Raw genomic sequence first — 57,671 nt, 5'->3', positions numbered from 1 at the left:
GGGGAGAGAGTTTCTTGAGGTAGTAGCTAGCCTGAAACTCGATTGGGATAAAAATAAAATTAAAAGCCATGTTGATGAGATTATTGAAAAATTAGATATGAAGGGATATGTAGATAGAAGATTTAAGCAATATTCTGGAGGGATGAAGCAAAAACTAGGCTTTGCTCAAGTGTTAATCGGCAATCCAAAGCTGATTGTAGTAGATGAACCTACAGTTGGACTTGATCCTGAACAAAGAAATGTAATAAGAGAGCTATTCCCTGTAATAAGTAAAAATAGAATAGTCTTGGTGACGACACATATAGTTGAAGACATAGAATTCTATTGTAATTATCTAATTGTTATAAAAGCTGGAAATGTTATATATAAGGGAACAAAAGAACAGTTTATAAGTGAAGTAGAAGAAATAGCATGGGAAGCCGATATGGATTCGAATAATCTATCTAAAGTTATGGAAAAGGGAAAAATTATAAGAACAATACATCAAGGCGACAAGTATCATATTAAGTATATTAGTCAAGAACCACTAACAGATAACTCAGTTAAGGCAAGTATAAGTTTACAAGACGCATATATCATTCATAGTAGTATTAATGAAAGATAGTGGACTATAAATATGATTAAATTTTATTTGAAAATCCAAAATAATATGCTTGTCACAAATTTGTTGTATATAATAGTTTCAATTATTCTTATGACTAATGTAATCATAAGAATAATCCCACAAAGATTTATTAAAGTTTCGAAAGCTATTAGTGAAGCTCCAATTAGTAATAAGGTTCCAAGTGAGTTGTATATGTATTGCGATGTATATCTACTAATCTTATTTATAATACTTATATTTTTTACTTTAGGCATAGATTTTAATAATAGCATGGAGGATATAGCTTTAGCTGTTGGTGGTAGTAAAACAAATAAGCTTATGGTAAGAAAACTAATTTCTATTTTAACAGTTTATTTATGTTTATATATAATTTCATTTTTAAATATTTATTTTTTATATAAGAAACTACTCCCAAGTAATACTATATTGTTGCCTGTTCAGGAAGTGTTATTATATTCGTTTGTAACTAATATGTTTATAATTTCTTTAAGTCTTTTTATTTTATTTGTATCAAAAGACATAGCTATAAGTACATCGTTAATCACTGCATATTACTTAATAGAAGAAGCCTTATGGAGATGTAAAATCACTCAAACAAATGGAATACTGGGACATATTTATCAATATTATGATTATGGAAAAGGTGGACTTTTAAAAGTAAAGATGATATATATGGGGATTTCTATAATATTACTACTGTTGACATATAAAATTTCTCAAAGAAAAACTAATTATAGTATATTTAGTAGACTACGAAGATTAAGTTAACTTAGAAAATAGAATAAATCTTTTTTATTTTAAAATCGAATCGGTAGGTTTTCCTATAAACAGCGCATAAGCTAGCAGTATAAGCACAAATTCTTAAGAACTTAAGAAGTTAAGATTTTTACTTTTTAACTTTAAAAAACTTCTAGCATGAATTATACCATAAACACAGCAGAGGTTACATTAACTTATAATTTTTTTTGTGTAAGTATAATTATAATGTAGCTATATGGATTTAAGTTAAAAGACATTATAGTGTATAATTAATGTAGAAATAATTTTCCTGAAAGGTGATTAAGATGAGTAAAAACATAGATGCAAGAGGAAAAAACTGTCCTATGCCTGTAATGATGGCAAAGAAAGAAATTGAGCAAGGTGGAAAGTTCTTTACAGTTCAAGTTGATAATAAAATAGCGGTAGAAAACCTTAGAAAGTTTGCGAACAGCCAAGGTTTTGAAGTTAGTGTTGAAGAAGCTAATGGTGATTTTAATGTAAAGTTTTCTAATGGCTGTGAGGAATGCGAAGAGATAATTGCAAAAGTAGAAAACAGAAAACCTCTTGGAGATTGGTGTGTATTTGTAAATAAAAGCACAATCGGAATAGGAAATGAAGATCTTGGTCAATCTTTAATGAAGATGTTTTTCTACACAGTATCAGAGTCAGAGGATTATCCAAAGGCAATATTATTTATGAATGATGGAGTAAAGGTTCCAACTTTAAATGATCAAGCAGCAGAGCATTTAAAGAAACTAGAAGAGGCAGGAGTTGAACTTTTAATTTGTGGAGCTTGCCTAGATTTCTATGGACTTAAAGAAAAAGTTTCTGTAGGACAGGTAAGCAATATGTATGCAATTGTTGAAGTTATGAAGTCAGCTGGAAAGGTGATAACATTATAACTTTGTAATTTAATAAGATGGTTTTAATGAGTAGTGGTACAGCAATATAAGCTTTCACTGCTCATATTTTTACCTTTGAATGAGGGAAGGGATGGTATGACATGGAGTGTCCGTATTGTCATGAAGAGGCCAAAAAGGGGTTTATATATCCCCATGGTGGTGCACTAAAATGGATTGATGAATCAAAGGATAAGGGAGTATTTTTTAATGCCTTTGCTAGCGGTGTAGTAATAAGAAACTACGAAGATTTAAATAGAATAGAAGCGCATTATTGCAAAGCTTGTAAAAAGTTAATTATAGATGTGGTGGAGTAAAAAGTTAAAGGTATGCAAAATTAAGCATACCTTTTATTATTATCTCTTAATACTTCTAATAGTGTTAATAAGTTGTTATTTATGATATCTAGCAAAACAAGGCTGAATTTGACAGTCTTATTTTATAATAATTGAGTAATCCTTTTTATCAGTTACATGACCTATAATTCTAGCCCATGGGGTATAGAATTCAATTCTAGACAAGTATTCCTTAGCATCTTTCTCTGGCATAGAAAGCAATAGTCCTCCAGAAGTTTGAGGATCAAGCAGCACATCATTCATTTTCTGAGAAATAGTGCTTTCAGTTTTAAATATATCTTTTAAGTAATCCTGGTTGTTGTACATTCCTTCTTAGATATGAAGTGGTACATTCATAAAATTAATTCTACTTATTCTTTTTTGACGTTAACCCCTTGATGATAAAGAATGGCAATAATACAATTCCAACCTTTGATGCAATTGTCAAACCTATGAAAAAAATTAGGGCCATCAAAGCTAGTATGATTTTAATTAAGTCTTTAATAAAAGTGATTTTATTAACTGGATTGCGTGTTTTGTTAGCTTTGGAGGTGTTTTTCATGTCTGTTTTATGTATCTCAGAATTTATAGCCTCAAGCTTATCTTTAAGTACCTGATTTGATGGGTCTTTTTCTAGCTCCATAGTGAGCTTTTTCCTAAGCTTTACTTGTAACTGAGCATATAATAACTTGGCTTCATTGTTAGAGTGGTCTAGCTTTAAGGACTTTAAAACCCAAGCCTTCGCTTTGAATAAATCACCTAGTTTAAAATAGTTATTTGCAATAAAAAGAAATATTTCGTTTTTTTCAGGTGTTTTAGAATAAATATGTTTATAATCTTCAAGAGCTGCTTCTATTTGTTTTGCCTCATAATAAGCAGTGGCGCGGTATAATATTGAATTATAATCCTCGGGGTTAAGGCTTAGTGCTTTATTAAATGAAGCTATAGCTCCCTCTAGATTTCCGGAGCGCAGATTCATTTCACCTTCTAAGCGAAATAAATCAGGATCTTCCGTATAAATATTTTTTGCAGCTTCTATATATTCCTTTGCATCAGAAAAATTATCTTCTAAAAGGCTAGTTTGCGCTATTTCTCTTAATTGAAGAAATTGTTCATAATCAACATCTTTAAAGGCTTCTGAAAAAAAGTAATTTAAAGGGTTTGGACTACTTATTTGCCTTTCAATATATGAGATAAAGTCATCATGATATGGTTGGTAAGTTGTATTTTTTTCACTACACCAATTAAAATTGTTTTCTAAAAGTATCCAAATATCTTGAGGAAGATGATGGTGCTCAGAAAGAAAATTAATGGTCAGTCTACTTATAGTTCTTTTGTTAGCGATAATCCAAAAAATATCATTGCTCAGAAGATTCTTCCAATTATCAATATTAATCCTTGAAAAAAAGTCATTATACAAACTCTCAATTTGTTCTATAAATTTAGCATTTTGTTCCTCAATACTTGGTACACTTGAAGCCTGTGAGTTGATTAGCTCCAGATGAGTGGGTGAGTAGTTTTCCTCCAAAGATATAGGTGATTCTCTTATATTAAAAGATTCACTTTCTTCCTTCTTAATTAATCTCTTTGCATATTTAAGAGCAGTATCGTAGGCTTCACGCAATTTTTGATAACCTGTAGGATCATCTTCTGGATGGTGAATTTTAAGTTTTTTAGCATATGCTTTCTTTATAACTGAGGTATCTTCAGTAGGATCGATATCTAAAATGCTCCAAGGCTCCATAAAAATCTAAAACCGCCTTTCAATTTCATCAAGTATATTTTTTAGTTTTTCTGCTGCTATCTTAACTTCCTTATGGTTCTGTTTGAATAACACACTTTCAAAATTAGCAAGAACTGAGGAAATATACTCACGGATTTCTCCTAGGGACTCTTCATAGATACGTTCACCTCTTGCTAGTAAAAGCTTATTCTCTGCTCTGTCACGGGGATGGATTTTTATATCCTTTAGCTTTTTAAAGCTTTCTTCTATTTCCTTTTTAGTCATACTGCCAGGAGATTTTTCTATAATCATTCTATTTTTTACACCGGTTTTAAGTACTACAACTTCTACCTCTAAAATTCCATTAATATCATAGGTATATCGTACATCTATCATTTGTTCTCCAGCAGGAGATGGAGGGACCTTGATGTTTAACTCTCCAATTTTGATATTGTGTTCAACCCTTCTACTTTCTCCTTGATATATTTGAAGGCTAATTGATGTTTGATTATCAGCTATAGTTTGAAGAATTTCAGCTCTGCTTACAGGGATTGGAGTGTTTCTTTCGATTATAGGCAAAAAATAACCTGATTCATGTCTGCCGTTGCCCATACTTTTTGCTACGTTTGTCCCAAGAGAATATGGACATACATCAGTAAGAATAACTTCACTTAAAGACTCATTTCTTTCTTTTAAGGCAACCTGTATAGCTGCGCCTAAGGCAACTGCTTCATCTGGGTTTATATTTGAATAGGGTAGTTTACTAAACATTTTTGAAACTACCGATTTTACAACAGGCATTCTAGTTGCTCCTCCAATAAGGATAACTGCTTCTATCTCTTTTGGTGTTAGAGCTGCATCCCTTAAGGCTCTTTCTATTGGATGACGTAGCCTAAGTAGCAGTGGAGTAACTAGTTTTTCAAATTCTACACGATCAATTGTAGTTTCATAGTTTTTATTATTTATGGTAATACTCATTTTTCCTACATGCTCATGAGTAAGCTGATACTTGCAGTTTTCCGCTTGCTTACTTATTATTGAGCGAAGCTTAAGGTCAAGATTTTCTATATCAATATCACAGCTTTTAACGAAATAGGATATTAAAAGTTCCGTAAAGTCTTCCCCACCTAGAAAGTTGTCTCCAGCAATTGATTTTACCTCCATAACATTTTCAAACATTTCAAGAATAGAAACGTCAAAGGTGCCTCCTCCAAGGTCAAATACAAGGAATTTGGCTTCTGCATCCTCTAGGTGAAGGCCGTAGGAGATTGCTGCAGCAGTTGGTTCACTGATTAGTCTTTCAACATTTAATCCAGCGAACTCAGCAGCTCTTTTAGTTGCTTTTCTTTGGGCATCATTAAAATAAGCTGGCACACTAATTACTGCATCAGTAACCTCGCAGCCAAAAAAAGCTTCTGCATCAGCCTTTAAGGATTTAATTACAAAGGCAGAAAGTTCCTCTGGTGTAAAGGTGTATTTTCCTAAATTATATATCTTTTCTGTTCCCATAAATCTTTTGAAGTTAGAAGCAGTAGAAGTTGGATGGGTTATTATACGTTCCTTAGCTATTTGACCAACATATACTTCTCCATTGTCATCAACACTTACAACTGAAGGCGTAAGGTTTAAGCCAAGACTGTTTGGAATTAATTTTGCACGGCCATCTTCCCAATATGCTGCTAAACTGTTTGTTGTACCTAAATCTATACCAAATGATTTCAATTTTAAAACCCCTTTTTCATGATTTAAATTACATCTCGCTTATACTAAAATAATAATTAATGCTTTAAAATCTCTTGAATTAATAAAGCTAAAAAATTGGCTAATTATTATAATAATTATTATAACTGATACTGTTTTGTAAAACAATTTATACATTAAAGTAAAAAAATAACATAAATTAATGTGGTATAAATTTGTTGTGTGATATAATATTTTTGAATATTTAGTTTAAATTTCAAAAGTTATTAAGGGAGACTAATAAATGGTTGAGTTTATGAAAGAAACTAGAGATATCTTTAACAAGGAAAGAAGAAAAATATCTTTTATATTTGATGATTATAATATTTTTTTAAAGCCAAAATGGATGATTAATTTAAATGACAATAGATATGAAGTTATATATAAGGAACAAGGAATATTGAAGAGAGAAGGTAAGATAGTTTTAGCTAGTTTGGTACAAGCTAATCAACTTTTATTTAAGCTAGGAATTGATAATAGTCCAGCTGCAATGGTTTATTCAGAAGACTTATATTTTGAGGAAAATCCAGATAAGTTAAAGGAAATTGCAGCCAAACTTTTCAAAATAAAAGGTGATAAATGTGAAGATGAAGAGCTCCAAAGGTTTTCTGATATTTTAGATGATGAAATGGTAACACTTTTTAATGTTAAGGTACCAGAAAAGATTACCTTTGGAAAGGAAGTGTATTTTACAACCTTTGTGTTGCATAGGGAGCATCTACCGAATAGATATATTGATTTTCAAGTATTTCCCGCACTTGTATATCCAGAAAAAACTGATGCTACTGTTTTACTTCCAAGTAGATACTGGGCCAGTGAATGGAATAAGAAAAAAAATAAAGCAAAGCTTCTATCTAACAAAGAATTAACAAGGTTATTCGATAAAGATTTAGAGAAATATGTTGAAACTATAGATAAACAAATCTTATTAACTATAGACAAGGGAATAAAAGCATCACTTAATAGAGATGGATGGATGAATAAAGTTAAGTTTTACCAGTATCAAAAGACAACTGCACTTATTAATTGCGGAAGATATGAGGAGGCTAGATTAATACTTGAAGAACTTCTCTCAAATATTGATATCAGCAAAGCTCAGGAAAAAGGAAATACTTTCTATATTATTATTTTAAGCAATCTAGTTAGTGTATTTATAGAGCAAGGCAAATTTGAAGAGGCAAGAAGTAATATTGAAATTATTGAAAAAGCTTTGTTAAAACATCAGGAGGGAAAAACAGAAAAATCCTTATATTTAGTTTTACAATTTAGAAGGGTAGAACTAGATATACTTGATGGAGATCTTGAGAGGGGAATACAGAACCTAAGAAATCTTCTTAAAGAAGAAAATAATAATACTTTTAATGCTAATTTATATGTATATTCTGGAATTTATCATTATAAGAAAAATGAAAAAGCTGAAGCGCTGCAATATTTTAATCAAGCAGCGAAAATTGCTAAGATTCCAAATGTAATAAAAAAGATAGAACGGTATATTGAGAAAATAAATAATGAACAACTTGAATAACATATAAAGATGAACTACTTCAATCCGAAATCTATTTTCAAAACTCCTCTGGGTTCTGAGAGGAGAATTTGAAAATATAAACTCTAATATGAAGTGGTTCATCTATAGATAAACCAGTTCCAAATAGAATTTATATTTGATAATCATATTACATTAATAGTTAATAGAAGTATCTCTTAGTTTTATTAGATAGAACTGGATTATCTATATTAAAAGAATCTGTTATAAAAATATTGTAAATTGAAAAAGTGACTTTCGTTTGACTTAGAAAGGGGAAGTTACTTTTTTAATTTACATTTCATTTGGAACTGGCTTATTAAAGATATGGTAAAAATCACTTTTAAGTAAGTATGTGGAATATATGTTATAATATTTCTATGGTTGTATATATACTAAAAATACGATACATACAGCAATATAAGATATTATTCATGAGGAAGTGATATAAGTGAAGAGGGTCAATGTTGTATACGCTTTATTATATAATGAGGATACTGAACAAGTGTTACTGGTATGTAATAGAGACAATCATGATTCCTGGTCTATGCCAGGAGGTGCAGTAGAAGAAAATGAAACTTTAGAACAAGCAGTGATAAGAGAAGTTAAAGAAGAAACAGGTCTTTTAGTTAAAATTCAGGATATAGTTGCTATTAATGAGTGTTTTTTTCAAGAAAATAATGAACATGCAATATTTATAACTTTTAGAACTGAAATTATTGGAGGGGCAATTAATATTGAAAATCCAGATGAAATTTCTGAGATTAAGTGGGTAGATATTTCCACAGCAAACAAGTTGATGCCATACCATAAGGACGGGATTAATAAACTAATTCACAATTCAGCTACTTATTGTTTTCAAGTATAATTATAGCAACCTTTGCTTGTGGTGAGATTAATTCAAAGCTTTCTCATAAGCAGAATTAAGTGAAGTAGAAAACTTTCAATTTTGTTTTAAGTTATAAAGTAAGCAGAAGATTGTGTTAAAACTTCTGCTTACTTTATTGTTATAGATGAACCACTTCGTAATAAAACTTATTATTTTTAAATTCTCTCACCAAAACCCGTGAGAGTTTTAAAAATAGATTTCGGATCGAAGTGGTTCATCTTTAAATACATGCTATTTGATGTGATAACTACTATAGCATTCACCTCAAAAATGAATCAATTGTAATTAAACATGCCTTTGTTTTATTTCACAACAATAGAATAGTCTTTTTTATCAGTTACATGACCTATAATTCTAGCCCATGGGGTATAGAATTCCATTCTAGATAAGTATTCCTTAGCATCTTTTTCTGGCATAGAGAGTAGAAGTCCTCCAGAAGTTTGAGGATCAAGCAGCACATCATTCATTTTCTGAGAAATAGTGCTTTCAGTTTTAAATATATCTTTTAAGTAATCCTGGTTGTTGTACATTCCTTCTGGGATAATTCCCATGCTTGCATATTCTAAAGCCTTTGGAAGTATTGGCACCTTATCACTAAAGATTTCAATAGTTTTATCGCTTCCGCTAGCCATTTCATATCCATGACCAATTAAGCTAAAGCCTGTAATATCAGTGCATGAATTCACCTTCAAATTTGCAAAGGCTTCTTTAGCGTACTTATTTAATTCAATCATTATTTTAGTAACTTCTTTTATCTCGGCAGAAGTTAGAAGTTCAGCTTTTGCAGCGGTGTTTAAAATGCCAATACCAAGTGGCTTAGTTAAAACAAGTACATCGCCAGTTTTAGCGTTGCTATTTGTAAGTATTTCACCTGGATGAGCAAAGCCGGTAACGCAAAGTCCGTACTTAGGGGTAGGGTCTGCAATTGTATGTCCTCCAGCGATAATTGCACCAGCTTCTTGAACCTTACTATAGCCTCCAGCTAAGATATCGTGCATTATTGATGGATCTAAGCAAGATGGAAAGCATAATAAATTCATTGCAATAGCTGGATTTCCGCCCATAGCGTATATATCACTTAAGGCATTTGCAGCTGCTATTTGTCCAAAAGTATAAGGATCATCTACCATCGGTGGGAAGAAATCAACGGTTTGTATTACTACTTTATCATCAGATACCTTATATACAAGGGCATCATCTTTTTTATCAAAGCCTACCAATAGGTTTGAATCTTCGAATTTAGGTAAGTTTTTAAGAACAGAATCTAAAACACTAGGTCCTATCTTAGCAGCACAACCTGAAGTTTTAGTAAGTGAAGTTAGTTTTATGTTATTGTCCATTATATTAACCTCCAGTAATTTATATCAATTGAATAGCTTTAATTATTATAAAATTTCAAAGATATGTCCATAATCAAAAATGAGTCTATACTAATCATTATAAATGAAAAAGAATAGTTTCAATAGTTTAAATCTGCAATTTTGAGCTGAGAACATGTCTAACTTAAAGAAGAGCTAGGTTTAAACATTTTTATGGCTTTGTTTACAGAATTTAAAGATAGGAGTTTTGCCATAAAATACGGAATTTGTATAATTTTCTACAGTAATATATAATTTATAATTATCAGAAAAACATTAAAAAGACAAAACAGAAGGAACAAAAATGATGAAATTAAGTGTAACAAATGATTTTAAAAATATAGTATTGAAGGATACAAAATTAATAGATGTGAGAGCTCCAATTGAATATGAAAAAGGAGCAATGTTAAACTCGATAAATTTACCTATATTATCTAATGAAGAAAGGCATATCATAGGTATATGTTATAAAGAAAAAGGTAATGATGAGGCAACTAAATTAGGTTATAAGCTTGTATCTGGAAGCATAAAGGAGGATAGAGTATCCTCATGGGTAAAAGAATTTAAGGAAGATCCAAATACCATGATTTATTGCTTTAGAGGGGGATCGCGTTCAACCATAGCTCAGAATTGGGTGTATGAAGCAACAGGTCAAGATATAGTAAAGCTTGACGGTGGATATAAGGCTTTTCGTAATTATCTAATAGATGCCTTAGAGCCAGAAAACCTTAAAACAAGACCTTTAGTTTTAACTGGTTATACAGGTTCAGGTAAAACTATATTATTAAACAAGCTTAAGAATTCTATTGATTTAGAGGGGATTGCACATCATAGAGGCTCTACCTTTGGGCATTTTGTGACGCCACAACCAACACAAATAAATTTTGAAAACAATTTGGCTTATAGCGTAATAAAACATGGAGCTAAGAATTTTAAACATATGATTTTAGAAGATGAAAGTAAAAACATCGGGAAGAGTTTTATCCCCAAAGATTTTTATAATTATTTTCAAAGTGGAGCTGTAATATTCTTGGATGCTACTGTAGAAGAAAGAGTTTATAACATATTAGAAGAGTATGTTATAAACGATCAAAGACAGCATATTGAAACGCTGAAAGATAGAGATTTAGGCTTAGAAGCATGGTTAGATGACATGGTAGCTAGTATGGAGAGAGTTAAGAGTAAGCTTGGTGGAGATAGAATGAAGGTAATAGTTGATGAGCTTAAACTTGCTTTTAAAGCACAAAAAGATACCAATGATATAGATAAACACAGAAATTGGATAGAATTATTTTTAACTAACTACTATGATCCAATGTATAAACACTCCTTAGATAAAGCTAATAGAAATATAATATTTAGAGGTAACAGCAAAGAAGTAATAGAGTTTGTTGAAGGGTTGGAACATTGATAGAGAAGATCATTCCAACCAGTAATTTTAATCACCGAGTTAGTTTTTATATAATATATTTAACTTAATAAAGAAACCGCTTATAATTTATTATAATAATGTGAAAGATAATAAGTACCACCACATCAATGTTAAACTTTGTTTCACAATATATTATGCATTTAGGAGAGGTGATTAAAATGAAGAAGAGTAAAATAATTATTGTTGCAATTTTATTAATTATTACTGGTGTAATAGCTGCAATCTATATAAACGGAAATAAACATACTGAAAAAGCTACCGTAGCACCAGCTTCTAATGCAGATCTTGCTTTTTCTGTGCTTGGAGATGTTCATGATGATATTGAACATTTTAAAGGGGCAATTGATGATTTAAATACAATAAATTCTAACATGGATGCGTTAGTTTTGAACGGAGATACAGTGGGGCAAGGGTTAGAAACTCAATATGCCTCAATGAAAAAAGCATTAATTGAAAATAAGAACTTGATGCCTAAAACGATTATTAAGAATATAGGTAATCATGAGTTTTTTGATTACAATATAAAAGTTAACTCACCAGAACAAGTTCAAACCTTTATAAATAGATATCTTGAGTTTTCAGGAGAGAAAAAGGTATATCATGATACCTGGGTTAAAAACTATCATTTTATATCTCTAGGTTCTGAGGACGGGAATTCTAAAACAATAGACTCAGTTTCAGCTTACATATCTGATGAACAATTAAATTGGTTCAAAGAAAAAATTGGTGAAGATTATCAAAAGGGAAAGCCTATATTTGTATTCTTGCATCAACCTTTAGATAGTGGAAATAAAAACTGGACCTCTGTTAATAAAAGTAAACAAATCAGAGAAATACTTTCGAAATATCCTGAAGCAATATTGTTTACTTCACATACACATAGAGATTTAGTTGAAAGTAGTGTAGTAGTTAATCAACCCTTTACTATGATACACACTGGAGCGGTTTATTATACTATAATACCTGATGCAAATAGTCAAGGAGGTAGAAAAAACTTACCTTATATTAAAGGTTTATATATTGAAGTTAAGGGAAACAATGTTGTAGTTAAAGGAAGAGATATGAAAGAAAAGAAGTGGATATTTACAAAAGAAATTAATAAATAATATAGTGTTAAAACCTACTGTTAAAGAAAAAATCTATAGCAGTAGGTTTTGTTTTATATTTGTTAAAGTTATAGTTGATTCAAGTTTATTGGTATTTTAATAGTCCTATTTCAGAAATTCTATAATTCCATAAACCACTTTCTGTATTCGGTTCTTTACTGAAGCATCAATCCTTTTTTTGTGTCATATTCTCTGTGATTTTTTGAAACATCTTTCAGCCATTCATCTATTTCAGTTTTATAGAAATACTTCTTATTATTCACTGTGAAATAAGGGAACATCATACCAGTAAAGATTTTTGATTGGTCTAATGCAGCTTTTTCTATGTTAATTATTCCTTGAATTTCTCCTTCAGACATATTAAGATATTTTGCTGTTTGTGATAAGTTTAAAACATTACTCTCAACTGAAGGAGGATTTAAGATTTGAGGTTTTGCAGATTTTGATGATGAATAACCTATAAAAACTGAACCAAATACTATGCCTAAAGAAAGCAGAATAATTGAGAGTGATAATAATTTTTTATTTTCCAATACAAATTCACCTCTCTAAATAATTATTTTAGTTATAGATATTTATTAAAATGAAGGGCGTATTAGTGAATTATTTTTTCAACCTTAGTACATTTCTTCGGTTCGTTCATTTATTAAGTTATAAAATATCTTGTGCAACATAGCTAACCCAAATAGGAAAAAATCCTGTATTTAATGCAACAGTGGTTGAAGCGATATTAGGGCTCCAAGTAGTATAAAATGGCATCATACCACACTTTTCTATTTCGTCAGCTAGAGTTTTTACAAGGTATGCAGCGAGACCTTTATTACGATGTTCTGGAAGAGTATCTATGCCGATTTGCCATAGCTTACCCATAGTATCATCAGCGCCAGCTAAAGCAACAAGCTGATTTTCTTTATATGCGCCAAAGGCTATAACATCATTTTTAAAGTTTAATGCGTTGCTAAAATCTTTGTTTGCATACAAGTCTCTTATATTATCTTTATCAAATAGTTTATATTCATAATCACAAGGCTTATAGATAAATTTATTGCTATCTACATATAAGTATCTAACTTGTTCGCCTCCAAGCATTTTTCCAAACTCTCGTAATTTAGCTTCAATAGCAAATAGGTTTTCTCTGTCTATAATGAAACGTGCAGGTGTTTTTGAAAAGTTTTCTACACACCATTCATAAATAAGTGGATCTGCTTTTATAACAGCATTTTTCCCAAAGGTAATTATATTGAAAAATGTGTCATTAGACTCAATGAATACATTGTCATTTTGATTAAATAAATTCGGAGAGCAATTCCATAAGCTTCCTAGTTGCTCCTTAGCAAAATTTACTTTGCTTGATTTGTTCATTTAGGACACCACCTTGATTTTTTACTGTAAAGTATAAAGTTTTTATTGCAGTTAGACATAGTAATCAAGTAAATACTTATAAATGATAATAGTTTTTTAATTTGTAATGTTACTATGTGTATATTATACCATTAATATCCATAGGCTTCACTAGTGTACATTACAAGCATAAATATGAAAAAAGTTGACGCATTGTGTCAATAATCTTAATATTAGGATTATAGGCTTACATAACTTAATAGTTGAAATAGGATTCTATAAAGGCTCTATACTTTCTGGAAAGTTGTGGCTTATGGGGATTATCTGACATGTATAACTTTATGGTCGAAGTTGGAATTCTATAGATATAGCAAAAGTTAAGTGATTGATAGATTCAAAGTATAAGGATTTACTATAGATAAACCAGTTTCGAATAGAATCTATATTTGATAATCCTATTATCATTAATAGTTAACAGAAGTATAACTTAGTTTTATTAGATAGAACTGGATTATCTATTCCGCTGAACTGATAAACTACTTCGATCATTAGACTCCAAATAAAGATTTCGATGGTTCTACGAATCTTTATTTGGATAAATTCTAATGTGAAGTAGTTTATCTATAGAAAATTATTAAAGGAAATTATAGGAGGAAAGTTGAATGGCAGATATTAAATTTGAAATAAAAGAAAGTTTAGGAACTCTTTCAGAATCATCTAAAGGATGGAAGAAAGAAGTAAATCTAATTAGCTGGAACGATAAAGAAGCCAAGTATGACATTCGAGAGTGGGACTCAGAACATAAGAAGATGGGTAAAGGTGTGACCTTCTCTAAAGAGGAAATGAAGGATTTAAGAGATATCTTAAATAACATGGATTTATAAGATAGAGTTAAAATTTAGAATTAAAAAACTTACCTTTTTTATTTATGTATTAGGAGCTAGTTTAAATTAAATATAAATTTAAGAATATGTTTAAAATACATGTTTATTTTAACAACCAACAAAAGGCAACCTCGGAAAGAGTTGTCTTTTGTTATCTATTTTATAAGTATTTCCCTAGTCTGAAAAAGTAAAAAAATAATAAACTAATAATATATACTATGAACACTCTCCCGGGAATCACACTTGACGTTATGCTTCCTGCAATAGCTAATAATAAGATTCCAGCTGCCATAAGTGCTACTATCTTTCCTGCAAACTTTGCTAACCCATGGAGGTCTCTTACTTTTGATTTTTCTATACCAGCCAACAATTCAACCTTTTCATATTTATAAATGATATAAGATAATATAAAAGTTAAAATTCCTATACTTGCTATTACTATAGAACCTCTCACTTTACCACTCCTTAAATTATAGGATTGAGAATATTAAATTTATCTAGGCAGATATATGTATAAAAATAACTATTTTTAACAATATTATACACTTATTTTACGTAAAATGCTATTAAACATCAAGAAAATAATGTATAAAACTTATACGAAAACAAATCCTATAGTCTTGAAATCTTTAATAAGGATTTTTGTTAGCGCATTACTGACCTGCACCATAATATTTTTGACTTATCAAAAAACTCTTATAAACTGAAGTTGTGGTTTATAAGAGTTTTTTAGCTTATGTAAAATAAGATATTAGGGCATGGTCTCTAAATAGAAATCTAAAAAAATATTGAACATATAAAACATTAATCTAAAAGTACAAACTTAATAATGAACTGTTGTAGTTAAATATGTTATTATAAATATAAAGCTGGAAAAGTATGCATCATTATGATTATAATACTAAAATTCAAAATTTATTGATGCTAAATATAGGGCCTTTTATCTTCGCTAAGACTTTATTATGGACAGGCTAAACAAAATGATGCTAAAAAAGTTTATGGATTTTTAAGGCTAAAGAATCTTTCTAATTACAAATAAACATAAGATTATCCTCGATCGAGAGGATGGAAAACAAGAGGATTGGAGTAAAAGATGTATATCATAATCATACTATTATTGGGGGTTTTAGCTATATTTGCGCTAAACTTCAAAAACATATTAAATTCTAAAGAAGATCAATATAACACATTTATTAAGCTTGGAAATGAATTTTTAGAAAGTGGTCAATATGATATGGCGCTGGCTGAATTTGATAGAGCAATTGAAATAGAAGATACTGATATTGGCACTTACTACTTAAAAAGCAGTATACATCTTAAATTAAATGATTTTAATAATGTTATTTTGAATACATCTAAAATAATAGAAATAGATAACATTAATCCACTAGCATATTATCTAAGAGCGTATTCATATCTACAAAATAAAGATTTTGATAAAGCAATTAGTGATTTTTCTGAAAGCATAAATATGAATCTTTCGGAAGATTACTTACCTTCAGCTTATGGTGGTAGAGGGGAAGCATACATTGGAATTAAGAACTTCATGAAAGCCTTAGAGGACTACAAGAAAGCAATTAGTATGAATGATAAAGAATACTTGTATTTTAAAAATATGGGATTTATATATTTAAAGGTTAGAGGATATGGTGAAGCTATAGAGTATTTTTCAAAAGCAATTTCACTTAAGCCTGAATCCTGTGAATCCATTAATGATAGAGCCTTTGCTTATGTTTTGCTAAAAGATTACGAGAACGCATTGGGTGATGTATTAAAAGTTATAGAGCTAAATGAAAGCTTTGCGGCTGCGTACAAAAATTATGCATTTATACAAATAAAGATAGGAAACATTAAGGCTGCTGAAGAAAATATAAGGAAAGCAATTGAACTTGATTCAAATAACGGTGACTTTTATATTATACTAGCGGCAATTGATCTGATAAACTACGAATATGAAGCTTTCTATAATAATTTAGAATTAGCTCAAAATATAGGAATAAATTTTACAGATTATTTTCAAGATGCTTTGTTTGATAAAGTGAGAGAAAGCGATAGATTTTTAAATTTTTATAGAAAATTATTTTTTTAAAAGTGGTAAGCTAAGTAGCAAGTTCTTTAAAAACTATAATTTTAGTATATTCAATAAACATATATGTAGCTGATTAGTAATATCACTAATGTTTCATCAGTTGATAAATGTGATTAATTGAAATTATATCAATATTATAGAGGATAAAATAAGTTTTAATATAAATCTGCTATTTACATAAAATTGGAATATCAATTGACAAAAGCGAATAGAATATAATATGATTTTTTTATCAAATTAAAGAAGTATAGTTAAAAGGGAGTAACTGCCTTGAAAGAGGTGATACAGTCAACACACTGACCATCGGTCTGGTTGTATCGTAACTAATTTTAGTTAAGTGAGACTTTTAACACAATGAATTCATTGTGTTAAAGGTCTTTTTTTACTGTCTAGGAAATCATAAAATTTTTGTTAACTAAACCTATCAATATCAAATGGTTAGAACAGCTATTTAGGGTAAACAGTAAAAAAATAAAATTATATCGCCTGACGAATTTTTCTAATATACATTCGGAAAAGCAGATGCGCAAAAAAAATCACTGAAGAAGGTCGCTTCAGCGGCTTTTTTATGTTATATATTTTTGCATCAAAAAAGATTTCTACACGGTGTATGTTTGTTGTGTTGAAAGTCTTTAACTTTATATATTTCTTTATTTTTAGGAATACTAAGAATACTTATATATTTATTCGAAATAAAACTTTCATATTTAGTACAGATACGTGTGAAAGATTATAAAAATTGAAGAGTATGAAGTTGTAAATGAACGAGAGATAAAGATGAACCATTTCAATCAGAAATCTATTTTGTGAATTCATAAGTTCAATAATAAGTTTTATTACGAAGTAGTATATCCATATATAATAATCAAGGAGTGAAGTTGATGGATGAAAGGTTTAATAATCTAAAACTGGCAGAGCGAGGAGCTAGAATAAGTATTCTTGCATATATTGCACTGTCTCTAGCTAAAGTAGGAATTGGTTATATATCAGGTTCAGAAGCACTATCTGCAGATGGAATCAATAATACAACTGATATAATAGCTTCAGTTGCTGTGTTAATCGGTCTTCAAATATCAAGAAAACCAGCAGATGAAGAACACTCTTATGGACATTTTAGGGCAGAAACCATAGCCTCTCTTGTTGCTTCCTTGATTATGATAGCAGTGGGATTAAATGTACTTTATAATGCTATTCAATCAATTATACATTTCAAAGCTAAGGCGCCAGATTTGATATCAGCTGTAGTGGCTGTTTTATGCGCTGGGGTCATATATGTTGTGTATAGATATAATAAGAAAATTGCAGTTAAAATAAACAGTGCTGGTCTTATGGCTGCAGCTAAGGACAATCTTTCTGATGCTTGGGTGAGTATTGGAACAGCAATTGGAATCATAGCATCGCAGTTTGGATTGCCATGGATTGACCCACTTGCTGCAGTTATTGTTGGTATACTAATCATTAAAACTGGTTGGGATATATTTAGAGAATCTTCTAATAATCTTGCTGATGGTTTTAGTAAAGAAGAATTGGATAGTATAACTGAGAACATAAAATTGGTTTCTGGAGTTGAAAAAGTGAAATTAATTAGAGCTCGTGTTCTTGGCAATAACATTCTTATAGATGCTACTGTAGGTGTTAATGCTGATTTAAATGTAGTAGAGGCGCATAGCATTACTGAAGAGATAGAAAAGAAATTAAAAAATGATTTTAATATCACAGAGGCAATGATCCATGTAGAGCCAAGTGAATTATGATATTGAGAAAAGCTCATATAAGATGCAGATTAAGTTGCATCTTGTATGGGACTTTAATTGTATGGAAAAGTATAAAGCATTTATGTTTTATTTGTAAACAGCGTGTTGAAATAAAGTTGGATATAGAATGTGTTTAATAACGCACTTATGTTATGTATTAAATAAATGTTGGTGATTATGCATGTACATTTAAGTTATTCAATTTACCCTGGTATTAGTTGTAAAATAGAATTTTCTTTAAATTTATAAGATTATAATTAATAAAATTTGACTGAATGTGGATAATCGTGATAATATCACATTGAGAACGATTTTAGAGAAACTAGATATTTTTAATGAAAAAAGGGAAATATAATAAATAGATGCTTATAAAAGAAGATGAATGAATATAAGTTGATTAAAATTTATTCCAGATTTATATTTATTCAAGTTTTTTTATAAATGCAAAAAATATTTATACAAGAAACTTTAACGTGCGGATAATTTGAGCTTATTTTCAATCTTTGCGAAATTATTAAAGTTGCACCACTTCCATACGAAAAAGATTTAAAAATTCTACTGATTTTTAAGCAGAAATTTTAAAATTATGAATCTATATGAAGTGATACATAGATATAAATTCCTTAGACAAAATAGCTTTAGAGATGAAAAATTTTAATAGGTAATATTGATGATCGGAATCAAAAAATTATAGTGATATTAAAAATTTAGTAGTAACTAGGTTCTATTTTTTATTCTTTTAAAAATTATAATTTAGATAAGTATTAGGGAAATTATATTTTATTATAAGAAAAAAATAATCTTTACTAGAGTAAAAAATAAAGAAGGAGAATTTATTGCTTTCCAGAATTTCCTTAAGTTTAGACTGGAAAAAGTAGATGCACAGTAATAACTAATTAAAGCGTGCTGGCTATTCTCTATACCTTTAGTTACAAGTTAGGAGAAAATATGATAAATAAAATTAAAAACAGAAGTAGAATGAAGGTTATACCTTTAGGTGGACTAGGAGAGATAGGTAAAAATCTAACTGTTTTCGAATACGAAGACGAGATAGTAATAATAGACTGTGGATTGGCGTTCCCTGATGAAGAACTTCTTGGAATTGATCTAATAATTCCAGACATAGCCTATTTGCAGAAAAACAAGGATAAAGTAAAAGGATTTTTTATAACTCATGGTCATGAAGATCATATTGGAGCTTTACCTTATGTTTTAAAACAACTAAACGTTCCTGTATATGGAACAAAGTTAACTTTAGGGTTAATTGAAAGTAAGCTTGAAGAACACAAGATTCTTAATGACTGTAGTTTAAATATGATGAAGCCTGGGGATATAGTAGACATAGGCAACAATTTTAAGGTTGAATTTATAAGAACAAATCACAGTATAGCAGACAGTGTATCTATTGCGTTGCACACACCTGTAGGTATAATTGTTCATACTGGAGATTTTAAAATTGACTTTACACCAATTGATGGGGAAACCATAGATTTAAATAGATATGCACAATTAGGTAAAAAAGGTGTTCTGCTTCTAATGGCAGATAGTACTAATGCTACTCGTAAGGGTTATACAATGTCAGAAAGAACTGTTGGTGAAGCTTTAGAGAATCTTTTCCTAAAAGCAGATGGCAGAATAATAGTAGCAACCTTTGCATCAAATATCCATAGAGTACAGCAAATTGCTAATGCTTCTGTAAAGCATAATAGGAAGATCGCTTTAAGCGGAAGAAGTATGGAGAAAATATGTAAAGTTGCTATGGAACTTGGATATTTGTCCATACCAGATGGTGTATTTATAGAATTAAATGATATTAAAAAGTATGCAAATGATAGAATTACAATAATCACTACTGGTAGCCAAGGTGAACCAATGTCTGCACTTACAAGAATAGCACTTGGAACTCATAAGAGCATTCAGATAGAAAAAGGAGATATGGTTATTATCTCAGCAACACCTATACCAGGAAATCAAAAGGCTGTTTCTAATGTTATAAATGATTTAACAAAAAAGGGTGCTAATGTAGTTTATAAAGACATAGAAGATATACATGTATCAGGGCATGCTTGTGAAGAAGAAATTAAACTTGTTCATACATTGTTAAAGCCAAAGTTCTTTATGCCTGTGCATGGTGAGTATAGACATTTAAAAAGACATGGTGAAATTGCAGAAAGCATTGGAATGGAAAAAGAAAACATATTCTTATTAGAGATAGGAGATGTTTTAGAAGTATCTAGAAAGAAAGCTCATAAAGCTGGTAAGGTAATTGCGGGAAGAATTCTTATAGATGGATCTGGCGTAGGAGATGTTGGTAATGTTGTACTTCGTGACAGAAAAAATCTAGGGGAAGATGGTATTATAACCGTAGTTGTAGTTATAGATAAAGAAAGTAAATCAATAATTTCAGGACCAGACATAGTTACAAGAGGTTTCGTATATGTTAGAGACTCAGAGAAATTAATTAAAGAGATTAGACAAATAGCAACTGAAGGCATAGAAAAATGTCTAAGTAACAATGTAATGCAATGGTCAGAAATCAAAAATACTATTAGACGAGAAATAGATGGTTTTATATATAGAAAAATGAAGAGAAAACCTACGATTTTACCAGTTATTACTGAGATATAAACTATAAACATCTGGTAATTTAAGAGTTGTATATAAAATTAGGCGTGATAAGCACCCTGTTGAAATTAAATGTTTTATCATACTATGATTTAATGAGTATTCTCAAAGAATTAATATGATTTTGTAATATTCCAGGATTAAAAGCAGTATATAGAAATATTTATGAACAATATAAAAGAGTTCAGTCAAGGGTTGCTTACTGAACTCTTTGCTTTTGAGTAAAAAAGTGTAGTAATGGGTGTATATAGAACAATTACTCAAACATCACTATTACATTGATTTTGTGGTTAGTACAGATTTATCTATATCTGCTATCATAACTTTTCTAAGTAAGAATAGGCCAACTAAAGCAAAAGGAATAGCAAATAAAATATTGATTAATCCTGTTAGAAAGGAAATATCAACTGGAGTGCCAGAAGCGCTAACTGTATGAAAGATTCCTGATGCCTTAACTAACCAATCATATACAGCATGTAGAAAAACAACTGACCATATATTTTTACATCTAAGATATATGGCTGCAAACAAGATTCCATGCAAAGTAGTATAAATTATTTGAGATAAAGTGCTTATTAGAAGATTTGGGGACACGATAAGATTTACTAAGTGTCCTAAGCCAAAAATAAATGAAGATAATATTACTGCTTTTATTAGTCCTGCTTTGGTAGAGTTTAGTTTGTTTAATAGGGAATTTAGTATAATTCCTCGGCAGAGAAATTCTTCAAAAGTTCCGACTAAAAACATTATTATGGTGAAGAAAAATACTTTCTTTACCTCAGGGGAAGATAGGGGAGTGGTACTAAAAAATAATCCAATAATATTATATAGGCCTAAACACATAAAAGGCCAACCAAGGAAAAATCCTTTAAAGATACCTTTTTTATCAAAACTATGGGATTTAATATTTACGGCAGATATATAAATTATAAAAACAAAGATTAAAGGTACTATATAAGTGATTATTCCGTTTAAATTATAGTCCAATCTACCGTTGGATGTAGACAGAAAAAAGTTACATACATATAAAAGAGCTATAGCTGTTAATGCTGTAATAAATGAAAAAATGTATGTGTGGGCCTGAGAAAATTTCTTTATATGTGACATAGCTATTCTCCAATGCTAAAAAATATAAATTTTAAGATTAAGTTTAGGTTATATTTAAACATGGCTTTAACAGTACCTGAGTTTAAAAATTTTCTACTATTAACCTAACGCTCTCTGCTTTTTTAAGGCTTGACTTTAACCAACTAGGTGCCTTAGGATTCGATAATATTTCATCATAACCCATCCAGTGAACTTCGCTGACTTCATCTTCAGATACACATCTAGCTTCTCCTGATTCATATTTACATAGAAAGCCTATGTTTACTACGATATAACCCTTATCAGATATGAAAGAATTGCTTTCTATATAGTGAAGGCTATTTGAAACTTCAACTCCAACTTCTTCTAAAATTTCTCTTTTCACAGAATTCTCTAAAACATTATTTTCAGATGTTCTTCCGTCGACTTTACCGCCAACTAAAGATAAAACTCCTAGGGCATGTTCTTCTTTTTCACTTCTTTTTATAATCAAATACTTATCCTCTCTATAAATTGCCGCTTCGACGTTTATTACGTATAGTGGATTGCTCATAATTTTCTCCTTTCAACGTTTAATATTCATAATTACACTATATAGTTTAAATTGTAATTATAAGTAAGGCAAGGTGTAATTTTATAAATATAAATTGAATATGACTTTTTTCTTAAATAGAAAGAAAGGAATAAAACTATATAAGGCCTCATATAGTTACTTATATTAACAAAGTAAAAAATGTAGAGTACTAAAAACTTTTTAGCAGTAATAATATTTCTGTATACATTGTAATAAGCAGAGATGTTTACCTTTACATTTAAAATCGTAATAAGGAGTGACTTTATGAATCCATTATTAAGTACAGTTACAGCAGAAGTGTCTAATCTCAAATCAGGAGAAGAATTTATAGTGAAAGATCTATTTAAGGGATATGTATGGAAGAGATTAGATAAATCAACCCGTCTTAACTTAGGTATTTTATTTCTTAACGAGGTACGAAATAACTCTTCTTTAAAGGTAACAATCCTAGATAAAACTTCTTCAAATCAGCAAGTTTATCTAAAAGAATAACCACTGCTCAATGTTATATACAATAAAAATATTAGTTACAAAAGGATATTCTTTTAAATTCTTTAGGAAATTATAATCCAATTAGTTATGTAGATAAAAATGTACTTAAATATATTTAAATTAGGTTGCACTTAAGTGACCTGTATCTTAATTTAATAAATATCTTGTTATCAGATTTAATCAATTAAAATCTGATTTTTTTTATTCTTTAGAAATTTGTAATTCAATTAAAATTGTGGATAAGTATAGAATTTTCCAAATAATGTGCAGTATTAATTTTTCAATTATGTTATAAGCTAATAATGAACTTTTTAGAGAAGTTACCATTAAATAAAGTTTCTTTACAATTATGGTTAATTTCAATGAATATGCTTAAAAATAACCTAAAGTTAAAATGAATAAGGATGGTGAACAAATGAAGCGTACATATGATAAACAAAGTAAGTCTAAGTCTATTAGACTACTATTGTTGATTGTAGTAATGATTTTTTCAACGATGACTTATGTAAAAAAAGATGAGGTAAAAGCAAAGGATTTACCACCGAGCAGTAATAATATAATTCCAAAACCTTTAAGTTATCAAAAAGGTAATGGTAAATTTGTGCTTACAAACAATACTGCAATCTATGTAAAAGGAAATAATGAAAATGAGACAGCTGAAATCAGTAGAGTAGCAGAATTTTTAAGAGCAAAGCTCACAGCTTCAACTGGTTTTGAATTAAAAGTTATTAAAGCAGATAACATGAAAGTTCCAGCACAAAGCATTTATTTAACTACTGTTGGAGCACAAGCAGATAAGGGAGATGAAGGATATAGCATATTAACTACTGCAGAAGGTGTAAAGATAACAGCTTTCAAACCAGAAGGAATCTCAAGAGCTATTCAAACCCTAAGGCAGTTATTGCCTCCAACCATTGAGAAAAATGCCTTGGTTTCAGGGGTAGAGTGGAGTATTCCAGTTTCAACAATAGAAGATAAGCCCGAATATAGTCATAGAGGATTAATGCTTGATGTTGTTAGGCACTTTTTTACTGTGGATGAAATAAAACGTCAAATAGATCATGCAGCACAATATAAGATAAATAGGGTTCATCTACATCTAAGTGATGATCAAGGCTGGCGTTTAGAAATAAAGAAATGGCCAGACTTAACTACCATAGGAGGAAGTACAAAGGTAGGTGGCGGACCTGGTGGATTTTACACCCAGGAGCAATTTAAGGATATAGTAAGATATGCGGCTGATAGATACGTAGAGATAGTTCCAGAATTTGATATGCCTGGTCACAGTAATGCGGCCTTAGCTTCCTATGGATTCTTAAATCCAGATGGTAAAAAGAAGCCTTTGTATACAGGCACAAAGGTGGGTTTTAGCTCTTTTATGACTCGTGATGAGAAGACCTATGCTTTTATTGATGATGTGTTTAGAGAAGTTTCTGAAATATCACCTTCAAAATATATTCATATAGGTGGAGATGAGGCTTTAAGTACTAAAAAGGAAGACTATGATTATTTTGTAGGAAGAGTAGCTGATATAGTTAAGAAATACGGAAAAACTCCAATAGGCTGGGATCCAATCGATACCTCTCCTTCAATAGATTCAAGTGTGGTACTTCAAAATTGGCAAGATTCCAATAATGCCGCTAGGCAAAAGAATATGAAGATTATCACTTCAATAGCAAAAAAAGCTTATCTAGATATGAAATATGATGAGACTACACCATATGGTTTAAACTGGGCAGGATATATTCCAGTAGAAACTGCATATACATGGGATCCTACTGATTTTGCTCCAAAGAATTTAGTTTTGGGCATAGAAGCACCACTATGGACAGAAAATATTCCTAATGAGCAAGCTATGGATTATATGATATATCCAAGACTTTTAGGATATGCCGAAATAGGATGGACACCTAAAGCAGAAAGAAATTGGGTGGAGTATAAAAAAAGGTTAAAGAGCCAAGAAGAAAGAATGAGAAATCAAGGTATAAACTTCTATAAGGATAATAGTGTGTGGACATTTAATTTAGTAAAATAGTTTTTACAGTGTATTTAAATTGTAGGCTCTGTTAAAGCGTGGTGATTAAATTAATTGCTTATTCATCCGATGCTTTAATGAGCTTACCTTTTATTATGTACAATTTACCATTCTTAGTATTAAAATAGAAGGTATAGTTAAGTCTTTAATATTAAGGAGTATTAAATGGAGCATAAAAGTGAAGTTAACAAATTAGGAAAAGAAAGAGTAGGTAAATTACTAATTAGTTTAGCTATACCTGCAATTACAGCTCAATTAGTCAATATGTTATATAACATAGTTGATCGTATTTATATAGGACATATCCCAGGTGTTGGGGCAAATGCTTTAACAGGGGTAGGAATAACCTTTCCCATAATAATGATTATTTCAGCCTTCAGTGCATTAATTGGTGTAGGTGGGGCTCCGAGGGCTTCTATAAAAATGGGACAAAACAAACAGGAAGAAGCAGAGCAAATCTTAGGAAACTGCTTTGTAGCCTTAATAGGAATTTCTATCATATTAACAGTACTTTTCTTTATATTTGGGAAAAAGCTATTATTAATGTTTGGTGCAAGTGCTGAAACACTTCCTTATGCACTAAGCTTCCTAAATATCTATATACTTGGGACAATATTTGTACAAATATCTTTAGGTTTAAATACTTTTATATCAACTCAAGGCTTTGCTAAGATTAGCATGCTTACAGTTACTATTGGAGCAGTAGTAAGTCTTATATTGGATCCGATTTTTATATTTGGACTTAATATGGGAGTACAAGGTGCAGCTGCTGCAAATGTAATAGCTCAAGCCTGCTCTGCCATATGGACACTAAAGTTCTTATTTGGACCTAAAAGCAAGCTTAGAATACGTAGAAAAAATATGCACCTTAGAAAAACTATTATAATTCCAGTACTAATGCTCGGAAGTGCACCTTTTGTAATGCAAAGTACAGAAAGCCTTTTGAATATTGCTTTTAATTCCTCACTTCAAAAGTACGGAGGAGATATGGCAGTAGGTGCAATGACTATTATGTCCAGTTTAATGCAGATTTTAAATCTACCTTTAAATGGACTAGGGCAGGGAGCACAGCCAATCATGAGTTATAACTACGGAGCTAAAAATAATGATCGTGTAAGGAATACCTTTAAACTACTTATACTTTATTCAGTAAGCTTTGCCTTGGTATTTTGGATATTTATGATGGTGTTCCCAGAGGTTTTTGTATCTATTTTTAGCACAGATGTTGAGCTTTCTAAAGTTACTGTGTGGGCAATAAGAATTTATATGGCAGCAGCCTTTCTTATGAGCGCACAAACTGCCTGTCAACAAACCTTTATAGCACTTGGACAAGCAAAATCTTCTCTTTTTCTTGCGATACTTCGTAAGATAATTCTTTTAATACCACTGATATTTATACTACCAAACTTTTTTGACAATAAGGTATTTGCTGTATTTCTTGCTGAACCGGTAGCTGATTTTATGGCAGTTTCAACTACTGTGACTCTATTTACAATTCAATTTAAGAAGGTGCTCACTAAGAATATTAATAAAGAAACTTCAGAAATCGCTATGTAGAAATCTGATGTCAGATAAGATATTATATGGTAAAATAATACACAATATAGGGATGAGAGGGTGAGTGTTATTAGAATAGAGGATTTATTTGTTAAAAGTGGATTTAACCCTAATAAAGCTCAAGAAGAGGCCATAAAGAATATTGATGGTTCGTTATATATAGTGGCAGGTCCTGGTTCAGGTAAGACTAGAGTACTGCTATGGAGATGTGTAAATCTAATAGTATTTCATGATATAAAACCAGAAGAAATATTTTTAAGTACCTTTACAGAAAAAGCAGCGGAGCAGCTTAAAGCAGGACTAACTTCACTACTAGCTCTTGCCACAGCGGAAACAAAAAAACATTATGATATATCTAATATGTATGTAGGTACGGTACATTCCTTATGTCAAAGATTTATATTGGATAAAAGATTTAAAAATGATTTGAAGAAAAAACTTCCTGTTATCATGCAGGAAATAGATCAATATTTTTATGTAAGCAGCAATAAATTTTTAGGTAGGGCTGAAAAGGTATTTGGGCTTTCAGATACATACAAGGAAGAAATAAAGGAATACTTAGGGGCAAGGTCTATTTCTAAGAATGCCATTGTGAATTCTTTAATATCGCTATTTAATAGATTTTCAGAAGAATGTATAGAGATTGATAAAGTTATAAATAATCCAGAAGGCGATGAAACACTTTCAATGCTTGGAAAACTTTATAAATTTTATCTTGAAAGCCTCAAAAATGAGCCGAGGCAAACTATTGATTTATCACTGCTTCAGCAATTTGGATATAAGGTTTTGTGTGAAAGCTATAATAGTGAAAAGGTTTTTAAACACGTAATTATAGATGAGTATCAAGATACTAATAGCATTCAAGAAAAGATATTTTTTAAGCTTGCTAATAGATTTAAGAATATTTGCGTTGTAGGTGATGATGATCAGTCTCTTTATAGATTTAGAGGTGCAACGGTTGAAAATTTTGTTCAGTTTGATATTAGGTGTAAAGATCATCTAGGTGTTGAACCAAAGAAGATTAAGCTGAATATAAATTATAGATCTAGAAAGAATATAGTGGATTATTACACGAATTTTATAGAAAAAGAAAACTGGGCAAATGAAGAGCTAAACGGCAGATACTATAGAAATATAGATAAAGATATAGTAGCACAAAGCAAAGATTCTGGAATCTCAGTAGTAACAACTGTAGGTGAAGCTCCTGAGAAAGTGTATAGAGAAATTGCCTTAAAAGTGAAAGAAATGCTAGATAAAAACGTGATATCAGACCCATCAGAGGTTGCGGTGTTATTTACGTATCTAAAAGGAAATAAAAATGCATCTAAATTAAGAGATGCTTTTGAAAATATAGGTATAGAAGTTTATGCACCTCGTGCAGGCAGATTTTTTGATAATCCAGAACCGGTGGACATGTTTGGGTTAATATTCTATTTATTTGGAACACCAGAAATAGATGAGAGATTTAATGTTGGAAAGCATAAGGAGTTTAGTGATTGGATTCAGCAATGTTTATTTTCAGCAGAGGATATAATAGCTGAGGATTATGAACTTCAATGCTTTATCGATAAGACAATCTTTGAACTAGACAACTTAAAAAACGATTATGTTGAAATACATAGGTATATGGAAAACTATAATATTTCTTTAGATGATCAAATAAGTAGAAAAAGTTATGCACATTTAAAAGACTCGTTAAAGGATAAGTTATCAGAAACAGGTCAAAAGGAACTTAATAAAAAATCCTTAGGTAAGATAATAGAAAAGAAAATCAATGAAGGTACAAATCTAAATTATAGATGGCTTATTACTAGGATTAATTCTTTAGATTGGAATCTATTAGATTTATTTTATCAGCTATGTGGCTTTGAAAGATTTAAAAATATTTTTGATGATGCTGAAAATGGTACAGATGAAGGTCCAATTTATAATTTATCCAATATAACTAATTATCTTCACTTTTTTATTGAACATAACTTTGGATTAATTACTGGACAAGCACTTTATGAAGATACCTTCGTAAGAGTATTTATAACTTCCTATCTAGGAGCTTTATATAAAAGAGAAGAAGGGGATTATGAGATTAAAGATGAACCGATACCAAAAGGAAGAGTTTCATTTTTAACTATACATCAAGCAAAAGGTTTAGAGTTTCCAGTGGTTATCTTAGGAGCAGTACCACCAGTTATGAATAATGAAAATAAATTAGAGGCTTTAGTAAGGCCTTATCTAAATGGAGAGTATGAACCATTAAATAAAATAGCTCATTTTGATAGGCTGAGATCTTATTATGTAGCTTTATCCAGAGCCGAGATTTTGCTCATAATACCTAATTTTAGAGGCTTAGGTCAGAGAATGCACCCATATTTTAAGGATGATATTGCAAATGCAAGAATGCCTTTAATTGAAAGTCTAGATGTGGATTCTATGCCTAAAGCTAAAAAGAAAGATGAGAGTGTTGCAAAGGTTTATTCTTATACAGGTGATTATTTAGCCTATAATGACTGCCCTCGTAAATATATGATTTACAAAAAATACAATTTTGTTCCTGCAAGAACTACTGTAGCATTCTTCGGAAACTTAGTTCACAAGACCCTAGAGGACATCCATAATTACTATATTGAAATGCGAAGCATATGATAATGAAACTAGAAGATACTAAGAATAATGAGGCAAGGTAATGAAAAGTCTAAGCCTAGTATCAATACATCAAATAAAGATAACAATATGGTAAGTCAGCATTACATGAACATAATGGGCTTAAAGGTAGATACAAAAAAATAAGGAATAAAATTAAGATAAAGACTTATATTTGAGGAGGAAATTAAATATGAAAAACAATAAAACAATAAATATAATGACAACGGTCAATGCACCTGTAGAAAAGGTATGGAAATGCTGGACAGAGCCAGAGCATATAAAAAAGTGGAGCTATGCATCTGAAGATTGGCATACTCCTACAGCAGAAAATGATTTAAGAGTTGGGGGTAAATTTATTAATAGAATGGAAGCTAAAGATGGTAGTATGGGATTTGATTTTTGGGGAATTTATGATGAAGTTAAACCACATGAAGTTCTAGCTTATACTTTAGGAGATGAAAGAAAAGTTCAAATAACCTTTATGGATCATGGTGATAACACAGAAATAAATGAAACCTTTGAAGCTGAGGACACTAATTCAATCGAGATGCAGAAAAATGGCTGGCAAGCAATTTTAGATAATTTTAAAAGATATACTGAGAGTCAAGTTTAAGAATAATAAACATATCTGTATATGATAGCTTAAACATATGTAAAGTGGGATGAGGGATATAGTATGGATATAAAGAAATTGAGAGAGATATTTGAGGATAATTACGAAGAATTAAAATACGAAACTGGACGCTCCATAACCCTAAATATGAAAGAGTTTGCATGGCAGCAGGTCAAGTTATATTATGAGAAACTAGGAAGTGTAGCGAAGAATATGACAGAAGCAGAGGTTAAGCTGATACTGCCAGAGCAAGTAACTCCAAAGGGTAAAAAATATACAATGGAAGGTATTGTAGATATAGTTGAAAAAGATGATGAGATAACAATGTATGATATAAAAACTCATAATTCAGAAGAAGTTGAGAATGATAAGGATGTATATAAAGGACAGCTGAATGTGTACGCTCATATGTGGAAAAACCTCAAGGGTACAGAAATAGATAAAATGGCAGTAATAGCCACTGCCCTGCCAACGAAGCTTAGACAAGCAACCACCATTGGCGATGAAATAGCAGTAGACATAGTTGAAGATTGGAATCCTGTTGTTGAGCTTGATATTGACAGTAATGAGGTAGAAAAACAGATAAGATGCTTTGGTGAAACTGTAGATAAAATTGAAGATGGGGAATTTAAAGCACCTACTCTGGACAGGCTGAAGGAAATTAAAAAAGGGCAGAAGGCTCCATTTGGAACTGCTGTGTGTAGACATTGTGATGCTAGGCATTCCTGTGATTCTTATAGTCAGTACATAAATAAGGTGAAGTTAGATGAAGAAATTTTAGAATCAGTTCAATCTGAAGATATGGTAGAACAAGACGAATGGAAGGATGCTTTTATGAAGTAGTCTTTATGGGAGCTGTTAGTTATATTAGTAGAAAACACTGAAGAGATGTATTAAATAAATGTTGGTAAAATATCAGAATGTATATGGACAAGCATGATTGAAAATTTTAATAGTAGTAGTGTCTCAATTTAAATATTGGTTTTGTTTTAAGAAAATATAGATATTATATGTTTTTAAGGGAAGGTATTACCCTACCTTAATGTTTTTTTAGTATGTTTCACCGAGGTCTAGGTCCTATAATTCTGATATCTTATCTTCAATATTTGCTAAAACTTCGCAGTCACAGTAAACACCATTTTCATTCAACCAATCTAAAGATTTTTCTACAGGCAGGTTGTTGTCATTGAGAAACTTTGTAGTGTACTTTAAAGTATCGTCACATCCATCTTGATCCAACATTTCATCAATATAACCAAATAGTTGTTCAAACATAGTCTTGTCAAATGGAAGCGAGTTTTCAAAAGAATTTTTCTGCTCTTGAGCATATTTTCTCATAAGTTCTTTCTTCTTATCTTTATCCATAATACGTCCCCTCCGATGTACAGTTTAATTAAATACTATACTGGTATAGGTAATTTTGCCTTTAAACTTGCTAGATTAATCTTAACAAAATTTGAATTGCTATGCACCAAAAAATTGCTTTTTACAATTTCTTTTTCTTCATTGAAAGATTGTAGTCACTTAAACCGATATATAGTTCGCAAGAGACTTGGTTGCAACGCCATTAAGACTATCTATTCACTTGAAAAATCTGCTAGGTTTTGTGCAGAACTTTTGAAAATATAAGTTTAATTATACAGACATTATTCTATAAAAACACATAAAAGAATCACATATTAGCGTAGAATTGAGGGATATCATATGAAAAACATCATTACAATTCAGCATACGCAATCAAATCATCATACAAACGGGATGGTTGGCTCATGGACAGATTGGGATTTATCAGACCTTGGGAAAATTCAAGCAGATAAAATAGGTGCAAAGTTAGCAAAAGAACTGCAAGGAAAAGAATATACAATGTATTCATCGGATTTATTACGTGCTAAGAATACTGCAGAAATAGTTTCTAAGCACTTAGGTATAACCCCTATTTTTACGGAAGTATTAAGAGAACGAAATTTGGGTGTAGCAGTAGGTAAGTCAGTGCAATGGCTAAGGGACAACATTCAGTGTGAAGAAAGAACAGTGGATGATAGGATGTTCCATGATGCAGAATCGCGTAGAGATGTATGGAACAGATTGTTAGATTTTTATAGAAATATATTAACAGATAAAAATGAAAATATAATCATAGTTTCACATGGTGATACCTTAAGTATCTTTAATGCTATGTGGCTTGGTTTGGATATTGAGATGCTAAATAAATGCGATTTATTTGGTATGGCAGGTGGAGTTTCCTTTATGACTGAGAATCAAGATGGAAAACACATTATAAGACGATTAAGCGATATGTCGTATTTAGAATAGTTAAATTATATTTAAGAATTAAAAAACCTTATTTTAGTATTTTTAAGTAACTAAGATAAGGTTTTTTACTGTTTATGAAAGTATAAATTTTTCGGTTACTAAATCTATCCATCTCAATTGTCGTATAATTCTTTATCTGCTTTTAGTTCCAAGGTAACGTCTTGTTGTGTTTTTATAATCCAGATACTCCTTACCAAAAATTGTAGGGAGAAACTTTTCTTCTTCTAGTATCTGAAGATGAAAGATCAAGATGGTGAAACAAGTAAATAGTATGTTAATTATATTTGAGAATGACATTGCAATGCCGATATAAAACAAGTCAAATCCAAGAAATGCAGGGTTTCTGCTGTATTTGTAAATTCCGCTTTTAACTATAGTTGTCTTTTGGGTAGTATCAACTCCAGCTCTCCAACTATCACGCATTGTGATCATTGCAGTGATAAATATAACAACTCCTAATAAAGAAATAAAAAATCCGATGTATCTTATTTGGTTATTTTTTAATATTAAAAAGAGTTTGTTTGTAAATATAATACTTATTATTTGAGTTAGTGCTAAAAGAATTGTGTAAACTTTTAGAAATACTTCGATTATAAAAGTTTTTTGGGGCTTGGAACCTTTGCCCATTCTATCTGTCCTAATTCCATTTCTACTTTGAAGAAATGCCTTTGTAAAATAACTTCCGTAAAAAGCAACTAAGATAATTAAACCTATAATATTTTCTTTATTCAAACTACCACCCCTCTCTATAAATATTATATATGTTTTTTTAAAAAGTTTGATATAGCACCAACATTTATTTAATACACAATATAGGCGTTTTTTTATTTATAGTAGAGAGCGCCATACATAGAAGAATTAATAAAAATTAATTTAAATATGCTTGTCCTTAAAAGTCTGATATTTCACCAACATTTATTTAATACATAATATAAGTGAGTTTTTATAGCAGAGTAGGGGTATCATAAATTAAAAATCCAGCATTATTCGATTTGGATAGTTTTTTAGTTTGTGTAGAAAAAAAGATAAGTGCTTACGAATGCTTAAATATATTGATTAATTACTTAAAAATACTTATAATAGTGGTAGAGGCGGTTGCATCGGTAAATATATAGGTGTATAAGTTTATCGTCAAAAGATTGATACTTATAGAATTGCTAGGTAAACTAGTAGTTTATGCATGCTTAAAGTTATAGGATTAAATTCAGATTTTAAAGTAAAAAACATAAAGAGTTTTAAAAAGATAGGTGGTTTAATAATGTATCAAGAAGAAAGACTTTTAAAGATATTAGAATATTTAAACGAGCATAACACAATGTCTATTCACGATATTTGTGAAATGTTTACTGTTTCAAGAGATACTGCGCGTCGTGATATCTTGAAGCTTATAGACAATGGGACAGCAATTCGTACTCATGGAGGAATAAGCTTACCAATTTTAAAGAACACAATTAAAGAGTATAGAGAAAGAATTGAAGCTTATTCAGAAGAAAAAATAAATATTGCCAAAAGAGCCTTAGACTTTATTGAGGAACATAAGCATTATTTCTTTGATGTTTCTACAACAATAAGTTTTTTGTCAAAAGAAATAAACAAACCTATCTGGGTACTTACTCATTCGCTAGATAATATTGAAATACTTTCTGAAAAGGAAGATATATCAGTTAGTTCTATTGGAGGACTTCTTAATAATAAAAATAGATTTTTTTATAAAGCTGATTGGGTAAATTATATCGATGGATTAAGGTTTGATGTTGCATTCTTAGGTGCCGCATCAATAACAGAAGATGGGATATATTATGTGGATGAAGAAGACGCTGTTATAAAGCAAGCAGCTATAAGAAAAGCTGATACAGTAATTGTACTTGCTGAATATGAGAAATTTAAGCGCTTAAGTTATTACAAAGGTGTAAGTTGGGATCAGATAGATATTATAATTACTGATAAAATGCCACCTTCTGCCTTTGCAAAGATTATTGAAGACTGTGGTATTCAACTAATTATTGTTTAGGAATTATACATGAAAATAAGATATTTTAGGGGGATGGGTTTATGAATAATTTTAGAATGGTATGTTTAGATATTGATGGAACCTTGTTAAATTCTAATCACAAAATTACTGAAAAAGTAAAAGCTGCAATCAATATAGTTGCAAATAAAGAGAATATACCTGTGATATTAGTTTCTGCTAGAATGCCTAAGGGAATAAAGTTTTTACAGAAAGAACTTGAAATAGAAGCACCAATTATTTGCTATAGTGGAGCATTGATTTTAGACAAAAAAGGCAAAGTGCTTTCGCAAGAATTTATAGATGCCGTAGAGCTTGAGAAGATATATAAATTAGCTAGTGAACACAATATTCATATTAGCTTATATAAAGATGACGAGTGGTATATAGAAGAGATGGATTATTGGGCTAAACAAGAAAGTGAAATAACAAATATTACTCCGAAAATTATAGGTTTTAAAGAGATAATTAAAGTATGGAAAAATGATGGGACAGGTCCTAATAAGATTTTATGTATGGCAAGCCCTGAAGAAATAGATATATTAAAAGAAAATATTAAGGCTGTGGAACTTAACATATATCCTTCAAAACCAACGTATTTAGAAATTATGCCGATTAAAGCATCAAAAACATCTGCAATTAACTGTCTTCAAAAGGAATTTGGCATTAACAAAGCTGAGATAATAGCTATGGGGGATAATTATAATGATGTAGACATGCTAGAATATGCAGGGGTAGGAGTAGCTATGGGAAATGCTCCGGAGTATGTAAAGAAACATGCAAATGATGTGACTTTAACAAATGATGAGGATGGAGTAGGGAAAGCATTAGAAAAGTATATCATTAATCTCAATGCAGTGTTTTAATAGCGCCTTAATTTAAAATATTCTTAATGTATTATTGATAAACCGGTTACAAGTAGAATCTATCTTTTATAATCTATTACCATTAATAGTTAACTAAAGTATCACTTAGTTTTATTAGATAGAACTGGATTATCTGTTGAAACAAATATTAAATTGAGTAATTAATAAGTTTTATATGCTTGCTGTATTTATGGTGTCTAGCTGGAGAAAATCCGCTAGGCATTTTTTATTTTTAAACCTGCAGAAGAACATAGCTAACAGGTTATTCTATCTCAAAGGAATTAATGGTGTTTTATAGAATAAATGTATAGGATTCAAGTATTAAAATTTAGGTCATATATGTTGTAAAGTTCTGGATAGGAGGATTTTCAGCGGATATCCATAGATTAAAAGGTTACTTAGTAATACTGGACAAATAAGTACACTTAAAGTTAATTAAAGTAATTAAAATAAACTTATGAAATAAAAAAAATTCCGTGAACCTTTCAGTTAAGTAGTTTATCTAATGTATGTAAGAGTTCTTAGCTAAGACTTTTAGAACGCAGTAAGGAGGAGATAACTTGGAATTTATCTCGACAATTAATAATACCAATAGTTCAGAACTAGACGTAAAACTTGCTAAAAAAGGTGATAAAGAAGCCTTTAGCAGAATAATTGAAAATAATAAAGTGACTTTATATAGAATAGCACTGAGCATGCTTAAAGAAAAACAGGATATAGAAGACGTAATGCAAAATACAATAATAAAAGCATATGAAGGCATAGTTTACTTAAAAAAGGATCAATTTTTCAAAACTTGGCTTATAAAAATTCTAATAAATGAATGTAATACCATACTAAGAAAAAGAAAAAAGGTAGTTCCTATTGATGAAGTAAGTACAGATATGGCTATTGCAGATGACTATAGTAATATTGAGCTTACTAATGCAGTTAATTTATTAGAAGAAGATCTAAAAGTAGCAACTATTCTATTTTATTTTGAAGATATTGCGCAAAAAGATATAGCAAAGCTACTAAGTATCCCTGAGGGAACAGTTAAATCAAGGCTTTCAAGAGCAAGAACTAAACTTTATGAAATGCTTAAGGAAAGGTAGGTAATGGACATGAATAATGATTTATTAATTGATGATATATTAAAGGAAAAGGCAAGTAGCGAAGCTTTAAGATTACCAGAGGACTTAAATCTTAAGATTAAACAGACAATTAATGATTTACCGAAGCGAAAGAAAAATAAAAGATTAGCTAAAAGATCAGCAGTAGCTGCAGCAGTTACCATAGTGGCTTTTACAGGTTTGAGTGCTGCTTTTCCAGCATATGCACGTAATATTCCAGTGGTAAACTCAGTATTTCAGTTTTTAAGTGATAAAAACATTATTGATAAAGAATATGTTAAGTATAGCTCGGATTTAAACTTATCAAAAACTTCAAACGGTACAACTGTTACAATAAATAGTATAGCTTATGATGGAATAGATCTAAGTATTGCCTACACTGTTGAAAGCGAAAAAGAGATTAAGAATTCTCCACATATGCTTGATAAAGAATTTAAAATCAATGGAAAGGTCACAAGCTTTGGTTCAGGTGGTACAGGAAAGCTTGTAAATAAAAATACTTATGTTGGAGTAGATAGTTTTCACGTATCAAATGATTATTTACCAGAAGAACAAAGAAAGTTTATTCTAGGTGGAGATGTGGTTATTCCAGATAATTTTATAATGGATTTAAATATAAAGGAATTTTCTGATGGTACAAAAGGACAATGGGATTTTAAATTTAAGGTCTCTTTAGGTGAAATAAAAGGTAAACAAAAATCAGTGAAAACTTCTATAGATTTATCAAAGTTAGTACCAAACTTGAAAATAAATGAAGTGATTTTCACTCCTATGAATACAGTTTTAAGAACTGAATCAGATAATGGTGAGGTAGGGGAGTCAGCTAGATATATTATATTTGACGATAAAGGAAGAAGTTTATTAGAGAAAGGGTCAGAAGGATTTGGATCTGCAGATGCTAATAAGATGTACTGGCAATATAATTTTAAAAATGTATACGATGATACTAAAGCTATAACGTTTATTCCAATAGTATCAACAAAAGCATATAAGGATACATTGAAGAATAATAGTGGATCTTATCAGCTAGATACTAAGAAAAGTAGTTTAAACATAAATGGAACTACAGTTTTATCAGAAGGAAAGTATGGAGAATATAAGATAAATAAAGTTGAATTACTTCGAGATAAAACTTTAGTTTATTACGAGTGCACTAACCTTCTTCCAGCCTTACAGCCGTATAGCTTAGAGATAAAAGATGACAATGGAAAAGAATATTATTTAGGAAAAGATAGTGTAAAGGATTTGGGAGATAACAAATTTGTAGCCGAATTAGAACTATTAAACAAAGATAAGAAGTATACAATATCGGCAATAGATTTAGAAAAAATGTATGATGTAAGAGAGGATTTAAAGTTTACTGTTGATGTGAAGTAAAATAATTATTACTAGTAGGTAAATCATATAGCATCTCCTTCGTAACGCTTGATTTCAATAAAGCTCATAAATGTAGCATGATATATGAATCTATTTAAATAATAATTTTGTAACAATAAACCCAAGACGATGAATGGGCCAATAAAGTAGAAAGTTAAGAAAATAAAACTATCTACTATAAGGGAGTTATCATAGTCTTGGGTTGTTTTATGAAGATTTTTAACAAAGCTTCAATTATGGCTTTGTTATTCATAAATGATAGCGATGTGACATCGATTATTCTAGCGGAGATTGAAAATTACTAGCTTGTTGGTCTTGGATTTTTTTTCTGCCTTTTTCAGTGTTTTCAGCTTCTTTAGGGCTTAGTATGTATAATAGCTCTTGTAACTCTCCAACATGTCTTCTTTCTTCATCTGCAATACTATAGAAAACTTTTTTGGCTCTTTCATCATCTGTAGCCATTGCGTGAGCCTCGTAACCAATAATGGCTTCAAGTTCTCCTGCTATATCAACTCTAAGTGCTTGAACTAATTCCTCAGCAGTCATTTTTCTTGGGACATTTGCAATAAAAGGGTTTCCGAGTAATGCCATAAAAACACATCCTTTTCAATATTATATTTCAAGTATGGGCTTTCGATTTCATTTTTAATATTTATATAGCTAAATTTCAAAGGTGAATGGTTCTTGGTGTATTTAAACTTTATTCGAAAGCACATAATTAGCTTTTAACAAAGTATGGATTTGTATTCATTGATTAGAGAATTACAGCTGTAAATCTAAGAATCTTTTCCTATAATAAATACCTTTTATTGACAAGTTGTAAAGAAAGTATTAGCATATATAGCAAAGTAATCAAATAGATTTAGTATGTAAAACGTGGGGCGTTTTATAGGATTCAACTTAAATTATTGTGCTAGGGTAAATAGTTCCAATATTGAAGCTTAATTTCTACTTGTTCGAAAATACTGCACTTATGAATTTTAGTATGTGCTAGAAACTCTATACAATATGTACACTAGTAATGTAGTTGGATAATCATATAAAGCAATAAGATTTATTAAAAACAAGGGGGCATAAATAATGAGTGAAAGAAAGTATGGAAATGAATATGGATTTTTGACAAGGGCAGTGCATGCTGGGAATGATGTGGACAAGGATACTGGGGCTATAAAAAGACCACTTACAATGGCTAATAGTTATGAATTGCCTTATGATCCTGCAGAGTTAAATTGGAGTGGTGCTGGAAAAGCTCTTTATACTCGAAATGGAGGTTCAAATCAGCAGTATTTACAAGAAAAGTTATCTGTATTAGAAGGCGGGGAAGACTGTGTAGCTTTAGCTTCAGGTGTTGCAGCGTTATCAGGGATTTTCTTCTCTTTGCTTCAGACTGGTGATCATGTTGTTTTCTCAAATGTGACTTATATAGCTGTTTATCGTTTGCTTAACGAATTATTACCTAAGAAATATAATATTGAGACAACAATTGTAGACACCTCAGACTTAGAGGTGGTTAAAAAGGCTATAAGGCCTAACACTAAATTAATTCATATAGAAACTCCAGCAAACCCTACTTTAAAAATAAGTGATATTGAAGAGCTAGCAAAGATAGCTCATAGTGTAGGTGCTTTGCTTTCTGTTGATAACACCTTTGCTTCTCCGTACAATCAAAGACCGCTTGAACTTGGAGCAGACCTTTCCGTAGAAAGCTTGACTAAATATATTAATGGACATGGAGATGCAATGGGGGGAGCTGTTATTGGTTCAAAAGAGCTTATCGATAAAATAAAATCAGAAGCTATGATCAATAATGGAGGTGTGCTTAGCCCCTTTAATGCATGGATGATTATGAGAGGAGCTGTAACACTTCCCCTTCGCATGAGGCAGCATAATGAAAGTGCACTTAAGATAGCTAAATTCTTAGAAAGTCATGAGGCTATACGCTTTGTTGCTTATCCAGGTCTTGAAAGTCACCCAGGGCATAGCATAGCTAAGAAACAGATGAAGAATGGTTTCTCTGGAGTAATGGCTTTTGGCCTTAAAGCAGACCATGATACTCATAACCGTTTTGTAAGTCATCTTAAAGTCATAACTTCGGCAGTATCCTTAGGTCATGATGAAAGTCTTATAGTATTTTTAGGAGAAGATGATGAGCGTCAATATCTTTATCCAGAGGAATTTCATGGGGGCTTCTTTAGATTTAGTGTCGGCATTGAAGATACTGAAGATATCATTGAAGATATTAAGCAGGCGCTTGAGAAGGTTGGACTATAGTTAGCAGTTTAATAGAACATCTAAGCGGTATATCTCTCTCTTAGCAAATAAATTACTTAAATACTTAAAATCCGAATAAAGATTTCGGTTATACATGAAGCTTTATTCGGATAATTTCAAATATGAAGAAGTTTATCGTCAATAACGTTAAGTTATGAAAATCTTTATATATTTTCTTTTTTTTAATAAATCATTTTCAAGTTGAAATATATACCTTTCCAGTGATTCCACTTTTTACGCCTCCTTTAATACATAAAGAGATATTTTATATTTTTAGCCATAACACTGATAATATTTTAATTATAATTGTGGATTAGCATTATAAAAGAATAGATTGTTTATTTCACGGAATTTATAGGAATATACTATAGAAAAAATATAACTAGGAGATAATTGAGTAGATATTTTTAAGAAAACATCTATATAAAGAAGTTTAAAAAAGCGCATAAAAAAATACCATTGACTTACAACAAGCACAATGATAAAATTATACATTATAGAATTTAAATTACCTATATATAATTATCATAACATATATAAAAATAAAAGTCAATAGAAATTTTGAAAAAAGTTTAGGAGGTTAATTTGTGGAAAAAAGTTTAATGTTTATGAAAAATTCTATTTTAACTAAGCAGACCTTATCGGAAATTCAACAGATTAACGAAGAGACTTTAGAATACGGTCTAAAGCTTTCAGAAAATGATATAAAAGCTATCTTAGAAACAAGAAACACCGCTTTAAGCAGCAATGGAAGGGTAGAATTTGGAGGAGGATTAATCAAAAAGATTATCACTGCCTTTTGTGATTCGCCATTTATTCACCAACACAACTATGTTGAAACCATTACTGATCTTGTGGATGCCTTTTATTATTTTAAAAATGAAACCTTGGAAGAGATAAGTGATGACGATCTTATTGAATTTATGAAGGATTGTTTTAATGAAAAATGTCAAGGAGATCTAGATTTACTTAGATACAGATACTTATATCAATTGGTTCACAACGTAAAGTACGGAGCAAATGATTACTTAAAAGAAGATATGGAAGAGGAAGAGTTTATGGATGATTATATGGATGAGGAAGGATATGAAGAATAATGGAAAACTTTATTATAAGTAAGGAAGAGTCCTTAAAAGGCTTGATAAGCAAAGAACATTATTTTCAATCGCTGCTTCAGATAGCGCATTCAAATAATTTGCTAAGTATAAGAGAACTTGAAATCATCCAGCTTCAAATGTTTGAGCTTCTTACAGAAATAGTTACTTATTACACAAGAGATGAAAGTTCTTCAGTAAGAGAAGAAGTGGCTGAACAGATCATATTGTCCCTTTGCTATACTCTTGGACTATGTTTAAAAGAGCAGCCAACAATAAAGGACAATATAGAACTGATTAAAAATACAAAACTTAAACAATTATTTACAGAAGGAGAAAAGATACTGAAAGCTAAGGTTGAATTATGCAAAAGTCTATTAAATACTGTATACGAAACTAGACTGAAGGTAGAAACTCTTGCTTATACAGATACTATTGATTATGGAATTCCTCCGTTTTTCAAAGAATATGACACTAGATTTGAAAGCCATGGAAATCCAGGATCTATAGATTATCCTCTTGCTGTTGACGTAGGTAATTTAGTAGGAGTTGAGTATTTAGAAGAATATTTAAATAGAGTAATCCTTGAAAATAAGTTCTGTTCACTATTTGATTCAGAAGAGATTGGAGCTTTGCTTAAAGGCTTTAACAAGGAATATTCTCACATGTTGTTCAATATCTTTCAGCTTATTTTAACTAATTATATAGGGTGTATCCTTACGGGGAAAATCGGTAAATCCTTAGATATAAGTGAAGGAGACAGGGTATACATCTATAGCATGTTGAAAGATTTGCCTAAAGAAATACTGGAAAAGTTAATATTTAAGGCTACAGAAAAATTGTGCAATAATCTTTGTATTGATGATGAAGTTCTTATTGAATATATAAATGAAAGTGTTTTGGATATCATACCTCGAATAGAAAATGCTATTAAGATTGATAAGCTAGAAAGTGTATTTATTACTTTGAAGAAATCAGAAGAAAATCTTCTTAAATATGAGGATGGAGAAAGTTTAAGTAATAGCTCATTTAGACAGATTACTGAAGAAATAAGAGCCTGCCATAGAGTTGAAGAAAAAATAGCAATTATAAACGATGAAATTCACAGTCTAAAGGATTTAGTGGATGTACTTGGAGCTGACTGTATATTTGAGGATGAATTTATAGAAGTATTTAAAGCTTTAAAGGATTTCGAAATAGCACTATTAATTAAAGCTACATCAACTAGCAAAGCCTTTGATGATGAGTACGGAACAGAAAGCGAAAAAGAATGGCAAAGAAAGCTGAAGGAATATTTAGATTGCCTTAATGCTTTAAGGAAAGAAGAGTTATTGAGAGTGGCTGAGGGGATTGAAGTATAGGTGAAATTTAATTTCGAGGTTAAGAAGCAATACGTGAAAGTACTGCAATTGCAGGATTTAGTGTAGATTAAGATAATAAATTAGGGTATAATATAGATAGTATATATGTCAAAATTTCAGGAGAAAAATTTGAGAAAAGATCTAAATAACATACACGATAAAAGCTACAAAGACTTGTATTCAAATAAAGAAGTTTTCGTAGATTTGGTGCAAGGAATGCTTAAGGCACCATGGGCAAAAGAATTAACTCCTAATAAGTTAAAGCTTGTAAACAAATCATATATATCATCAGATTATGATGAAAAAGAATCAGATATAGTTTATGAAGGTACTATTGGAGATAAAAAAGTTATATTCTATGTACTTTTGGAATTTCAGTCTAGTTTAGATTATAGAATGCCACTTAGATTATTCTTTTATATAAGTGAGATATTAAGAGAATATGCTAAAAATGATAACCAAAAAGCATCAGATAAAAGTATTAAGATACCTGCAGTTATTCCAATAGTACTATATAACGGGAAAAAGATCTGGGATGTACCTCAAAGATTTAAAGATATTATAGATGGCAGTGAGTTATTTCAAGATAGCATAATAGATTTTAAGTATAGTGTTTTTGATGTAAATAATAAATTTACTAAAGAACAACTTATTGAATATAAGAATATCACTTCAGCAATATTTTTACTTGATCAAAAGATAGATGCTAAGGAGTTTATTGAGAGAATCAAAGCGATAGCGTTATTTTTTTCTAACTTAACTGATAAAGAAAGAATGGTTCTGAAACATTGGATTGAGAATACAATAGAAGAGGATCTGGCTAATACGGCTAAGCATATACTAGATGCCAATAAGGAGGAGGTGGAGCGTATGGTAGCAAATAATGCATTTTTGTTAAAAGAAATGAAGGAAGAAGCTAAAAAACAAGGGTTACAAGAAGGATTACAAGAAGGGTTGCAAGAAGGATTAAAAGAAGGATTAAAAGAAGGGAAGAATGTAAAAGCGATTGAAATAGCAAAAAATTTACTAGACGTTCTAGATGACGAAACTATTGCAGTTAAAACAGGTCTTTCTGTAGAATTAGTAAAAGAGCTTAGAAAAGAAAAGGATAATTAAAAAATAGAGGTAAGTGATATTAAGGATTAAATTCAGAGGTGTATCTTGGATTTGATCCTATTTTTTATTATTTAGGAATTAGTTACTTAATTATATTTACAGATAAATATAGGAAATTACTTAAATTATAAAGTTGGACACACTGATTGATTTGAATATAGTAGGATAACTTTTTTATTCAGTATCTTGCAATGAATAGTACTGGGTGATATACTATTCTTAAATCATACATATAAAAAAGGAAGAAAGACATTAAATGAATACTCAACTGAAAAAAGGCATATTAGAATTATGTGTTTTATGTATACTTTCTGAAGGAGATCGTTATGGCTATGAGCTAGTAAATGAGATATCAAAGAATATAGCCATTTCTGATGGAACTATATATCCAATATTGAGAAGGCTCAATAACGAAGGCTATTTTGAGACTTATTTAAAAGAATCACAAGAAGGACCTCCAAGAAAGTATTATAGATTAACGGACCTAGGAAGGGCAACTAAAGATGAGCTGTTAGAGGAATGGGTTGGCTTTGTAAATGGAGTGAATAATATAATAAAGGGGCATAAAGAATGAGAAAATATGAATTTATGATAGAAATGGAAAGATATCTAGATAAAGTATCAGAAGCTGAGCGGAAAGAAATATTATATGATTATGAAGAGCATTTTAGGATAGGCAAAGAAAATGGAAAGGCAGAAGAAGAAATTTGCATGGAGCTGGGAGACCCAAGAGAGATCGCAAGTAGCTATATAGGTGACTATAAAGATACAAATAAGAGGTATATAAATGATAAAGAAGTTGCTAAGGCAAGCCCTGTATATAGTAGCGGTAGAACGCTCAACCCATTAGGTGTTTTTTTTGTTGCTGCAGGAATAATTCTAATGATTTTCACAATTGATTCCATATTCTTAGGTCATAGAAGCAGTGTTAAGAATGCTTCAGTTAATCAGATAAAGATTGGTGATAAAAATATTGATCAGTCAGGCATTCATGGCGATAGAATAAGCATTGATGAAGATGGGATTAGCGTTCCTGGATTCACGATAAATGATGATGGAATATCTGCAACGGATATTAATGTTGATTCAAATGGAATAAGTGGACCGGAATTTAAGATTGATGATGAAGGCATAAGTACACCTGATATGAAGATTAATGATGACGGAATTCAGGCTCCAGGAATAAAAATTGATGACAATGGTATAAGTATGCCAGGCATTAAAATAGACAATAATGGAATAAGCATGCCAGGTATTAAGATAGATAAGAACGGAGTAAAAATTAATTAAATATTAGGAAGAGAACTTATAAGCACAAATCTGTAGTGAACCGCACCTTTAAGGATGTACCACTTCGTAATAAAATTTATTATTTTTAAATTCTCTCACCAAAACCCGTGAGAGTTTTAAAAATATATTTCGGATCGAAGTGGTTCATCTTTATATAGGCTCAGTTCACATAGAATATGTGCTTTTTATTTTTTATAAGTATGTTAAAACTGTGAAAACCCGCATGTTTCCTATATATTTATATGATTTTATAATTAAATAAACATAAAATTATATGATTTTATAATTAAAAAATCAGATGATTATATATTTAAATGAAGATCTCAGTAGGCTTTAGTGGTATAATTTACATAATAATAGATGTGGATGAAATGAAATATATTCCCATGGCAGATGGGTAAAGCTTGAGATTATTTGAAAAGGTGCATAAAGATGAAGGTATATAACAAATTAGTAAGAGATAGAATTCCTGAAATCATAAAGCAGCAGGGGAATGAATGTGAGATTGAGATAGTACCAAAGGAAAGTAAATACATATATTTAGAGGAGAAACTAAAAGAAGAGGTCAATGAGTATTTAGAAGATAAAAATTTAGAAGAGTTAGCAGATGTAATGGAAGTTCTTTTTGGACTTGCTGATGATTTAGGCTATAGTGAGAAAGAATTAATGGATGCGAGAAATAAAAAGCTAGAGGAACGTGGTGGATTTAAGGATGGAATTGTATTGAAGGTTACTAGATGATTACTAGATGATTAGGATAAAAGGACAATAGGCAATTGTATATAAAGTATATTAAAAGAGGCTAACACCAATAATGAAAGTGTTAGTCTTTTTTACGTGAAAAAATAAAAAAATATAAAAAACATATTTTTTCAATTTAATATTGGCACATCTATATATCCAGTTAAAAGCCTCTAGAGATACCCTTTAAAATTGTAGTTATTTATGGAAAATTGGATGCGTAACTTCTGAAAATAAAAACCAGCTGAGTGATATACTACCACTAATGGTTAATAAATCAATGTCTTCTATCCTATAAAACAAAGTCTGGATATCTATACATTACCCGAAAATTGTATCTATGAAACACTAGATAATGTCTATATTAACAGGCTGAAAGCTTAATCAAAAACCTTCAAATCTATCCCACAAATCAAGTGTTTTACAATAGATGTAACTGCAAAAAATGTAGAAAAATGAAAGAAAAATTATATTTACAAGAAAAGTAGACAGGAATAATATTAAAATGGTTATTCTGATCAATATAAAACGTCATTATAAATACAAAAAGTAATATTATTGTTTATTGTTTTTAGAATTGTATTTCAACTTTGATAAAGATGATTTTCGTATTATAGCTGACCACTTTGCTTTTACTCGATTCAAAACCTAATAAGTTAATCAATTATCCCCATATAACGATGTGAATTTCAGATTGTTCATAGCTGGCATGCCTATTTGAATAAAGATGAACCACTTCAATCCGAAAGCTATTTTTAAAACTCCTCTGGGTTCTGAAAGGAGAATTTGAAAATATAGATTCAATTATGAAGTGGTTCATCTATAGTTTGAAGTTCGTCTCGATTACATAGAGCGATTAAATATTTTTCGTTTTTTATCTATATCTTAGATTATGAAAGGAATGGTGGCAACAATGAAGCAAATGCGGAAAATAACAGCTGTTGTATTGCTCGTAGCTTTCTTATCTTCTCAGGTTACTTCACTTAGCGATGTATTTGGTATAAAGACCTTGACGGCAGCTGCTGCAACAGAGGAGGTTAAGGGTGATGCTTCAAAGAATGGGGCATCTAAGAAGGAAGCTATTAATACAAGTGGGACAAGCAGTAATACAAATAATGCTACAGGTAGTACCACAAATAATTCTGAAAAGAGTGCTGGTAATGCAAGTAATGGTACTAGCAACAATTCAAAAGACAGTAAAAACAGCAGCACAGGGACTAGTGATAATAAAAACAATAATGAAAGTGGGACAAGCTCTAATACAAGTAAGAGCACAAGCGGTAGTTCAGCCGATAGATCAAACCTATTAAGTGCTGAGTTATTTGCTAGTACAGCAAGCATTGACCAAATGGTTTTGACTGTTCAGCAGTGGCTTAATCAAACTTATGGTTCAAATCCAAAATTCAAGAGTGTTTTTCCGAATGGAGTTACTGAAAGTGGTCAAACAGGAAATGAAGTCGAGCAAGCTCTAATTACTGCAATGCAAATTGAATTAGGCATAGCAACTCCTACAGGTACCTTTGGTCCTGCCACAACTTCAGCTTTTAAGACAATGACTATAAGAGCTTCAAACAACATAACAACTCCAACTAATATGGAGTATATACTTCAGGGAGGCTTTTATTGCAAAGGATATTCTCCAGGAGGATTTTCAGGAATCTTCTATACCCAAACTCAAAATGCAGTAAAGCAATTCCAAGCTGATGCTGGCCTTACAAATTGTGATGGCGTTGTAACTGCCATGGTTATGAAGGCTCTTTTAAATACAGACCCTTTTGTACTATCCTACAATGGTGATGCTAAGATAAGACAGATACAGCAGAACTTAAATAATAAATACAATGCTTACACAGGACTTTTGCCTACAAATGGAGTATATGTTGCTGCTACTAACAAAGCTTTAATTTATGCTCTTCAGGCAGAAGAGGGACTTAGTACTAGTACTGCAAACGGTGCTTTTGGTCCTACAACAACTTCAAGTTGTCCAACCCTTCAGCCAGGTGATACCAGAACTAACTTTGTAAAGATCTTGGAATATGCCTTGTATTGTAATGGCTTTGATCCTGGTTCTTTTGATGGTGTGTATGGAAGTGGCGTAACTTCAGCGGTAAAGTCCTTCCAAGCCTTAATGCGTCTTCCTGTAACAGGTATTGCGAATATGCCTACTATAAAGGCTACCCTTGCAAGTTGTGGAGATACTAATAGGTCAGCCACTGCAGCAGATTGTGCAACTATACTTACAAATGCTACTGCAACTACCTTAAAGAACAATGGATATAATATGATCGGAAGATATTTGACAGGAAAAGCAAACGGAATAAGTAAAGCACTGACAGCTTCCGAAATTAAGATAATCTTTAATAATGGACTTAAGTTCTTCCCAATATACGAAACTAGCGGAACCTATCTTTCGTATTTTACAGCTTCTCAGGGAACAACTGATGCGGCAAATGCAATTAATGCCTCTGCAAACCTTGGGCTACCTATCGGTACAACTATTTACTTCGCTGTAGATTTTGATGCTATGGACTCAGATGTTACAAGCAATGTAATACCTTACTTCCAAGCTATAAGCTCATATTTTAAAAGTCATAATGGCAATGGCTACAAGATTGGTGTATATGGCGCAAGAAATGTAGCTGCAAGAGTATATAGTGCAGGTTATGCTTCTAATATCTTTGTTTGTGATATGTCCACTGGCTTTAGCGGTAATCTTGGCTATAAGATACCTACTCAATGGGCCTTTGACCAATTTGCTACAGTAACTATAGGCAGCGGTACAGGACAGATTGAGATTGATAAAGATAGTTTTTCTGGAAATGATCCAGGAGTTAGTTATGTAGTTGCAAGCTCCAATACTCCACAGGTTTATTCAGATGTTCCAGTAATGCCAAGCGAAACAAAGGTTGCTGACCCAGTAGATTCTAGTACAGGCTCTCATATAATAGAGAAGAGTTTCTTAGAAGTGCAAGGTGCACAAAAATTCTCCTTTGAACTAAACTATAACTCATCGAAGCTTTCGACTGGTGCTATGGGCAAAGGCTGGCACAACAATTATGAGATGAGAATTGAAAAACAGCCTGATGGGTCCTTATATTATTACACCTATCCATCTTCATATATGACTTTTACACAAAGTTCCACAGCAGGAGTATATACAACTAGTACAACTGGAAAGAAAAACTGGAGTATAACAGTAAATTCTGATGGAACATATTCTTTAAATTGCGGAAACAATATAAAATACGGTTTTGATAAATATGGTGCATTAACTAAGGTTCAAAACAAACTTGGTATGGTTACCAATGTAACCTATCCAAACTCATCAACTATGGTTATCACTGAGCCTATTTCCGGAAAGGCTATAACAGCAAATTACAGCAATGGCTTTATAAGTAGTATTACTGATAGTGCCACAAGGACAGTGAGCTTCCAGTATGACAACAATATGTGTTTATCAGCAATTACTGATGAAAACGGAAAAACTGAAAAATACACATACGACTCTGCAGGTCATGTGCTCACTGGAACAGATGGAGATAATGAAGTTTACTTTACAGATACTTATGACAGCTCAGGAAAAATAACCTCACAAGATGATGGTGTCTCAGGAAACAAGCTCACATATTTTAGCTATGATACAACCTCAGTAAGTGGTCAAACTATTGTCACTGTGACAGATAGAAATGGAAATAGCTATAAGAATGTTTTCAATAGCAATAAACAGTTGTTATCTTCCTCAGATCAGAACGGTAATACGAAAAAATATACCTACGATGACAATGGAAATATACTAACTGAAACTGATGCAAATGGAAATGTCACAACAAAAACCTATGATGCCAATAACAATCTGTTAACCTCAACAGATGCAGTAGGTTCAAAGACAACCTTCACATATGATTCAAATAACAATATGCTGTCTCAGAAAAATCCAGACGGTGGTACTACACAATATACCTATGACAGTAATAACAGAATTTTAACTAGCACAGATGCACGTGGAAATATTACAAAATACGTTTATGATACTAATGGTCTTCCTATAGAAAAAGATATTAGTGATCATAAATATACCTTTACCTATCAAAGTGGACTAGTAGGTACAGCAACAGATCCACAGTTAGGGGCTACTACCTTTACCTATGACGGTGCTGGACATGTAGCTACCGCCACTGATGCAAAAGGAAATAAGATAACAAATTCCTATGATAAAAAGGGCAAACTATTAAGTAAAAAGGATCCAAATGGAGGAACAGTTTCATATACCTATGACAGCAGAGGAAATTTAATAACTCAGACAGATGCTAATGGCAACAAAAGATCCTATGTCTATAATGCTAACAATAAAGTTACAGCTATGACAGATGAAAAAGGTGGAATTACAACCTATACCTATGATGGTGAGGATAGAGAAATTCAAGTCAAGGATGCTCAAGGAAATATAACCTCAACCTCCTATGATGTTGGTGGCCGTGTTACAAGTAAGACTGATGCCAATGGTAATATAACAAAGTATACCTATGATGCAGTGGGCAATGTTCTAACCACAACAAAACCAAGTGGTGGAACTATCACTGATACTTATTATGCTAACAATAAGTTAAAGACAGAAACTGATGCTGCAGGTAATCTTAACACTTACAAGTATGATACAAACTGGAGACTTAGTTCTATTACAGATCCACTAGGTAACTCAACTGCAAATACCTATGACCTTCAGGGTAATCTTTTAAGTGAAACTGATAAAATGGGAGATGTGACAACTTACACCTATGACTCCTATGGAAACATGCTCACAAAAAAAGACCCTAATGGAAATATAACTACCTATACCTATGATGGAAATAACAAAAGAACAAGTATAAAAGATGCTCTAGGAAATATGACTACGTATGCTTATGATTTAGCAGGACTACTTAAATCAGCTACTGATGCCAATAGCCATACTGTAACTTATACCTATGATGCAGATGGAAGATTAACAGGACAGACAGATGCACTTGGAAATGTGACTAGCACCTTATATGATGCTAATGGAAATACAGTTAAAAAGACTGATGGCAATGGAAATTCAAAAACTTTTGCCTATGATGCTGCTAATTTACTAATATCTTCAGTGGATGAGCTGGGAAATAAGACAAGCAATACCTATGATTCGCTAGGAAATCTTACTCAAGTGGTTGATGCCATGGGCAATAAGACCGTTTCAAAGTATGATGCAGGTGGAAGACTTATATCAGTTACTGATGCCATGAATGGAGTAAGCACTTGTCAGTACACTGCTGATGGAAATACTGCGTCTCTTACAGGTCCAGCAGGAGGAACAACTGCTTATACCTATGATACTTCTGGCAGAAGGACTTCTGAAAGCACTCCATCTGGAGGAAAGATAAGCTACACTTATAATTCCTTAAACTTGTTATCTGAGCTTACAAACGCTAGAGGACAAAAAAGAGACTATACTTATGATGCAGCAGGAAGGATTAAAAGCTTTACTAATGCTGAAGGTACAACCTCTTATACCTATGATAAGAATGGTAATGTGCTTACAGTTACTGATGCACAAGGAACCATAACTCGTCAGTTCGATGCTCTAAATCGAGTTGTAAAATATACTGATGTAAATAAAAATGTGATACAATACAGCTATGATGCTGTAGGCAATCTGTCATCTATTACCTATCCAAACGGAAGCAAGGTAAGCTATGTATATGATGCAGGGAACCATCTTTCAACCGTTACAGACTGGGCAAATAGAGTAACGACTTATAGTTATGACAAGAGTGGAAATCTTATAAAAACTGTAAGACCAGATGGAAGTATATTAACTGAAGGCTACGATGCAGCAAGAAGACTTACTTCAATGAAAGATACAGATAAATCTGGTAATATAATAAATAGTTACACTTATGGATACAATGCAAATGGTCAAATTACAAAGGAAGTATCTTCAAATGGACAGATCACTTCCACAATGACCTATGATGCTCTAGGCAGAGTGATGAGCCGAAGCGATGTTGACTCTACAGGTAAAGCTACAGCAAGTTATACTTACACCTATGATGCCGCAGGAAATATAACCTCTGGCGGCGGCACAATGACCTACGATAAAAATAATAGACTCATTACCTATAATGGAAGTACTATATCCTACGATCTCGATGGAAACATGACCACCGGTATTCTTAAGGGAAGTTCAACAAACTTCGTTTATGATTCAGGAAATAGACTTACTCAAGCAGGCGGGGCAACCTATGCTTATGATGCTTTAAATAACCGTATCTCACAAACTGTAAACAGTAAAAAGACTACTTATGTATATGACGGTATTTCAAGCGATTTAAGCAGACTACTTGTAAGCACAGATTCAACTGGAAATAGCACCTACTATGTATATGGAATAGGACTTTTAGGTGAGCAAAATTCAACTAGTTATCTTGTATATCATTATGATCTAAGAGGAAGCACAACAGCTATAACCAATATGCAGCAAGTAGTTACTGATAGATATACCTACGGAGCATATGGTGAGCTTTTGACTCACACTGGAACTGCTACAACCTCTTTCTTATACAATGGTCGTGACGGTGTTATGACTGATTCCAACGGACTCTACTATATGAGAGCTCGTTACTACTCACCAGAACTTAAGAGATTCATAAATGCTGACACCTTAAAAGGCTCAATCAATAATGGAGAAACTCTTAATAACTACGCTTATGCTAATGGAAACCCAATATCCATGGTTGATCCATTTGGTAGATGTGCAGATATGGCAAGTGATGTGGGGCATACCGTTTTAGACACCTTAGGGTTAATACCATTTTTAGGAGCAGTACCAGATACAGCAAATGCAGTGTGGTATGCTTTAGAAGGAAAATGGGGATATTCAGGATTATCTTTAGCTTGTGCGATACCATTCTTTGGTGATCTTGCAGAAGTGGGGAAATTAACTAAGGATACAGTTAAGATTGGCGAGGATATTAAGCTTATCTCTAAAGTTGGTGAGGAAGCTGAGATTGGCAGAAAATTAGAATATGTGTTTGGTAATGCAACTGGTACTAAGCATAATATTGAGAGGTCTCTTGATATGGAAAATAAACTAAATAAAATAGGGATATTTGACAATTCAGAGGGCAGGGCACTTATGGAAGAGGAACTTCAAAAATCATTTAATAATACAACTAATGGAGCTATCCAAGATAACGGACGAATTAGGAAGGAATCTTTATTAACAGGACCAAATGGTGTAGCAAAGATGCAGTCGGTATGGGATGGAAATAAACTAATAACAGTTGAGATATATAGCTCCGATTGGAAAAGCTTTGTGAAGAAATAAAGGAGGGTAGTATGAAAATTTTTAAGTTGAATGTAGAAAGTAAGTCAGAAATGATAGAATATCTACGAAAGTGTAATTCGAATCAATTATTATTAGGTGAAAATAGTGAAGTAGTAGGTGGGTTATATATATTTCAGGTTAAGTCAAATGAAGTAGTAAGATTAACAGTTGGGGTTATAACAGAGGGACATGGATTAGAACCAGAGTGTAAGTATGTAGGTGATAAGCTATTAATTGGATTTAATAAAGAAGTTCATATAATAGATACTAGTACTAATGAGAATAAAAAAATTTGCGCAGATTCATTATTCTTTGAATTTGCATCAGAGACTAATTCAAATAGAATAATAGCTGTTTTTGAATTAGAGGTTATGTGTTTTTCATTAGAAGGGAATACTTTCTGGAGATGTTTTACAGATGTGATTAACGAGTATTTTATAGAAAATAATAACATAAGTATAGTTACTGATTCAGGTAAAGAAAAGATTTCTTTATTGACAGGTGAAAAAAAATAAATTTTCTCTATATGATATAAGATGGTAACTGAAAGATAATAAGATAAATATATGTATAAAATATTTATGTGTTTAAAATTTGATAAAATTATTGAAACAGTAAAAGGACAGACTTAATAAGATTAATAATGCGGTGAAAAGATGAAATGAATCAGCTGAAATTAAGTAAGCTGGTTCATTATTTTTAGCAGTTAATAAATGAAATAATAGATATAATTATAAATAATCAGAATGAGGATTGGATAAATAATTATGAATTACTTCGATAAAGTTATTTTTAATGATTTTAACTTTAAAGAATATGAACAAAATGCAGAAAGCCAAATATGCAATGTAGAAGAGGAATTAGGAATTAAGTTTCCTGAAGAATATAGGAGTATTTTAAAGTTATACAATGGTGGTAGTGGGGAAGGAGGAGAACATTATATTGACCTATGGAGTCTGGAGGATATTGTAGATTTTTATGAAGAAAACATGGCAGATGAATCAAAAGATTTAGTTGTGTTTGCATCTGATGGATGTGGAATGGCATACGCATTCAAAAAAGGTTATCGAGAAATTTGATTCATTCGTATGGATTCCTTAGAATATGTGTATTCAAAAAGATACAGTGGTAATTTGTGTAAATTTATTAAGAACATGTATTTAGATAAGCTAACAGAATATTAAACAGAGCGATTAAAAATATTCAAGAATCCTAAATATATAGCCAATGAAGTTATAAGAAGCTGCATAATATTAATAATGCAGTGAGAGAAGAATTAAATGAACTAGCTGAAAAATGAGTAGGCTAGTTCATTGTTTTTTATAGTGATAAAATACAGGTAGGGGGTCAAAGATTTGCAGAAGAACATTCAAAGATGTACGAGGCATTTAGCCAAATCAAAACTGATCCTACAGACATCAAATGATTGTGGTGAAAGTGAATATATAATCGAATTTGGCTCGGAGGGGTTCAAATGAAAATAGAATATGTAACTAAAAGTATAGAACTAGTGAATGATGAAAAGTTATATTTAATTAATATGGAGCTATGGAATATTCTCGAAAGAGACAATGAAATAGATGGAATCCCAATGGAAGAAAATTTATTAAAATCCCTTTCCAAAATGGCTAGCTTTGTAAGGAAACATAAGGGATTTAGTTTGACATTTTATCGTTATAGTATTGGAACTACAAGGTATAGGTGGCTTTTCTGTATAGTGTATAATATTAATGATAGATTGCAAAGAGTTCAGATTGAAAATGTAACTTGTGAATTTTGTGGTTGGAAGGGTAAAATGGCTAATCCAACTATACCAAGTCTATATGATACCGTGGAAGATAGGCAAGAAGCTCTAAATATTGCGTGGAATATGCCAGTAGTAAATTGTCCAGTTTGCGATAAAAAATTAAAAAGAAATGCTATTTGGGTTGGTTATATATAATAACTAGCGGATAGTAGATATGTATTTTGTGCAAATGAGAATATATAAAAGAAAGATTATTAGAATCAATGAGCAAGTCTGGAGTCTTCAGAAGAATATAATGCTATTTTTAAAAAGATAGGTTTAGTATCAAGGAAGGGGATTAGCCCTACTAGGAGTGTATTGAATGGATATTGATATGGAACAAGATGAAAAATATGATATGAATGATGAAACCGATTATTTTGATAAAGTAGATGAGGATTTTGCTAGATATGGGAAAACTAAATTACCTTGTCCAAGTTGCGGTGGAAAACTAATATACGGGGATTATGGCTCTGGGCATATTATAAGATGCAAGGAAGAAAACTGTATAAAAGTAACTTACAGAGGAATATAGATAGCTATAAAACTAAGGAATGGTTTAAGACAAAGATAATAAGCAAATGGATAGAAATTTAATGAATACTTAGATATAAAGCCAAGTATCTAAGAAGAGATTATAATAGAGAGTGTAATTAATGCTCTAGCAAGGAGCGTTAAAAAGATATAAGGTAATGAATGAAAGGATGTAGTGGTGGCTAAAATCAATTTAAAATGTGATTGTGGGAGCAAGGTGACTGCGAGCGTTGGCGATAGTTTATATGAAGGAATACTTAGGTGGTATGTCTCATATAAGTGCGAAAGCTGTGGTCGTGTAGTTGAATCAGATGGAAGAGATGAGATACCAAGTGAAATAAAAGAGGCTATTCTTAAGGATGAAGGAATTTGGAAAGTTATCCTTCATGACAGAAAAGAATTTGAAAAAGTAAGTTATATACTAAGAAAACAATTTGGGTTTACATTAGGGCAGACAAAAGAAATAGATGCCAAACTGTCAAATGAATTAATTAGTGGAACAAAAAATGAGATGTCTAGAATTAATGATGTTTTAACTGAAAAAGGTGTAAAAAGAATAGAAATTAAAAAAGTATAATTATATAGATTCTATATGTATTATTGCATAGTGTATCGAAACGTTAGGTCAAATAAAATCAATAAGGTTATACGAATAAACAAAGCATAATTAAAGTAATTGACTAATATGAACGTTCAATAAACTAGTTAAAAACAATAAGCGCATTTATTTTTGTCTACAATGAGATAGTGAATTATAAAGGCAGAGAGTCTATTTTGGCTTGATTCTTAATCATATATGTTTTAGGGGGATTTAAAATGATATATAATAGGAAAATGGAAATTTATATAAATGAAATTTCTAAAACCAGTCAAATTACTAATGATGTAAGTATATCTATAATCCAAGGATTAAATTGTAATGACGAACCATATTTTTACTTAGAAGATAATTGCTATAAACTAAATGAAAATAGTAAAATTAAACATTCTAAGGAAATGCTTACGCAATTAGAATGGGATTGTAATGAAATATATATAAGTGGCTCAAAAGATGTTAGGTACTTATTGCAAACTGCATTGATTAGAGTTAAATCTATAGAAACTATTTTGAAAGACCAATATCCTTTGTATTCATTTGATATTATTATGAGTATTGATGATGATACAGAACCTGATGTCTTACCGTCTATTACTGTAAGATTCTATTGCATTCGTGACAACGATTATTATATTGCTCATAATGAATTAGAAGAATTTTTGCAACCAGTATTGATTGAATCAATATCAAAAATTTAATGTAACATAGCGTTAATATAAGAAGATAGCATAATCTAAATCATACAGTGAGAGAAAGACTAAATGAACTAGATGAAAATTAAGTAGGGATAGTTCATTACTTTATAGAGGTGATAACTTTGGAACTAGATAAAAATTATATTATTCATCAATTAGAAAACCAAGTGGCTGGATTACTAAGACAAAAGTATCTTCCTGAAGAAAGACCTATTGAGAGCATGTTTCAAATAATATACGAACCGCCATTTGAGGAAAAGGTAAGCTTAGAAATATTTAAGAATATAAATCAAGAAAATACAGAATGCTATTTTGTTATAAGATCAGTGTGGGATAAAGCTGAGGATTGTAGTAAATTAGATGTACCTTTAGTAGCGCTTAAGGCAAAATATAATAAAGGTCAAATCATACCAACAATAAAACGAGAAAAAACATATATTGATAAAAGTATTGTTGATGAGATGTTTTTTCAACTTTCGAATATTAAAGTTTCACCAATACCAAACAAGATAAGTACTGGATTTGATGGGACAACCTGTGAATTGAGAGTTAATTCAATATGTAATAGCTGTCATTTTAGGTGGTGGGAGGAAGGTCCTGAGAATTGGAGTGAATTAACAGGATATGTAGAAAAAATTTTAGAGTATTTTAATGAAGGGGAAATATAATGAAGGAAAAGACTATTTTTAAACCAAGTGAAGTTGAAGGGAAAACAAGACTTAAATTAGATGAAGTTATTGATATTGCTAAAAAATCAATAGCTAATATGGAGGTGAAATATGAGTTGATAACTGAAAAAGTATTATATGACACTGTATCTCATATTACAAAAGAGCCAGTTTGGTATGTAGATATAATTGCAATACTGCATAAAGAACGTTTTCCGGATGCATTTGAAATTTTAGCAATTTCAGATATTACCGGTAAAGCAATTTATATAATGAATGATCATGGTGTAGCTCATAATATTTAAGCTAATAGCAAAAAATCAGCCCCGCATCAAAAGCAATGTCATTAAGTTAAGAAAAGACTTGCATCACAAATACGTGGTGTGGGTCTTTTTTTAATTTTCAGATTATCACTTGACAATATGCCAAGAATATGCGGCCG

The 57,671-nt window shown here is 31.1% G+C and carries 51 protein-coding genes and 1 pseudogene (1 of these 52 running past the window's edge); 40 read left to right on the top strand and 12 right to left on the bottom strand.

Annotated elements, in window-relative coordinates:
* From JHL18_RS15305 to JHL18_RS15290, 4 genes are all read left to right on the top strand, one after another.
* Nucleotides 1-604, top strand: the 3' portion of a protein-coding gene (locus JHL18_RS15305; protein WP_200270716.1) for an ABC transporter ATP-binding protein. It extends 272 nt beyond the left edge of the window; the window shows 604 of its 876 coding nt (coding positions 273-876); its start codon lies off the left edge, out of view; its stop codon occupies nucleotides 602-604.
* Between the two features lie 27 nt (nucleotides 605-631).
* Nucleotides 632-1,372: a hypothetical protein gene (locus JHL18_RS15300; protein ID WP_207753033.1), complete on the top strand. Its 741-nt coding sequence runs from the start codon at nucleotides 632-634 to the stop codon at nucleotides 1,370-1,372.
* A 296-nt stretch (nucleotides 1,373-1,668) separates the two neighbouring features.
* Nucleotides 1,669-2,265, top strand: a complete 597-nt coding sequence (gene yedF / locus JHL18_RS15295) for a sulfurtransferase-like selenium metabolism protein YedF (protein WP_200270712.1) — start codon at nucleotides 1,669-1,671, stop codon at nucleotides 2,263-2,265.
* 101 nt (nucleotides 2,266-2,366) lie between these two features.
* Nucleotides 2,367-2,579 carry a PF20097 family protein gene (locus JHL18_RS15290; protein WP_200270710.1) on the top strand — a complete coding sequence of 71 codons (213 nt, stop codon included), beginning with the start codon at nucleotides 2,367-2,369 and terminating at the stop codon, nucleotides 2,577-2,579.
* 117 nt (nucleotides 2,580-2,696) lie between these two features.
* On the opposite strand, the pseudogene JHL18_RS15285 reads toward JHL18_RS15290, so the two are convergent.
* The 3 genes and pseudogenes from JHL18_RS15285 to JHL18_RS15275 all read right to left on the bottom strand — a co-directional run.
* A pseudogene (locus JHL18_RS15285) lies at nucleotides 2,697-2,930 on the bottom strand (selenide, water dikinase SelD); the annotation flags it as partial.
* Between the two features lie 34 nt (nucleotides 2,931-2,964).
* Nucleotides 2,965-4,341, bottom strand: a complete 1,377-nt coding sequence (locus JHL18_RS15280; protein WP_200270706.1) for a J domain-containing protein — start codon at nucleotides 4,339-4,341, stop codon at nucleotides 2,965-2,967.
* Nucleotides 4,342-4,347: 6 nt separating this feature from the next.
* Nucleotides 4,348-6,042: a molecular chaperone HscC gene (locus JHL18_RS15275; RefSeq protein WP_200270704.1), complete on the bottom strand. Its 1,695-nt coding sequence runs from the start codon at nucleotides 6,040-6,042 to the stop codon at nucleotides 4,348-4,350.
* Nucleotides 6,043-6,304: 262 nt separating this feature from the next.
* Here JHL18_RS15275 and JHL18_RS15270 point away from each other — a divergent pair, with 262 nt between their 5' ends.
* Both JHL18_RS15270 and JHL18_RS15265 read left to right on the top strand, forming a co-directional pair.
* A complete protein-coding gene (locus JHL18_RS15270) occupies nucleotides 6,305-7,585 on the top strand; it encodes a hypothetical protein (protein WP_200270702.1) in 1,281 nt (426 codons plus the stop codon).
* A 448-nt stretch (nucleotides 7,586-8,033) separates the two neighbouring features.
* Entirely contained in the window at nucleotides 8,034-8,450 is a 417-nt protein-coding gene (locus JHL18_RS15265; protein ID WP_200270700.1) for an NUDIX domain-containing protein, read from the top strand.
* A gap of 323 nt (nucleotides 8,451-8,773) precedes the next feature.
* Here the strand turns inward: JHL18_RS15265 and selD are convergent, their stop codons facing one another.
* The gene (gene selD / locus JHL18_RS15260; RefSeq protein ID WP_200270698.1) at nucleotides 8,774-9,811 is read right to left on the bottom strand and encodes a selenide, water dikinase SelD; all 1,038 of its coding nucleotides are present in this window, start codon (nucleotides 9,809-9,811) and stop codon (nucleotides 8,774-8,776) included.
* A 322-nt stretch (nucleotides 9,812-10,133) separates the two neighbouring features.
* Here selD and mnmH point away from each other — a divergent pair, with 322 nt between their 5' ends.
* Together mnmH and JHL18_RS15250 are read left to right on the top strand one after the other, a co-directional pair.
* Nucleotides 10,134-11,240 (top strand): tRNA 2-selenouridine(34) synthase MnmH, encoded by a 1,107-nt coding sequence (mnmH, locus tag JHL18_RS15255; RefSeq protein WP_200270696.1) that lies wholly within the window; start codon nucleotides 10,134-10,136, stop codon nucleotides 11,238-11,240.
* Nucleotides 11,241-11,419: 179 nt separating this feature from the next.
* Nucleotides 11,420-12,367 carry a metallophosphoesterase family protein gene (locus JHL18_RS15250; RefSeq protein WP_200270694.1) on the top strand — a complete coding sequence of 316 codons (948 nt, stop codon included), beginning with the start codon at nucleotides 11,420-11,422 and terminating at the stop codon, nucleotides 12,365-12,367.
* Between the two features lie 155 nt (nucleotides 12,368-12,522).
* Here JHL18_RS15250 and JHL18_RS15245 read toward each other — a convergent pair whose 3' ends face one another.
* Both JHL18_RS15245 and JHL18_RS15240 read right to left on the bottom strand, forming a co-directional pair.
* A complete protein-coding gene (locus tag JHL18_RS15245; RefSeq protein ID WP_200270691.1) occupies nucleotides 12,523-12,900 on the bottom strand; it encodes a hypothetical protein in 378 nt (125 codons plus the stop codon).
* 118 nt (nucleotides 12,901-13,018) lie between these two features.
* On the bottom strand, nucleotides 13,019-13,729 hold the full coding sequence (locus JHL18_RS15240; RefSeq protein ID WP_200270689.1) for a GNAT family N-acetyltransferase: 711 nt from the start codon (nucleotides 13,727-13,729) through the stop codon (nucleotides 13,019-13,021).
* 641 nt (nucleotides 13,730-14,370) lie between these two features.
* Between JHL18_RS15240 and JHL18_RS15235 the strand changes: the two genes are divergently transcribed.
* Nucleotides 14,371-14,592 carry a YdbC family protein gene (locus JHL18_RS15235; RefSeq protein ID WP_200270687.1) on the top strand — a complete coding sequence of 74 codons (222 nt, stop codon included), beginning with the start codon at nucleotides 14,371-14,373 and terminating at the stop codon, nucleotides 14,590-14,592.
* 160 nt (nucleotides 14,593-14,752) lie between these two features.
* On the opposite strand, the gene JHL18_RS15230 is transcribed toward JHL18_RS15235, so the two are convergent.
* Nucleotides 14,753-15,046 (bottom strand): hypothetical protein, encoded by a 294-nt coding sequence (locus JHL18_RS15230; RefSeq protein WP_200270685.1) that lies wholly within the window; start codon nucleotides 15,044-15,046, stop codon nucleotides 14,753-14,755.
* A 639-nt stretch (nucleotides 15,047-15,685) separates the two neighbouring features.
* Here JHL18_RS15230 and JHL18_RS15225 point away from each other — a divergent pair.
* From JHL18_RS15225 to JHL18_RS15215, 3 genes are all read left to right on the top strand, one after another.
* A complete protein-coding gene (locus JHL18_RS15225) occupies nucleotides 15,686-16,681 on the top strand; it encodes a tetratricopeptide repeat protein (protein WP_200270683.1) in 996 nt (331 codons plus the stop codon).
* A gap of 881 nt (nucleotides 16,682-17,562) precedes the next feature.
* Complete coding sequence (locus tag JHL18_RS15220) at nucleotides 17,563-18,435, top strand: cation diffusion facilitator family transporter (RefSeq protein WP_200270681.1); 873 nt, start codon at nucleotides 17,563-17,565, stop codon at nucleotides 18,433-18,435.
* Between the two features lie 948 nt (nucleotides 18,436-19,383).
* Nucleotides 19,384-21,063, top strand: a complete 1,680-nt coding sequence (locus tag JHL18_RS15215) for a ribonuclease J (protein ID WP_200270679.1) — start codon at nucleotides 19,384-19,386, stop codon at nucleotides 21,061-21,063.
* Nucleotides 21,064-21,333: 270 nt separating this feature from the next.
* On the opposite strand, the gene JHL18_RS15210 is transcribed toward JHL18_RS15215, so the two are convergent.
* The gene (locus tag JHL18_RS15210; RefSeq protein WP_200270677.1) at nucleotides 21,334-22,167 is read right to left on the bottom strand and encodes a CPBP family intramembrane glutamic endopeptidase; all 834 of its coding nucleotides are present in this window, start codon (nucleotides 22,165-22,167) and stop codon (nucleotides 21,334-21,336) included.
* Between the two features lie 82 nt (nucleotides 22,168-22,249).
* A complete protein-coding gene (locus tag JHL18_RS15205) occupies nucleotides 22,250-22,699 on the bottom strand; it encodes an NUDIX hydrolase (RefSeq protein WP_200270675.1) in 450 nt (149 codons plus the stop codon).
* Nucleotides 22,700-22,984: 285 nt separating this feature from the next.
* On the opposite strand from JHL18_RS15205, the gene JHL18_RS15200 reads away from it, so the two are divergent.
* From JHL18_RS15200 to JHL18_RS15175, 6 genes are all read left to right on the top strand, one after another.
* Nucleotides 22,985-23,212 carry a single-stranded DNA-binding protein gene (locus JHL18_RS15200; protein ID WP_200270673.1) on the top strand — a complete coding sequence of 76 codons (228 nt, stop codon included), beginning with the start codon at nucleotides 22,985-22,987 and terminating at the stop codon, nucleotides 23,210-23,212.
* Nucleotides 23,213-23,606: 394 nt separating this feature from the next.
* On the top strand, nucleotides 23,607-25,247 hold the full coding sequence (locus JHL18_RS15195) for a family 20 glycosylhydrolase (RefSeq protein WP_420839228.1): 1,641 nt from the start codon (nucleotides 23,607-23,609) through the stop codon (nucleotides 25,245-25,247).
* Between the two features lie 165 nt (nucleotides 25,248-25,412).
* The gene (locus JHL18_RS15190; protein ID WP_200270671.1) at nucleotides 25,413-26,804 is read left to right on the top strand and encodes an MATE family efflux transporter; all 1,392 of its coding nucleotides are present in this window, start codon (nucleotides 25,413-25,415) and stop codon (nucleotides 26,802-26,804) included.
* A 60-nt stretch (nucleotides 26,805-26,864) separates the two neighbouring features.
* The gene (locus JHL18_RS26490; protein WP_200270669.1) at nucleotides 26,865-29,444 is read left to right on the top strand and encodes a UvrD-helicase domain-containing protein; all 2,580 of its coding nucleotides are present in this window, start codon (nucleotides 26,865-26,867) and stop codon (nucleotides 29,442-29,444) included.
* Between the two features lie 190 nt (nucleotides 29,445-29,634).
* Nucleotides 29,635-30,057 carry an SRPBCC family protein gene (locus JHL18_RS15180; protein WP_200270667.1) on the top strand — a complete coding sequence of 141 codons (423 nt, stop codon included), beginning with the start codon at nucleotides 29,635-29,637 and terminating at the stop codon, nucleotides 30,055-30,057.
* Nucleotides 30,058-30,120: 63 nt separating this feature from the next.
* On the top strand, nucleotides 30,121-30,900 hold the full coding sequence (locus tag JHL18_RS15175; RefSeq protein WP_200270665.1) for a PD-(D/E)XK nuclease family protein: 780 nt from the start codon (nucleotides 30,121-30,123) through the stop codon (nucleotides 30,898-30,900).
* A 234-nt stretch (nucleotides 30,901-31,134) separates the two neighbouring features.
* Here JHL18_RS15175 and JHL18_RS15170 read toward each other — a convergent pair whose 3' ends face one another.
* Nucleotides 31,135-31,422 carry a DUF2695 domain-containing protein gene (locus tag JHL18_RS15170; RefSeq protein ID WP_200270663.1) on the bottom strand — a complete coding sequence of 96 codons (288 nt, stop codon included), beginning with the start codon at nucleotides 31,420-31,422 and terminating at the stop codon, nucleotides 31,135-31,137.
* A gap of 339 nt (nucleotides 31,423-31,761) precedes the next feature.
* Between JHL18_RS15170 and JHL18_RS15165 the strand changes: the two genes are divergently transcribed.
* Entirely contained in the window at nucleotides 31,762-32,370 is a 609-nt protein-coding gene (locus JHL18_RS15165; RefSeq protein ID WP_200270661.1) for a histidine phosphatase family protein, read from the top strand.
* A 132-nt stretch (nucleotides 32,371-32,502) separates the two neighbouring features.
* Here JHL18_RS15165 and JHL18_RS15160 read toward each other — a convergent pair whose 3' ends face one another.
* On the bottom strand, nucleotides 32,503-33,102 hold the full coding sequence (locus JHL18_RS15160) for a methyltransferase family protein (RefSeq protein ID WP_243277892.1): 600 nt from the start codon (nucleotides 33,100-33,102) through the stop codon (nucleotides 32,503-32,505).
* A gap of 260 nt (nucleotides 33,103-33,362) precedes the next feature.
* Here JHL18_RS15160 and JHL18_RS26260 point away from each other — a divergent pair, with 260 nt between their 5' ends.
* From JHL18_RS26260 to JHL18_RS15140, 5 genes are all read left to right on the top strand, one after another.
* On the top strand, nucleotides 33,363-33,485 hold the full coding sequence (locus JHL18_RS26260; protein WP_274600962.1) for a hypothetical protein: 123 nt from the start codon (nucleotides 33,363-33,365) through the stop codon (nucleotides 33,483-33,485).
* Nucleotides 33,486-33,628: 143 nt separating this feature from the next.
* Complete coding sequence (locus JHL18_RS15155) at nucleotides 33,629-34,381, top strand: DeoR/GlpR family DNA-binding transcription regulator (RefSeq protein WP_200270869.1); 753 nt, start codon at nucleotides 33,629-33,631, stop codon at nucleotides 34,379-34,381.
* 41 nt (nucleotides 34,382-34,422) lie between these two features.
* Nucleotides 34,423-35,244, top strand: coding sequence for a Cof-type HAD-IIB family hydrolase (locus JHL18_RS15150; protein ID WP_200270659.1), 822 nt, complete (start codon nucleotides 34,423-34,425; stop codon nucleotides 35,242-35,244).
* A 560-nt stretch (nucleotides 35,245-35,804) separates the two neighbouring features.
* Nucleotides 35,805-36,338: a sigma-70 family RNA polymerase sigma factor gene (locus JHL18_RS15145; RefSeq protein ID WP_207753032.1), complete on the top strand. Its 534-nt coding sequence runs from the start codon at nucleotides 35,805-35,807 to the stop codon at nucleotides 36,336-36,338.
* A 9-nt stretch (nucleotides 36,339-36,347) separates the two neighbouring features.
* Nucleotides 36,348-37,733: a DUF4179 domain-containing protein gene (locus JHL18_RS15140; RefSeq protein ID WP_200270657.1), complete on the top strand. Its 1,386-nt coding sequence runs from the start codon at nucleotides 36,348-36,350 to the stop codon at nucleotides 37,731-37,733.
* A gap of 276 nt (nucleotides 37,734-38,009) precedes the next feature.
* On the opposite strand, the gene JHL18_RS15135 is transcribed toward JHL18_RS15140, so the two are convergent.
* The gene (locus JHL18_RS15135; protein ID WP_200270655.1) at nucleotides 38,010-38,324 is read right to left on the bottom strand and encodes a demethoxyubiquinone hydroxylase family protein; all 315 of its coding nucleotides are present in this window, start codon (nucleotides 38,322-38,324) and stop codon (nucleotides 38,010-38,012) included.
* A gap of 489 nt (nucleotides 38,325-38,813) precedes the next feature.
* On the opposite strand from JHL18_RS15135, the gene JHL18_RS15130 reads away from it, so the two are divergent.
* From JHL18_RS15130 to JHL18_RS15055, 16 genes are all read left to right on the top strand, one after another.
* Nucleotides 38,814-40,004 (top strand): trans-sulfuration enzyme family protein, encoded by a 1,191-nt coding sequence (locus tag JHL18_RS15130; protein WP_200270654.1) that lies wholly within the window; start codon nucleotides 38,814-38,816, stop codon nucleotides 40,002-40,004.
* Nucleotides 40,005-40,591: 587 nt separating this feature from the next.
* Nucleotides 40,592-41,101 (top strand): DUF6323 family protein, encoded by a 510-nt coding sequence (locus tag JHL18_RS15125; RefSeq protein WP_200270652.1) that lies wholly within the window; start codon nucleotides 40,592-40,594, stop codon nucleotides 41,099-41,101.
* On the top strand, nucleotides 41,101-42,459 hold the full coding sequence (locus tag JHL18_RS15120) for a DUF6179 domain-containing protein (protein WP_200270650.1): 1,359 nt from the start codon (nucleotides 41,101-41,103) through the stop codon (nucleotides 42,457-42,459). The genes JHL18_RS15125 and JHL18_RS15120 overlap by 1 nt, the downstream gene beginning before the upstream one ends.
* 129 nt (nucleotides 42,460-42,588) lie before the next feature.
* Nucleotides 42,589-43,575 (top strand): Rpn family recombination-promoting nuclease/putative transposase, encoded by a 987-nt coding sequence (locus tag JHL18_RS15115; RefSeq protein ID WP_200270648.1) that lies wholly within the window; start codon nucleotides 42,589-42,591, stop codon nucleotides 43,573-43,575.
* A 256-nt stretch (nucleotides 43,576-43,831) separates the two neighbouring features.
* Nucleotides 43,832-44,149, top strand: a complete 318-nt coding sequence (locus JHL18_RS15110) for a PadR family transcriptional regulator (protein ID WP_200270646.1) — start codon at nucleotides 43,832-43,834, stop codon at nucleotides 44,147-44,149.
* Nucleotides 44,146-44,865 carry a DUF1700 domain-containing protein gene (locus tag JHL18_RS15105; RefSeq protein ID WP_200270645.1) on the top strand — a complete coding sequence of 240 codons (720 nt, stop codon included), beginning with the start codon at nucleotides 44,146-44,148 and terminating at the stop codon, nucleotides 44,863-44,865. Before JHL18_RS15110 ends, JHL18_RS15105 begins: the two co-directional genes overlap by 4 nt.
* A gap of 432 nt (nucleotides 44,866-45,297) precedes the next feature.
* The gene (locus JHL18_RS15100; RefSeq protein WP_200270644.1) at nucleotides 45,298-45,606 is read left to right on the top strand and encodes a nucleoside triphosphate pyrophosphohydrolase; all 309 of its coding nucleotides are present in this window, start codon (nucleotides 45,298-45,300) and stop codon (nucleotides 45,604-45,606) included.
* A 913-nt stretch (nucleotides 45,607-46,519) separates the two neighbouring features.
* On the top strand, nucleotides 46,520-52,948 hold the full coding sequence (locus tag JHL18_RS15095) for a glycoside hydrolase domain-containing protein (RefSeq protein WP_200270643.1): 6,429 nt from the start codon (nucleotides 46,520-46,522) through the stop codon (nucleotides 52,946-52,948).
* An 11-nt stretch (nucleotides 52,949-52,959) separates the two neighbouring features.
* Nucleotides 52,960-53,463 (top strand): hypothetical protein, encoded by a 504-nt coding sequence (locus JHL18_RS15090; protein WP_200270642.1) that lies wholly within the window; start codon nucleotides 52,960-52,962, stop codon nucleotides 53,461-53,463.
* Nucleotides 53,464-53,715: 252 nt separating this feature from the next.
* Nucleotides 53,716-54,027, top strand: coding sequence for an SMI1/KNR4 family protein (locus JHL18_RS15085; protein ID WP_200270641.1), 312 nt, complete (start codon nucleotides 53,716-53,718; stop codon nucleotides 54,025-54,027).
* 395 nt (nucleotides 54,028-54,422) lie between these two features.
* A complete protein-coding gene (locus JHL18_RS15080) occupies nucleotides 54,423-54,890 on the top strand; it encodes a hypothetical protein (protein WP_200270640.1) in 468 nt (155 codons plus the stop codon).
* Between the two features lie 166 nt (nucleotides 54,891-55,056).
* Nucleotides 55,057-55,269 (top strand): hypothetical protein, encoded by a 213-nt coding sequence (locus tag JHL18_RS15075; RefSeq protein WP_200270639.1) that lies wholly within the window; start codon nucleotides 55,057-55,059, stop codon nucleotides 55,267-55,269.
* Between the two features lie 177 nt (nucleotides 55,270-55,446).
* Entirely contained in the window at nucleotides 55,447-55,845 is a 399-nt protein-coding gene (locus JHL18_RS15070; RefSeq protein ID WP_200270638.1) for a hypothetical protein, read from the top strand.
* 239 nt (nucleotides 55,846-56,084) lie between these two features.
* The gene (locus tag JHL18_RS15065; protein ID WP_200270636.1) at nucleotides 56,085-56,564 is read left to right on the top strand and encodes a hypothetical protein; all 480 of its coding nucleotides are present in this window, start codon (nucleotides 56,085-56,087) and stop codon (nucleotides 56,562-56,564) included.
* Nucleotides 56,565-56,683: 119 nt separating this feature from the next.
* A complete protein-coding gene (locus tag JHL18_RS15060; RefSeq protein WP_200270634.1) occupies nucleotides 56,684-57,229 on the top strand; it encodes a hypothetical protein in 546 nt (181 codons plus the stop codon).
* Nucleotides 57,229-57,534 carry a hypothetical protein gene (locus tag JHL18_RS15055; protein WP_200270632.1) on the top strand — a complete coding sequence of 102 codons (306 nt, stop codon included), beginning with the start codon at nucleotides 57,229-57,231 and terminating at the stop codon, nucleotides 57,532-57,534. Before JHL18_RS15060 ends, JHL18_RS15055 begins: the two co-directional genes overlap by 1 nt.
* Nucleotides 57,535-57,671 lie beyond the last annotated feature (137 nt).

Source organism: Clostridium yunnanense, assembly GCF_016595795.1.
Lineage (GTDB): Bacteria > Bacillota > Clostridia > Clostridiales > Clostridiaceae > Clostridium_AR > Clostridium_AR yunnanense.
The sequence above is the reverse complement of the archived record's forward strand: the minus strand, read 5'-3'. Positions and strand labels throughout refer to the sequence as shown.

Coding starts and splice junctions, on each gene's coding strand:
- yedF (WP_200270712.1), top strand. CDS start 1,669: ATGAGTAAAAACATAGATGCAAGAGGAAAAAACTGTCCTATGCCTGTA.
- JHL18_RS15290 (WP_200270710.1), top strand. CDS start 2,367: ATGGAGTGTCCGTATTGTCATGAAGAGGCCAAAAAGGGGTTTATATAT.
- JHL18_RS15280 (WP_200270706.1), bottom strand. CDS start 4,341: ATGGAGCCTTGGAGCATTTTAGATATCGATCCTACTGAAGATACCTCA.
- JHL18_RS15270 (WP_200270702.1), top strand. CDS start 6,305: ATGGTTGAGTTTATGAAAGAAACTAGAGATATCTTTAACAAGGAAAGA.
- selD (WP_200270698.1), bottom strand. CDS start 9,811: ATGGACAATAACATAAAACTAACTTCACTTACTAAAACTTCAGGTTGT.
- mnmH (WP_200270696.1), top strand. CDS start 10,134: ATGATGAAATTAAGTGTAACAAATGATTTTAAAAATATAGTATTGAAG.
- JHL18_RS15250 (WP_200270694.1), top strand. CDS start 11,420: ATGAAGAAGAGTAAAATAATTATTGTTGCAATTTTATTAATTATTACT.
- JHL18_RS15240 (WP_200270689.1), bottom strand. CDS start 13,729: ATGAACAAATCAAGCAAAGTAAATTTTGCTAAGGAGCAACTAGGAAGC.
- JHL18_RS15235 (WP_200270687.1), top strand. CDS start 14,371: ATGGCAGATATTAAATTTGAAATAAAAGAAAGTTTAGGAACTCTTTCA.
- JHL18_RS15225 (WP_200270683.1), top strand. CDS start 15,686: ATGTATATCATAATCATACTATTATTGGGGGTTTTAGCTATATTTGCG.
- JHL18_RS15220 (WP_200270681.1), top strand. CDS start 17,563: ATGGATGAAAGGTTTAATAATCTAAAACTGGCAGAGCGAGGAGCTAGA.
- JHL18_RS15215 (WP_200270679.1), top strand. CDS start 19,384: ATGATAAATAAAATTAAAAACAGAAGTAGAATGAAGGTTATACCTTTA.
- JHL18_RS15210 (WP_200270677.1), bottom strand. CDS start 22,167: ATGTCACATATAAAGAAATTTTCTCAGGCCCACACATACATTTTTTCA.
- JHL18_RS15205 (WP_200270675.1), bottom strand. CDS start 22,699: ATGAGCAATCCACTATACGTAATAAACGTCGAAGCGGCAATTTATAGA.
- JHL18_RS15200 (WP_200270673.1), top strand. CDS start 22,985: ATGAATCCATTATTAAGTACAGTTACAGCAGAAGTGTCTAATCTCAAA.
- JHL18_RS15195 (WP_420839228.1), top strand. CDS start 23,607: ATGAATAAGGATGGTGAACAAATGAAGCGTACATATGATAAACAAAGT.
- JHL18_RS15190 (WP_200270671.1), top strand. CDS start 25,413: ATGGAGCATAAAAGTGAAGTTAACAAATTAGGAAAAGAAAGAGTAGGT.
- JHL18_RS15180 (WP_200270667.1), top strand. CDS start 29,635: ATGAAAAACAATAAAACAATAAATATAATGACAACGGTCAATGCACCT.
- JHL18_RS15175 (WP_200270665.1), top strand. CDS start 30,121: ATGGATATAAAGAAATTGAGAGAGATATTTGAGGATAATTACGAAGAA.
- JHL18_RS15170 (WP_200270663.1), bottom strand. CDS start 31,422: ATGGATAAAGATAAGAAGAAAGAACTTATGAGAAAATATGCTCAAGAG.
- JHL18_RS15165 (WP_200270661.1), top strand. CDS start 31,762: ATGAAAAACATCATTACAATTCAGCATACGCAATCAAATCATCATACA.
- JHL18_RS15155 (WP_200270869.1), top strand. CDS start 33,629: ATGTATCAAGAAGAAAGACTTTTAAAGATATTAGAATATTTAAACGAG.
- JHL18_RS15150 (WP_200270659.1), top strand. CDS start 34,423: ATGAATAATTTTAGAATGGTATGTTTAGATATTGATGGAACCTTGTTA.
- JHL18_RS15140 (WP_200270657.1), top strand. CDS start 36,348: ATGAATAATGATTTATTAATTGATGATATATTAAAGGAAAAGGCAAGT.
- JHL18_RS15135 (WP_200270655.1), bottom strand. CDS start 38,324: ATGGCATTACTCGGAAACCCTTTTATTGCAAATGTCCCAAGAAAAATG.
- JHL18_RS15130 (WP_200270654.1), top strand. CDS start 38,814: ATGAGTGAAAGAAAGTATGGAAATGAATATGGATTTTTGACAAGGGCA.
- JHL18_RS15120 (WP_200270650.1), top strand. CDS start 41,101: ATGGAAAACTTTATTATAAGTAAGGAAGAGTCCTTAAAAGGCTTGATA.
- JHL18_RS15110 (WP_200270646.1), top strand. CDS start 43,832: ATGAATACTCAACTGAAAAAAGGCATATTAGAATTATGTGTTTTATGT.
- JHL18_RS15105 (WP_200270645.1), top strand. CDS start 44,146: ATGAGAAAATATGAATTTATGATAGAAATGGAAAGATATCTAGATAAA.
- JHL18_RS15100 (WP_200270644.1), top strand. CDS start 45,298: ATGAAGGTATATAACAAATTAGTAAGAGATAGAATTCCTGAAATCATA.
- JHL18_RS15095 (WP_200270643.1), top strand. CDS start 46,520: ATGAAGCAAATGCGGAAAATAACAGCTGTTGTATTGCTCGTAGCTTTC.
- JHL18_RS15090 (WP_200270642.1), top strand. CDS start 52,960: ATGAAAATTTTTAAGTTGAATGTAGAAAGTAAGTCAGAAATGATAGAA.
- JHL18_RS15085 (WP_200270641.1), top strand. CDS start 53,716: ATGAATTACTTCGATAAAGTTATTTTTAATGATTTTAACTTTAAAGAA.
- JHL18_RS15080 (WP_200270640.1), top strand. CDS start 54,423: ATGAAAATAGAATATGTAACTAAAAGTATAGAACTAGTGAATGATGAA.
- JHL18_RS15075 (WP_200270639.1), top strand. CDS start 55,057: ATGGATATTGATATGGAACAAGATGAAAAATATGATATGAATGATGAA.
- JHL18_RS15065 (WP_200270636.1), top strand. CDS start 56,085: ATGATATATAATAGGAAAATGGAAATTTATATAAATGAAATTTCTAAA.
- JHL18_RS15055 (WP_200270632.1), top strand. CDS start 57,229: ATGAAGGAAAAGACTATTTTTAAACCAAGTGAAGTTGAAGGGAAAACA.